The organism is Chitinophaga sp. (genome assembly GCF_035538455.1).
Lineage (GTDB): Bacteria > Bacteroidota > Bacteroidia > Chitinophagales > Chitinophagaceae > Chitinophaga.
In genome coordinates this window covers 57672-106906 of the sequence record NZ_DATLKJ010000093.1, presented here as the reverse complement: position 1 = coordinate 106906, position 49235 = coordinate 57672, and the positions used below count along the sequence as shown (strand labels likewise).

Sequence of the window (49235 nt, the reverse complement as noted above, 5' to 3'; positions counted from 1 at the left end):
AATGTTCCCCAATGTTGACACCAAAGGACACAAATGGAGAACAGTGGTCAGAGATGAATACAAGAAGGCGCTTAATTCAGACACCAACAACCTGATAACGGCCTGGGCAAAAGGAAAAATCAAATAAGCAATACCTAATCTATAACGTAAGTATTTGCAGGGGTATATTCTTCACATGGAATGCCCGCCTGCTCAAATACAGAGTGCTCAATGGTTCTGCAGATACTGTTCAGCGGCAGGTCATTCTCTTCCTCGCCGAATGGTTCTGCTATCTCCTGGATGATCGCATCCAGTGCTATAAACGTATAGCTGATCAGCAATACAATCAGCGGCATCATCCATCCCAGGCTGTCTACCAAACCGAAGGGCAGCCAAAAGCAATAGAAGTAAACAGTGCGGTGCATTAAAACACTGTAGGCAAAAGGCAGCGGTGTGTTGGAGATTCTTTCGCAACCTCCCACCACGTGAGAAAGCTGACTCAACTGGTGATCCAGCGCAGTTAATACAATCGTATCAATATGATGCTTCCTGTTCTGCTCGCTGATCCATTCTCCCATAAAACCTAAAATCGCAACGGGGATATACCTTTTACCTTTCAGCGTATTCACCTGTTCCGCCGGCAATAACCGCGTGAGATGCTCCGTGCCGGATTTATGCCGCAGCTGATAATTCAATGACCAGCCAAAAGCCGCCAACATCTTTATGAAAACAATCTTACGTTCCTTGGATTCCGGAGACGGGTCCTGTATCATCGTTAATACCTGCCTGGCAAGGGATCTGGACGCTATCACCAGCGTCCCCCATAGCTTGCGGCCCTCCCAGTAGCGGTCGTAACTGGCCGTATTGCAGAAGCCCATAAAGATAGCCAGCGCCAGGCCAATTAATGTGAAAATGGTAGGATTGAGCGGAACCTTGTAATCGTATATCTTTCCTTTGAGATAAAGAATAGTGAGCGAAAATACCAAAATGATCAACAGCTGAACGACAATCTTCTTCACTACTGATCCTTTCCAGATAAATAACATGCTAAGCCAGTTGGTACGCTGTCTGGTGATCATCTCTATGCAAAAATTAATTTAAACCGACGATAAACTTCAGTCGGATAAAACTACAGATTAGTTTTTGATTATGCACAATGCCTGCTGAAAAATTGCAGAATAAATAAGAAGATGATCACCAGAGATAACAAATCAGATGCCTGATATTTTAGTATATTGTGAGAACCGATAGATTGATAACACCCTCAAAGATGATTAGCCCGGACAATAGGTTTTAACTATAAAATCATAGAATCAATTGATTATGTTTATATCTCCGATGTCTTAATTTTATCAAATACCAAGAGCAAAAACGTATTCATTCCAGACCCTACAAAATCTATAAAAATGGAAAAAGAATTAAGCGACATCAGTAAATGCCCGTTTCATAATGGCACTATGAACGACAATGTTGGCGGTGGCGGCACCAGGAACCGTGATTGGTGGCCCTATCAGCTGAAACTGAGTATTCTGCGCCAGTTTTCGTCACTCACCAACCCGATGGATGAAGATTTTAATTATGCAGAAGCTTTCAAAAGCCTCGACCTGGAGGCCGTGAAAAAAGATCTGCATGCGCTCATGACCGATTCACAGGACTGGTGGCCGGCAGATTTTGGACATTATGGCCCCCTGTTCATCCGTATGGCCTGGCACAGTGCCGGTACCTATCGCGTAGGAGACGGCCGTGGTGGCGCAGGCTCAGGACAACAACGTTTTGCGCCGCTCAACAGCTGGCCCGATAACGTAAGCCTAGATAAAGCACGCAGACTGCTCTGGCCTATCAAACAGAAATATGGCCGCAAAATTTCATGGGCCGACCTCCTGATTCTTACCGGCAATATCGCACTGGAATCAATGGGCTTTAAAACATTCGGCTTTGCCGGTGGACGTGAAGATGTCTGGGAAGCAGATGAATCTGTATTCTGGGGCGACGAAACCAAATGGCTCGGCGGCGACCTCCGTTATGCACACCACTCTCACAATGGAGAAGGACATCACAGCGCAGTGGCAACAGATGAAGATGCAGACTATGATAAACATGCCCGCAACCTGGAAAAACCATTGGCTGCCGTACAAATGGGCCTGATCTACGTAAACCCGGAAGGCCCGGATGGTAATCCCGATCCTATTGCTGCCGCAAAAGATATCCGCGATACTTTCGGCCGCATGGCAATGAATGACGAAGAAACCGTTGCATTGATAGCAGGCGGTCACAGCTTTGGTAAAACGCATGGCGCTGCTCCGGCTACACACGTAGGCAAAGAACCGGAAGCCGCCGGCATCGAATTACAGGGCTTGGGCTGGAGCAACAACTATCGTTCCGGTAAAGGCCCCGACGCCATTACCAGCGGGCTTGAAGTTATATGGACCAAAACACCTACCAAATGGAGCAATAACTTCCTCGAGAACCTCTTCGCTTATGAATGGGAACTCACCAAAAGCCCTGCCGGTGCACATCAGTGGGTAGCAAAGCACGCAGAGAGAGAGATTCCGGACGCATTTGATAACACTAAAAAACATCTGCCTACAATGCTCACTACCGATCTCTCCCTGAGGTTCGATCCTGCCTATGAAAAAATATCCAGGCACTTCCTCGAACATCCGGAAGAACTGGCAGATGCCTTTGCCCGCGCATGGTTTAAATTAACACACCGCGACATGGGCCCCCGCACCCGTTACCTCGGACCCGATGTGCCGGAAGAAGAACTCATCTGGCAGGATCCCATTCCTGCAGTGAATCATCCCCTCATCAATGAAAATGACATTGCAGAACTGAAAAGCAAAGTACTGGCATCAGGCCTCAGCGTGCCTGAACTGGTATCCACTGCATGGGCTTCTGCATCTACCTTCCGTGGCTCCGACAAACGCGGCGGCGCCAATGGCGCACGCATTCGCCTCGCCCCGCAGAAATACTGGAAAGTGAATAATCCATCACAGCTGCAGAAAGTACTGGGTAAACTGGAAAGTATTCACCAGGAATTTAACGCAGCACAATCAGATGGTAAAAAGGTTTCACTCGCAGACCTTATCGTACTCGCAGGTAGCGCCGCGGTAGAAAAAGCAGCAAAGGATGCCGGTCATACCATCACCGTCCCCTTTACTCCCGGCCGTATGGACGCCTCACAGGAACAAACCGACGTTGATTCAGTTGGATACCTGGAACCCCTCGCTGAGGGTTTCCGCAACTACCGCAAACCAAAATTCCCGGTGGCTACGGAAGCATTGCTGATAGACAAAGCACAGCTACTCACGCTGACAGCCCCTGAGCTAACCGTATTACTGGGTGGTATGCGCGTACTGGATACCAACTACGACGGTTCTAAACATGGCGTGTTTACATCCCGCCCCGGCCTGCTCACCAACGATTTCTTCATCAACCTGCTCGATATGCACACCGTATGGAAAGCAGCGTCTGAAGACAAAGAAATCTACCAGGGCAGCGACCGTACTACCGGTGCAGCAAAATGGACTGGTACACGTGCAGACCTGGTACTTGGCTCCAACGCAGAACTGAGAGCCGTCGCAGAAGTATACGCCAGCACGGATGCCCAGAATAAATTTGTAAAAGACTTCGTAGCCGCATGGGTTAAAGTAATGAACCTCGATCGCTTTGATCTGCATTGATTCCTAAAGCAAACGAATAAATAAAACCAGTGGCTGTATTCAAACTTGTTGATACAGCCTCTGGTTTTAGTTGTATATTCATAGTATCGCAGCCATGTAGACGTAACATTTCTCCCTCCGACATTCCTCAACCTCAAAATACCTACACGATGAATTTTTCTCTACCCTTCTGTAAAAATTTATGGACAATACTCTCCGGATGCTGTATGCTCATCTGCTGCTTATGCTCGTCGGAAGCCTATGCACAGCATAACGGATACGTACAATACCGGGAGTTTGCAACCAGCGAAACCCACCGGATTACTGGCATTTGCATCAATTGCGGAATAGAAAACCCGGAAAGAGCAGTTGGTAACAACGAGCTGGATTATGCAACGTTTAAAATCGGGCTTGCCCTGCTCGGCGGAATAGAGCAGACACTAATTTTCCAACATACATCTATCGACAGGTTCACGAAAGTAACAATCGGAATTGGTACAGGACACACCTGTCTGTCACTTCGGCTACTGGGTCAGCTGTATGTCGAAACCTTCTCTGGTGATACATCCAATAATGATTTCCAGGCTGTAGATGCCCGCATGCTGAAGCTCTTGGAAGATTCTACCAGGGGAGAAATTGAAATGATAACCACAAAACCCTATGACCGCGTCAGGATCACTTTAAATGGCGGACTTGCAGACATAAATGATGAGTTCCGGGTTTACTATGCTGATCAGACGTATGGAGACTTCTCACGCTGCGATGTCCCTCATTTCTCCAGTGAAGCGCTCTATTATTCTTTTGATGGGAATACTAAAGAATTGATTTCAGGTGTAGATTTAAACAGCAGGTTGCTGCCGGTATTTCAGGACAATATGGCTTGTGGAAGACAGGGACTCAGCACATTGCCCTGCCTCGAAAATACACTACAGAGCAGCCTGGGAGGCTGGAATACCGGCATTCAGGGCACCGTTGGATTCTGGGCCCGCATCGATGACCAGCCCTACTGTTCCGGAACAGCCAGCCTTCGTGTAGAAGTTCCCCCACTGACGATTACTGTTACTATTGACTCTATCACTGCATGTAGTGCCGGCGGCTGCAAAAGCTATCATCTGGAAAAACCCAGGACACTAAATCTGTATGTTATAACCTTTCAGCCGGTTGTAGGAATGCCCGTACGCCTTTTTGTGAATGGCCATGAAATAATAGCCCCCACAGTAGCTTCTACTCTTCCTCAACCAGATGGTCATGTAAGAATTTCAATCAATCAGGCCCAAATTGATGAAATGATAGTTTATAAGAAAGTGCTGTCTCGTTTTACCATCAGCGACTGGTTCTATGAGAACAGTCCGGAATCAGCGAATACAGCCAGGTTTCCGTCTGAGGAAAACTCCCGGTTAAACCAGCATCGGGTCACAACTGAAGAAAACCCACTGCGCTTCTATCCCAATCCCACTACCGGTAAGATCAATATTGCCGGAGACATTCTTGTCAATGATGCAACTATTTCGGTTAAAAACACCTCGGGTAAAGAGGTCTGTCGTACACGCTTGCACACAGGAAATTTTATGTTGCCGGCGTCACTTCCCAACGGGGTATATATCATCACACTGACTACCAAAAACAACAGAACCTATACAAGTAAGGTCGTATTGTCGAAATAAAATGTTCAGGCCCCGGTTATGGAGGCTTAACATTAGCCCCTATGCATCATTCTGTTCCGGCATTACCTACGTTATTGATGGAGGACGGTCAATAATCCTCCATCTCACTTATCAAAAAAATATTAATAATTGACAAATAACTATCTGGTTCCAACCTCAATTGTCGTTATCTTCATATGGAAGATCCTGTCCTTTGTACTGATAAGAAGAGAGCTTTTCCGGCCATAGTTAACGGTTAACCAAATCTGTGCACGTTTTGAATTCAACAACAATTTATACAAAAAAGATAAGAGGGCATTTTCGTTATGCAAAACTGATATAACCAGTTTTCATGAGCAATAGTGAATGTGGCCATATGCCACCTTTTTAGTCGCAGATAAACATCCACGGCAATAGCCATCATATGTATGCAGTAAATGCTTCTTACTGCAAAGGGGATAGCTTGCGCGATAAGTGATTGAATATTTTTTCACTTCATAAAACCAGTTTGTATGATCCAAAAACTCACAAGACCCTGCCTCCGGCAAATTCGGGTGGCAGCCGCAGCTTTGTTGTTACTCAGCTCCTGTAGCAAGCTGACAGAAAACGAACCCATTGGTAAACCTATAACCGCACCCGCACTGCCAGGTACCGTCAACCTGCTGAAGAGCGCCCGCTTCTACGGAGTTTATTCATCCAATTCCAGCACCGGCCAATGGACTAATTGCACCGACCCAAACATTGCACCTACAGGTACTGCCATTAAACCCAACGGCTTTACGTACCTGCGCAAACTCACCATTGCAGAGAAAGCACTGATCGGTTCCACTGTTACCCTTAACCTGAAACTGTACGCACAATATGATGGATGGGACAGAACCTTCGAAGTGGCTGTTCTCAATACACCGCTGAATACCTCAAAGGATAGCCTGCCTTCATTGCTGAGCCAGCGGGCCAAAGTTGCCTGGATCATGACCCCTTATTTCCTGAAATCACAGACACCGAATTCCATTGATTACAACAGCTACGATCTCAGCGCATTCGCCCAGCAACTACGGCGCACAGACCAGGATTCCTGGATCTATGTGGAGATAGGCGCCAATGTAGACTACGGAGAATCTACCGCTGCGGGCTTAAGCTTCTGCGATAATATCGGTTTCCTCCTCGATGCCTCACTGGCCAATTCCGGAAGCACCGACAACGTTCCATCTCTCTATGCAGCAAATGTGATCAATGCTTCCAACTCCACAAACGGCATATTTACAGCAACCGTAACACTTCCCAAAGCGTTGACCAACGCCAAACTGAGCATTCTTACTTCAGGCCACGGCAATGAAGAAGGCCAGTCACGCAGAAATATTGTGTCTGTTGACAACACACAGAAAGCTGATGTAAGCACCCGTATATTCTGCACACCAGCCAGCTACTACGATAACATCAATCCCAATGGTTACAAAGGCCCTTACGCAACCTGGAGATATCCGGTGAGAAACTGGTGCCAGGGCGGCGCCCTCAGCCCCGTTCTTGTAAATCTGGGAAATCTTACCGCCGGCACACACACCTTTAAGTTTGATATGAGCAAACTCGAATACTATGTATCCGGTATCAGTGCTGTCTTATCGAACAAAGTACAGGCTGTGAGTGGAAATGTGACTTACGGAGCTTATTTGTCAGGTACCACTAACTAAAAATGTTGTACGCAGGTATCAGCTGTTAATGATAGCTGATACCTGTTTCTCCGTTTCAATAACAGGCATAAAAAAACCCACGCCAAAGCGTAGGTTCGTATACTTGTTATAGTGTCACTATATTAATCTTTCAATCCCCTTCCTTCAAGGATCTGCGGTATACAATTCTCCACTCTCAACATCCGGGTTTTAGCTTGCTTGGCCCCCGCAAAATACAACAGGTAACCTCTTTGTCTCCCCGGCGTCAACGCTTCAAACGCTTTCTTCAGGGCTGGCATTGCATCCAGCTTAGCCTGGAATTCCTCCGCAACAGCGAACTCGCTGGTCTTTTTAAACACCACTTCCAAACCAGCTTTCTCCACCTCAATAGCATCATAGATATACTTCTTCAGCACAGACGCCTTCCTCGTAATTTCCTGTGAACTCGTGAATCGGATCTGTTTCGTCGCCTGTACATTCTCAGATTGAATGACCAGCAGACCATGAACATCATTCAGCAAAGCGCCTTTAAAAAACAGCAGGGCACAATATTCCTTAAATCCGTGTATCAAAACGATGTTCTTCTCCTGAAAGGTATAACAGGGGGTACCCCACTTAAATTCTTCGGTCAGTCCACAATCGAGCACAATCATCCTTAATTGCTCAAATTCGTCTTGCCATTGCTTTTCCCTGTTCATAAATGCATCCACCTTGGAACTTGCATTGCTCATAGTATATCAGTTTTAGTTGCCCGCCTAAAAGTAATACTACATAACGAAATAAAAAATATTCCGCCCGGCCGTGATGCCAATAAGCATAAAGATTGCAGGAGCTAACGCCTCAAACCACTGATAAATTCGGCAATACGGGCTTCTATCCGGTTCCGGAGCCATTGGATACTGGATTCATCCAGATCGGCCAGGATGCTATTGTTATCGTCATTGAAATCAACAAAGATGTCTTCCTGGAACTCTCTCCTGATCTCATTCAGTCTCTTTTCATTGTTGGGGTCAAACCTACCGGTCTTCGACAATGCGCTGTTCAGCCGGTTTTCCGTAATGTAGCCAGCCATCTCATCCACGAGAAAAGAAAGCTCCTCTGTACGCGAGGACACATTGGGAATAAACGACCACTTCTCCGCTTCATGAAACTTCTTCTCTTCATCAAACTCCGGATTCTTGATTTTGAAGATCGGACGCATTTCAAGCGCTATAAGGCCGGTGTGATGCAATGGCTTAATCACAACACCTTCTATCAGATTCGGGGAAAGCTCCGGCAGCCCCAGTTCACCGGGTACCCTGGAATCAATCCTGGTGTCAAAGCTCAATGCTTCATTCAACTTACCGCTGAATAATGCTTTTGCATAAAAGATATTGAATTGTTCAAAGCAAGCTACCGATACCTCATAGTCCAGGTAAGTCTTTGTACCATCTTCCTGTTCTGTCGCAATATCAAACGCACAAAAGGCTATCGACGGAGAATAATAAACACCCGTTTGAATCGCCTGTATATCTCCGTCCGGCGCCACTTCCGGATGCGGGTATTTCCCTCCGAATAATTCCCCATAAATAATATAACGGTACGCAGGTATATGCAACTTCAGGTGCTCAAACAACGCGGTTATCCGGTCCTCCATCCTCGCAGCCACCACCTGGAATCCGAAAAAATCGTCACTCCATTTCAGATAATCCTTCCTTTTGGCATATAATAACTTACGGCCTTCATATACAAAGCTGAAATTGGCGCCATGTACTTTCTCTGTCACCACCCACTTCAATTTATTGAGATCATGCTGTTCTTTTTCAGACAGGTGAAGGCTTTTCAGACTTTTGGGCATTTTCTCGTATTCAGAATTCTTATTCATGCGGACACGCAACGGGTTAATTTTATTGCTATGGTTAACCGCCGCAAGGTAGTGAAAAAATGTACCTAAGCAAAAAGAAGACCGGGCATGGTCTTCCTTTTGCTTAGGTACATTCACAACGGGGTTACGCCTATTTACTATATACCATACTCAGCGACTGCTCCGTAACAACCCTTACAATATGGTCATTATGTTCCTGCTGATGTCTGTCGGCATCATCATATGCCTGATCAATGTTGGCCCGCCACGGGCCCTTGAAATCACCGTCTTCGCAGATTGCTCTGTGTCTTATGGAAAATTCGGCGGCGGAATTGGTTAAAGTGTGTTGATTGGCCATAACTTAAAATTTGGTTTTAAATTTTATAGGGAAAGAGAATCGCAGACCGATGTTATTTCTCTCGAAAAGCTTGAGTGTAGTCTCAGTAGCTTTAAAGAGGTCTGTAAACTGATAATACAATTCCATATTTACCACAGCACTTTCATCCCTGTTGTCTTTCACTGAAAAGAAAAGGCCAAGCCCTAAGTCTGCGATAGGTAATTCATTATTCTTGATTTTCCAGTTCCCAAATCCGTGTAGCGCAATAATGTTATCCTTTAACAGGAAACGGTAGTAGTCTCCATACAGGTTCAGGCTGGCCAGGTTCTTCTCATAAGTGCCGGTGTATGCACTGTATGTTTTTGTTGATGTTCTGTCGTCAGCAGCAGGTCCGTAATTTTTCTTTTCAACAATATCCATCTTGCTCAGCTCATCAAAATTATCCGTAACCGAAAACTGCCCCCCCAGGCACCAGAAATAAGAACGGCTATTCTCTCGCGTCCAGTTATAGCTGGAATACTGAAGGGACACCGCATGACTTATATACCCCATTTTCTTTACCTGGTCAGTGTATGGCAGTGATCCGTCAAACAGCCTGAAAGAATTATTGCTGACTTTATAACCGATGCTGAACCAACTCATTGATGAGGCATATAGTTCCATATTGGGTCTCAGAACTCTCATCCGCCGATTTCTCAGATTCCTTGCAGATACTATCAACTTGCTTTCATGAAAGTTATTAAGCGAATCGTTCAGGCCATTCAACTTATATCTGACAATGTCTATTTCATAAGTAACACTATCGACATATGATTTGATGGTTGATTCTGCCAGTGTATTTTCAAAGCTATTTTTTCGTTGCAACAGCTCATTGTGTTTAATTCTAAGGCGCGTCATATTCTGCGCCGTATGTCGGTAATTATCTATAGAGTCTGCCAGCGTTGTCAGTTGCTTATCCACCTCACTCAGCTCATATCTGGCCATCTCTTTGCGCAATTGCAGCGCTTCTTCCGAAATACTTCTTTCCAATTCATCTTTCTTACAGTAAAGTGCTGTAATCTTTGAATGCAGGAGATTTCGGGCCTGGCCGGTAATGATCCTGATACTGTCTGTATTAAACTGATCACTGATTACCGTTTGCCTCATCTGCAATGTATCCAGCTGGTCAGCGAAGAAAGTAACCCTATTCCCACTCCTTGCGAGAATATCATATCTGAGGTCAAGTGCAATTTTGGTATTGAGGGAGGAGTTGGTAAAAATAGGTGCAAAACCATCTGTCACAGCTGCACTTCCTGCTATTCTCAGAATACTGTTATTTTTAAAAATACCAATACCGCTGAAAGAAACACGGGCATCTTTTATGTCAAAGGCTGCGGCATTGCCAACGGTGCTCTGGGGCTGGCCCGTGATCAGATTCGTGAATTGCTGGTTTAATACAGCTTTGAACTGCTCTTTCGTTAAGGAATTCACTTGCTGCGAAAAAGCAGTAAAGGAAAAGAATAGCAACAACAGGCAAATAGCCTGAAATACCATAGGGTTATAGCTTTTCATGTGCTTATAGATGAAGGGATGATGGAAATAATTTCCCTTCAAATGTAAACCCACCTAAAAACCGGTACAACGTGAAAAACACCTTATTTATCCGGGTGAAATATTTTTTGATTATCATCCCGGAAAACACTAGTCTTTATTTAACAACACAAAAAACCCTGCAGCATCTGATGCTGCAAGGTTTCAATAACATACAGCCCTTTTCCTATTTCCTGACTACGGAATAATGTGCCGCAATAACACCTGACTTAAATTGCTTAGAGCTGATCAGCTGTAGTTTTGTCTGCTCCTTCAGATCTTTGAACAAAGGAATGCCTGCTCCCAGCAAAACAGGCTGGATCGTCAACTTGTATTCATCAATAAGATCCAGTTCCATAAAAGTCTTCGCAAGGCCAGGGCTGCCGAATATCACCAGGTCTTTTCCTGGTTCCTCCTTGAGCTTTTGTACCTCTTCCGCAATGTTATCTTTAATCAGCCTGGTATTATTCCAATCGGCTTTGTCGAGTGTTCTTGAAAATACCACCTTCGGAATATCCTGTACCCATCTGGCATGTTTCAGACTATGTTCACCGGCGCCTTCGGGATTTTCCAGCACGGTAGGCCAGTAGCCAGCCATCATGCCATATGTAACACGCCCATACAAAGGCGACCCCACCTGTTCTACAACTTCTCCAGCATAGGATTGTAACTCCTGGTCGTAGGAAATCCATTCCAATCCTCCATTTACATCCGCCACATAATTGTCTAGAGATACGTGCATGAATAAGACTACTTTTCTCATTTTCCCTGATTTTTATTGTTAATTAATGTTTGATGACTATTATCGATGGTATTACAGCGAAGTAACCACTGATGGCCATACCTGTCGGTCAGCATACCAAAGAGGCGACCCTGGAAATTACTTCGCAACGGGTGGGTAGCCAGGCCGCCGGCAGCGAGTTTGCGGTAACAGTTCCTTGCTTCCCCCTCGCTGTTACAGTGCAGCATAAGAGAAACCGTATTCCCCTTTATCAGCCCTCCCTCTCCCACCATATCAGACCCCATCAGTACCAGTGATTCACTCACCAGGGTGGCCTGCACCACTATCTTTCTTATGGCAGCCGGCAACTTTGCGGCGCCTCCCAGCTCCCCCATCGTCTGAATGGTGAGACGCCCTCCCAGACATTCACGGTAGAAGCTCATCGCCTCCCTGCAATTACCGGCAAAGGTGAGGTAGGCATTTATTTGAGTCATTTCACTACTTTTGGTGACGATACAAAGCTACCCCGGCCCGGCAATTCTGCTGGGAGGGTATAGCGACAAATGAATATGGCGATTACGACAAGACCATCGCGATAATAATATCTGACCGCATGAAACATATTTCAATCCTGATCCCCAAAGGACAGAGCAGCCTGGTAAATATTGAGGGAAGCCTTCAGATACTCTCAGAGGTGAATATACTGCGTGAAGCCAGGGGTGAAGAGCCGTTGTTCAACATCCAGCTGGTGGGACTTGCACCCAACACGAGCCAGCGCAACGGGCAGTTTACAATTAACCCCGATGCCCTGATCGGTGAGGTACACAAAACAGATCTGATCATTATTCCTTCTTTACAGGGAGATCAGGAAAAAGCAGCAGCGCTCAACCTGGAATTTATACCCTGGATCTTAGAGCAACGCAGCAAAGGCGCAGAAATTGCCTGTCTTTGTATCGGCGCATTCTTCCTCGCAGCTACCGGCCTGCTGGACAACCGGCCATGCACTACACACTGGCAACTGGCTGGTCAGTTCGTGAAAATGTTCCCCGATGCAAAGATGGTACCCTCACAACTCATCACAGATGAAGACGGTATCTACACCAGCGGCGGCGCCTTCGCCTACCTGAACCTGCTGGCATACCTGGTGGAGAAATATGCAGGCCGTGAAATGGCCATCGCAATCGCCAAAGGCTTTCTGATAGATATAAACAGAAAGAGCCAGTCCCCATTTATTATTTTCGAAGGACAGAAAGCTCACGACGATACCGAGATAAAAATGGCCCAGGAGTTTATTGAACAGCATTACCCAGATAAAATAACGATCGACCTTCTGGCAAATAAATTCGCCATCGGGCGCCGGAACTTTGAACGCCGCTTCCAGCGATCCACCAACAACACCGTCAATGAATACGTGCAACGCGTAAAAGTGGAAGCCGCCAAACGAAGACTGGAAACAACACGCAAGAATGTAAGCGAAGTAATGTATGAAGTCGGCTATACCGATACACAAACCTTCCGCGAAGTTTTTAAAAAACTTACAGGCCTTACACCAGTAGAATACCGGAATAAATACAATGAGATGGCGACAGAACTTACGTAATATGTTTTTATTACTTACCTTAAAACTCAGCCAAAGAAGGACGATGCTATTTCCTTCCTGAATTGCTCATCCCCCAGCTCCTGACGCTTGGAATAGGTAGCCCGCGCATCAGCGCCCGCAACATAACGCAGGGTGGCTTTACCATCAGTAGCCGCTTCATATACAACGTCTGCAATCTGTTCAGCAGTGGAATAAAAAGCCATCCGCTCCGGACTGAAAAAAACCTGTTTCACCTTTTCCAGCAATACCGCATAAGCAGGATGCTCTACCAATACAAGCGAGCGGCCCGCAAAATCCGTTAATATACCACCCGGAGAAACCGTCTTCACCCGGATACCAAAATGGCTTAATTCAAATGCCAGGCTTTCGCTCCAGCCTTCCAGCGCCCACTTGGTAGCATGATACACCGAATTAAAAGGGAAAGCCACCAATCCTCCGATGGAGGTAGTAGAGATAAACATACCGGCTTTTCTTTCCCGGAAAGCTGGTATAAATGCTTTCGTAACCCTCATCACACCTAATAAATTGGTGTTAATCTGGTGCGTAAGCTGCTCTTCAGAAACGGCTTCAAAAGGCCCGGACAAACCATAACCCGCATTATTGAACACCACATCCACTGGGCCCGATTGCAGTGCCTGTTTCACTGCATGGTCAATCTGAGCCGGGTCGTTGACATCCAACGGCAACAACGTAATACCTTTGATAGCGTTAAGCTCCGTCTCCTTCTCAGGCGAGCGCATGGTAGCAATGACCTGCCATCCCCTGGACGCAAATAATTTTGCAACAGCTTTTCCTAGCCCGGAAGAGGCTCCTGTAATAAAGATAGTTTCAGACATAATAAATAAATTAAAACGTACAAGTATCGTGTTCCATTAAAGATACCTCACCAGAGGTGCAGATGATGGAGGCTGCATTTAATACAATAATAGCGTATTTTCTTTCATTAATTCAGCAGCCACAGCCAGCTCCATCGGACGCTTAGCAGCAGACATTACCGATGGCAAACAGGCTTTTCCGCCCGTATCATGATACGTTTAACCGCGAAATGCCCGCATTCCCTACTTACTTTTAAAGATTGACCAAAATGTTTTCTTTACTTTAAAAACCTGTTTTAACTTTAATTAACATCAGGTACGTTATCATCATACATCTACCTACCATTGCAGATAACGTTATGCTGAGTAACCGGATAATTTGGCCTACTGACTTATGAACACTCCTATAGTTGGCTACCAAAACTACCATTGCATCGCTTATTTTAACCACCTCTTGTGAAGCACTAAAAGTAAGTTGTACACTATTAACCGTGAAACATTGATCCTATAGTATAATTATGCATCTACAAATGCTATGGTCCCTTATGTCCCCCGGTGAATAAACAACTATACCTTTCCCAGACACCATTCCATTTTCGCGTCAATACAATCAATTGCATGATCAATAAATCGGCGATTCAGATAGTCATTGCCACTTACTTAGTGGCAGGGTTTTCACTACTCCATCAGAAAGAGCAGTTTGTGTTTCTTCCTTCATTTTATCAATAGTCTATTAAAACCAAAGCTATGAAGTGTAGATTTTTTACGGTGATGTTGTTCTTATTAGGCTCCTCTGCAGCATTCGCCCAGTTAAAAGTGGGGTCCAATCCCAGTCAGATCAATAAATCTTCCATACTGGAACTGGAAAGCACGCGGCAGGGTCTCTTGCTGCCTAGGATACCAGGCGCAAACCTTACTTCCGCACCGCTGAATACTGCGCCGGATGGGATGATCATCTATGTTACAGATTCAGCCAGCCTCTTTATCAGGAAGTATGGTATATGGCAAAGAATGTCGGTAGATAGCGTGGCTAACAGCAGCACCTGGAATATCACAGGTAATGCCAACACAGATTCCACCAAAAACTTCATCGGAACCACTGACCAGCAGGCACTGGTATTCAAAACAGGTAATGCTGAAAGGATGCGCCTTACCGCCGGTGGAAATCTCAAAATGGCCTCAGGCACAATCCCCGCGGGCACAAGCCAGTTACAGGTATTGGTGATAGATCCTGTCACCGGTGAAGTATTGCAGCGTACCATGGCCGCATCTGCATTCAATAATGCCATCGCATCATTGAACGGGTTAAGAGACACAGTGCAGACATTTGCCGTGGACAGCGCCGTCACCAAGGATTTTACCATTACCTCCAACAATGGAGTACACACCTTTAACATTCCTACACAGAATGGCAATGGTACCACTTCCCGCGGTCTGCTCTCCTACAACGACTGGCTGCGGTTCGACTCCTCCGCGCGCTTTCAGATACTGCATACTTTATTCTCCGCAACTCCGGATGTCAATGGAATCAGTGTCAACAACGGAACACTCACCCTGCACGCAGCTGACGCCACCAACCCGGGCGGCGTTTCAGCCGGCGATCAGACATTCGGCGGAAACAAAACTTTCCAGAACAATGTACATGTAGTGCAAAATACTACTGTCGATGGTAACATGATCCTGACTAATATCAGCAACGCCGCGCCAACAGATAGCAACAATGTACTGATCCGGCGAACCGATGGAACACTCGTAAAAAAACTGCTGAATGATAACGCATTCAAAACCCTCATCACAGGTAAAAGTCCCGGCTCAGTGAATGACATCAATATCGATAGCAGCTCATCCACACAAACTGTGATCAACATCCCGGATGCATCCACTACCGTAAGAGGTGTCGTAAACCTGCTCAGCGGACAAACCTTTGCCGGTTACAAAAGCTTCCGCGACTCACTGGCAGTAGGCGTTGCAGAAGGTACCAAAGGGAATTCCAGTTTCCAGGTCATCGGCTCCATCGCTACCAATCTTACCAAAGTAACCAGCAGCTATGCCGTAACAGCAGGTGATAACACTATACTGGCCGATGCTACCGGCGGTGCACTCACCATCACATTGCCCGGTCCCGGCACTATTGCAGGCCGCATGTATACCATCAAAAAAATAGGCAGCGGCGGAATTGATAAGGAAGTTACCATAACCACCAGTGGCGGTACTATCGATGGCTCCAGCAATTACATCATCTACAACGACTGGACCTTTGTAACATTACAAACAGATGGTACAGACTGGTATGTGATCAAGAAGTAACCGGCTGCTCCGGCTTCTCTTATCATTCAACTGGCTGCTATGAAGAACAAATTTTACCTAAGCCTTTCTGTTGCCATAATATTATTACTCCCCTTATTTTCAACTGCACAGCAATTGAAACTGGGAGATAATCCAGGCATCATCAACAAGGCATCAGTACTGGAATTGGAAAGTAAAACACAGGGGCTACTGTTAACCAGGATAACAGATACCGCCCTTGCGCCATTAACTACTGCGCAGGATGGCACCATCCTTTTTCTCAAAAGCGACAACAGCCTGAGAGTTCGCAGCAGCGGCTTATGGAAAAAAGCGTTATTCGCAATAGACACTGCTGATATCACAAACTTCAGCATAAAAGTGAGGAGCCTGTTCTCCGGAACAGCTCCTATCACTTACAACAACGGAGTCATTGGCATCAGTCAGGCTTCCGCTACTACCAATGGATATTTAAGCAGCGTCGACTGGAACACATTCAACAACAAACTATCTACAGTTGATACTACTAACATTGCCAGCTTCAGTGTGAAAGTGAGGAGCCTGTTCTCCGGAACAGCTCCTATCACTTATAACAATGGAGTGATTGGTATCAGTCAGGCTTCCGCTACTACCAACGGATATTTAAGCAGCGCCGACTGGAACACATTCAACAACAAACTATCCTCCATCGATACTACCAACATTGCTAACTTCAGCGTGAAAGTGAGGAGCCTGTTCTCCGGAACAGCTCCTATCACTTTCAGTAACGGAGTCATTGGCATCAGTCAGGCCTCCGCCACCACCAACGGATATTTAAGCAGTACCGACTGGAACATATTCAACAACAAACTATCTACAGTTGATACTACCAACATCGCCAATTTCTTCCTGAAAGTACGTTCGCTGTTTAGCGCAGGTAGCGGCATCACTTATAACAATGTTACCGGTACCATTTCATTCTCCGGCGCTGCCGGCGGCTGGTTACTGGGAGGTAACGGTGTCACTTCCGTACAAAACCTCGGCACCACCACTAATTTCGACCTGCCATTCATTACCAACAACACAGAAAAAATGCGGATCACAAGTGCCGGCAGTGTAGGCATTGGCACCACCACTTTCAATGGTACCAACCCTGAGCGCTTGCTCGTAGATGGCGGTACCTCCACCTCTACCAATCTGATACGCGGACAAGGCAGCGTAAACGGCAATCTGCAGTTCAGTATAACCAACAATCATGGCGGCCCCAATGCAAGAACGGATATTGTAGCTTACGCCAACAATGGCAACAGTTCCAACAACTTTGTTGATATGGGGATCAACTCAGGTGGATACAGCAACGCCACCATCATCGGCAGCACTAATACGGCATACCTCTACGCTACAGGTAACCATTTTGTAATCGGTAATGCCAGCTCCAACAAAAGCCTGATATTCATTACCGGTGGTATTGCTGCTGCCAATGAAGCTATGCGGATTGATGAAACAGGAGATGTCGGCATTGCCAATACAGCGCCGGCAGCAAAACTCGACGTAGGAGGTAACTTCAAACTGGGCGCCGCTGGCACCATAGTGAGCAGCATGATCAAATCAAATTTTTCATTATCAGATAACACCACAAATATCAGTAACACCACCAGCTTAACCAAAACCGCTACAGTAACAGGCGCCAACCTGAACGCTTCCGTCATCGTAAATCCACGTACAGCCCTGCCACAGGGATTAGCCATTGCCTACGCCTTTATAAGCGCAGCCAATACCATTACTATCAACTTTACCAATACCGGCGGAGGCGCCGGTGGTAACCAGAAACTGGGTAGTGTAACTTTTGATGTAACCGTTATCAATCCCTGATGCGTACACATATTCTTCATATGGCCGCCTGGTTCTTCATAGGAATACATGTATGCATGTCGCAGACAGGTGTATACGTACCTCCGGGAGGCAATATCAGCGTACATGGGCCTGATACCGTTGCAATATTCAGCGACGTAAAAAACGATGGCCGCTTTGGCTCACTGAAAGGAAGTGTGGTGAACTTTTATGGCGGCAGATGGGAAAACAGCAACGACGCGGCCTTACCCGACGAAAACGAATACAATAACAGCCACTTGCAGAACACTGGTGGCACCTTCCGCTTCCTGCAGGTAAAAAATATCAATAGCGGGACACAGCGTATATATGGAGGCTATAGCGCCAGTACACGTACTGGCGCCAGCTTTCCCAATCTCAGCATCGGTAACAGAAATGATATCTACCTCGATGATCTGAGTGACCTGAAAGTACGCTACAACCTGAATTTTGAAACCGGGCACCTCGTATTGAATGGCTGGAACCTGTCACTGGGAAATGAAGCGCCCGGTAATATCACCGGCTATTCAGACAAGGCTTATATAGTAACCGGTACACAACCAGGCGGCGGCTTCCTCTTCCGTGAACACATCACTACTGCCGACAACATGGTCGTATACCCCTTAGGCACTACTACCAACAGCTACTCGCCTATGGCGTTAAAAAACAACAGCAGCCAGGTCAAAACCATACAGGCCAGAGTATTTGACAGCGTTTACCGATATGGCCTTTCAGGCAATATGAACACATCAGACTACGTGCTGAAAACCTGGCATGTAAGACAAGACTCCGGCGCATTAAGTGATGTCACGGTACAGTTGCAGCATCACGAAGACAATGAAGGCCCAACATTCGCCATTAACCGCGACAGCAGCTACATCACACGTTTCGACGGAGGCAGCGGATGGGACACTACCGCGCCATCAGGGATCATCAGCCCGGGTACACTGACCACCGGCGCCTTGATCCGCAACACTTATATGAACAACCGGACTTTCCGCGATGGTGGAGAGATCAACACCTTCCTCTCCGTAGCAACCTTTAATAAAATGGTATCCGATGTTGCACTCTTTTTTGAAGCATACCGCGAAACAATCCGGTGGGTAGGCACGCACTGGCGCACCACCAAAGAATTGAACCTCCTTTATTTTGAGCTGCAACGGCACCGCGAAAATGAAGACAGCTTCTATACAGTGGCACGCATTGCTCCACGTGGCATAAACGGCACCACTGTCGGAACAATGGACTACAACTACCGTGATGACGATCTGTATGATAACTGGACCTACTACCGGCTTAAAATATTCGGCCGCGACGGAAAAATATTCTACAGCGCCATCAAACAGGTACCGTGGCTGGTTGAAATCACGGTATCACCCAATCCAAGCAATGGTAATTTCACAATTAACATGACAGGCATACATCACAAACTACGCATGGTTATGCACGACATGGCGGGCAGAGAGCGGGATAACCGTATCATCAGCGACACAAATACCTTTATCGCCAAACCGGATCTCCCCGCAGGAGTATATGTCCTCACCTTCTACGACACGGAAGATGCGGACCGGAAAGTAGTAACAGCTAAAGTGGAAATTGTTCATTGATCAAATGAATGTATAGGTCAGGCGTAGCGCGGAGCCATCGCCTGGCCTGCATTCAGCTCCATCCGCTGACCCTTATAGACACAAAAGAATATAAATCCGGAGTAGTATTACAGACATACAAAGCAAGCACAAATTAACAAATCGGCATCTCCGCCCCATAAAATACGCCTTTTGTTAATACAGCCATATTTTATTTGGAATCCAGATTAATTTACTAACTTAAATCCCTCAACGAAATTATACAAGCCATGTAAATAGCCAATTATATCTCCCTTTATTTTTCACCCTCAAAATCGTAACTATGGAACCCAACAACGAAATCGTATCCAACGCAATTGCCCAAACAGCTGTAAAACTTTGTAGAGTTGCTGTAGACACCAATCCCTCCAGTCAGCTTAATAACCTCTTGCCAAAATGGAAAATAGTCTGGAGTGGTGACACAACCCTTCCCAATTACGCATTTGTTGCAGTAGACCCTACCGGACAAACATATGCGCTGGCTATCCGGGGCTCCGTCAACCCCAAAGTCTTCGGCAGCATTGATGGCTTTGTCGACTGGATACTCGAAGATCTGGATATTGCCCTGGCATACTGGCCATTTACCAGTGGCGATTACTCCTTGTCCACCAATCCCCCATGCGTCAGTGCCGGAGGATATACTGCTTTCACCAGCCTGCTGCAGATGCAGGATACACTGGGATCTAAGAGGTCTATCGCTGATTACCTGTTAACCAATACGGCCAACAAACAGGTAATTATCACAGGACATAGCCTGGGCGGCAACGTAGCTAATTTATATGCGTCTTACTACGCTGAGATGCTTAAAAAAAATAACAAATCTACCAGGAACCTCTCTCTTTACACCTTTGCAGCGCCCGCATCCGGTAACTCACTTTTTAGTTTTGACCTGGATTCGAAGATTATTTCAGTAGCGCATTACCAGAATACAAATGATATTGTTCCTAACTTCCCAACTGTTCAGGGATTCGAGGATACCGCTAAATTGTATAACCCGATACCAGATGCTTCCAAAGTTATGGTTACTTTGCCAGGACAGCAGCAAAGTACTACATTGCAAAATGCGCTTGACACTATAGCCGAACTACTTGGAGTGATCAATCTCAATTACACGCAACAAAGTCAGGGGCTCACTAAATTTTCAACTGACCTCAATCTGCAATTCAATAAATTCAACACCATCAATGAGTGGCTGGGGCAGGCTGGCGTACAACATCAGCTTCCCTACTACGCAGACCAGGTAGGCGTATACAACCTCCCGCCATTACCACAAGCTGCGGAACAGTTGGCAAAACCAGCAACTGAAACAGTTTAAACAAATCATTCCAAAATAAAAAGCGTCTGCTATGTTGAAAAACATACGCAGACGCCTTTATGTACACGGTATAGAAATTTCATGCCTGGAATGATAAACAAGAACTCAGTTGTTAGCGTTAATCTATATTAGGAATAATTCTCCCCGGCTTTATCATTATCCATAGTAGAAATCCAGCGGATGCTGAAAAGCTAAAAGAGTAAGCATAATCACTAAATATCTGATTACATGAGAAAGTCAAACACCGAACACAGATTTCATCCTCAAAACACCTTATCATTCGATGAACAGCAGTATATTACCGGTGGCAGGTTACCAGGCTCCATAAACGCATTGCTCCTTCAGGAATTTCAGATCCTGGATGATGCAGTTATTGCCCTTGAAAAACGAATCGAGACGCAGCATCCCACTACCGAAATTGGAAGGAGGGTATTGCACGCGGAGGAGGTCATTATAAAGGGACTGGAAAATAAGCTAGAAGAAATGATAAAAAGGTTAAGCAGCTAATGAACAGCTTACCGGCTGTACCATTCATCCTGAAGCTTAAAGCATTGTTTAATACCAGAAAGGGTTCTGATATTTCCGGAACCCTTCCCTGTCACTTATGATGCAGCATTTTATTAACAATTTTCTTAATCACCTCCTCCCTGTTCTCCTTCACTTATAGATCTATCTTCTTCCGATTCTTCAACCACCTTGTTTTTGATGAAGACACAAACCATTCCCGTCAATATCTTTCAGCCATGCAAACCTCCCCCACGGTGTATTATCGATCTTCCCAACGTCAATCCCCTTCTTTTTCAGGGCTTCTATTTCGTTGTCAATGTTATCCGTTTCAAAAATAAGACCCGCAAACCCTGCAAGAGCAATCGTGGTATTCCCATCCGGCAATCCCACCTGAATCCAGGTGTCACCATGTTCATCCGGCGCTTCCATGATTAACCGGAATCCGAGTTTCAGATAAAACTCCTTTGCCTTTTGCCTGTCCTTTACGGGAAGCATAATAATTTCCGCTGATTTCATGTGCTTTTTTTAAAAGGGTTAAAATTTATTGTACAGTTCAAAATTAAGTGCATAAATGCACAGCACACCCAGGTAAATACGACAATCTTACCCGTTGATCCCGACAGGAAATTTCGATACATTTACACGATCAACACCTGCACAATGAAGCATATTTCCATCCTGTCACTATACGATGCCACGCTTACAAGCATCGATAGTAGCCGTCAGATACTGACGCGGGTAAACGATTTCATGAAGTATCACGGAAACCCGCCTTTTTATACCGTGGAGATCGTAGGACTGGAGGAACGAATGGAGATGGACAGCGGCCTTTATCATATCAATACCCACAAAACAATAAACCAGCTCGATAAAACAGACGTAGTGGTATTACCGCTCCTCTGCGGCGATTTCCCAAAAGCAATTTCAAAAAATAAGAAATACCAGGACTGGCTCATCAGGCAATATCATAACAACGCTGAAATTGTCTGCCTCTGTGTTGGCTCATTCTTCCTGGCTTCTACAGGGTTATTAAACGGTAAGAAATGTGCCGTTCACTGGGCCGTCAAAAATGAATTCCAGGCAATGTTCCCGGAGGTCACCGTTGTAGAAGATTCCATTATCACAGACGAAAATGGCATTTATACCTGCGGCGGTGGTTATTCTTACCTGAATTTACTACTCTACATCATCGAAAAACATCTCGGAAGGGAGATGTCCATCCTGGCATCGAAAATGTTTGAAATTGATATTGAAAGAAAGAGCCAGAATCCATTTGTGATTTTTGTAGGGCAAAAAAGACATGGAGATGAAACCATCCTGAAAGCCCAGGAACTGATAGAAAGCCAGCCAACAACCATCTTTACCGTCGACGAGATATGCAATACGTTGGATGTTGGCCGAAGAACATTTGAAAGACGGTTTAAAAACAATACCGGTAACTCCGTCGTGGAATATATGCAACGCGTAAAAGTGGAGTTTGCCAAAAAACACCTGGAAACAGGAAGAAGAACAGTGAACGAGATCGTTTATGAACTGGGCTATAATGACATTGATGCTTTCAGAAAAGTCTTTAAAAAATTCACAGACCTGTCACCAGTCGACTATCGGAAGAAATTCTCCAGGTAACATCACTACTCAGGGATAAAAAATTCCTCTTTTCATGCAAACAATTCTATCCGGTCACTGGTTAGTAACCCATGAACTAATAACTACCCTCAAAATGAAATTAATAACGACCCCGAGCAAGTATGCTTTCGCACAAACCCTGACCCGTATTCAGCAACTGCTGGAAGAAAACAAAGTCCGCCTTTTTGCAGTTATTGATCATAGCGCCGCTGCCGGAGAACATGGTCTGCAGTTACCGCCTACTTCTGTACTCGTATTTGGTAATCCACTGGGAGGCACCCAGCTGATGTATAGAAACCGGGAGATCGCCTGGGCGCTGCCTTTAAAGTTGCTGATATGGGAAGATGAGAATAAAAAAACCTCCCTGACTTATAAAAACCCGGAAGAATTCAACGAAGAATTTAACCTGCCTCCGGATGTACACCAGATTACCGCAGACCAACACAGATTTATTCAGATGTTGATAATGAATGTAACTGCTTAGTTATACCTCATCTACGGCACCACACTGGTAAAAAGATACGTAGCAAAAACCATCAGCAGCACAATACCGTAAAGCAAATTGGTCTTACCGGTTACCAGCGACAGCATCACGATGAAGATCGAAAGCAACAGCAATGCCGTTGATGCAGTGCTTATACCCAATATTACCGTAGAGCCGCTCAATAACGAGAATACCGCTACCGCCGGAATAGTAAGGCCCGTGCTGGCCAACGCAGATCCCAGCGCCAGGTTCATGCTGGTTTGCAGCCTGTTCTTCCTGGCTGCCTGTATAGCCGCTATCCCTTCCGGCAACAATATAATCATGGCGATGATAACACCTACTAAAGATGGTGGCGCACCCATTTTCTCAACACCAGCCTCTATGGCAGGAGAAAGCGATTTTGCCAGCAAAACCACAGCGCCCAGGCAAGCCAGTAACAACAACAAGCTGAAAAGCGCTGTTTTGTTGGATGGCGGCTCCGCATGATGCTCTTCATTGCTCTCCCCCGCCGGCAGAAAATAATCGCGGTGACGCACAGATTGTACAAATACAAAGGCAACATAAATGATAATACACACAAACGCAACAAACATCAGCTGAGACCGGTTATACTCCGGCCCATTAACGCTGGTGGTGAAGTTTGGCAGTACCAGTGTCAGCATCAGTATAGAAATAAGCGCCACCAGCGCAGAAGTCGCTGAATGCTTGGTAATTTCCTGTTCATGAAATTTCAATGCCCCCAGGAATATAGAAAGCCCGACAATACCATTCAACAGGATCATATTAGCGGCAAAAATGGTATCCCTGGCCAGCGTAAGACTTTGCTCCCCGCCAGAAGACATCAGTGAAACAATCAGCGATAACTCAATAATCGTAACCGCAAGCGCCAGTATCAACGTCCCAAAAGGTTCGCCTACCTTATGCGCAATTACCTCCGCCAGATGCACAGAGGCCATCACAGACGCAATCAGTACCACCGATAGAAACACGATAACCGGCAAACCAGCATGGCCAGTGCCGAAGGCGATAGCCAGCCACGCCAGTACAGGCGTAACTATAAGCCATAAAGGAATAGACAATCTTAGCTTCATAAGTCTAAATATAAGATTTATTCATTGAAGCCGGCATCTGCCAGGACCAGGTCGCAAACAACCCGCTAAATTGTCTTATCTCCCCTCTGTACAAGTCTTTTTTTCTTATCACCTTTGATGTGTCGAAAATAAACAACCAGCATAAAGGCAAGTGGAGCAGTAACCACTCCAAAAACGGGCGGAACCGAAAAGCCAGAAGAGTAGGAACAAAAAATGTATCTTATGTCAAATACTGTTTCTCTCCACAGAGTTCTTAAAACATCTCCGGAAAAAGTATACCGGGCATTTACCGAGCCTACGGCAATCGCTTCCTGGCTGCCTCCTTATGGATTTCTTTGCACCGTCCACGAAATGAATGTAGTCGTAGGCGGTACTCATAAGATGTCATTCCAGAACTTTTCAACCGGAAATGGCCATTCTTTCGGCGGCACCTACCTGGAACTCAAACCCGGCGAACTTATTAAATACACGGACAAATTTGATAATCCCGGCCTGCCAGGAGAAATGACCACCACCGTTTCCCTCCGGAAAAATATCGCTGGTACTGAAATTAAAATTACACAGGAAGGTATTCCGGATGTAATACCAGCAGAAATGTGTTACCTCGGCTGGCAGGAATCACTGGAAAAACTGGCTAAACTGGTAGAGCCCGAGATTCCGGATGCCTGATTCCAACCTTATATGCCAAAAGCACAGCGCCGCATAAATCCGATGATTTATGCGGCGCTGTGCTTTGCTGTGGTAGCGTTTCATATCAGATGCCTAACTTGCTGTTACTATCCAATAAATCAATATGGAAAAAATATGGGCTTCTTTACTGAACAAACACTATAGCCTGCTAAACCCCTACCATAGGGAACTCGCGCATGAAATGAACCAATGGATGGATGCTTCCCCGCTCTTTTCGGAATCAGACAAAACTGATTTAGCCCGCTCTACACCCGATATGATAATGGCCCGCATGTTCCCTACTGCCGGGTACCATCATTTGCTTACCTGCTGTAAATCGGCGCTGGCATTCTTTATTTGCGATGATGCATTTGATCTGCTAACGGCAGAAGAACAGGAACCCATACAACACGAACTAACCGGCATCCTGAATGGAACCAATGAAATAATCCGGCAGAACCACCAAAGTTATATATTCTCACTGGTCAGGGAAGACATACTGAAATATAACCTGCCGGTACAATGGTTGGAACGGTTTGTAGATGGCTGGAATCAATACCTGGAAGGCTCAAAGCTGGAAGCGCCATTCAAACTGCAGTATAAGATACCGGCGCCGGAAGAATACATCAGCATCAGAAGAAAATCAATTGCTGTCAGGCAATTCTTTGCGCTGAATGAACTGGTGGAAGATGCTATCCTTGAACCGGAAATACTTCAGCATCCCCTCTTGCGTCAGCTGGAAGAACTGGCATTAGATGTCTTTATCTACGAAAATGACCTGGTATCATTCAGGCTTGAGAGAAAGAAAAGGTATGTGATGAATGCTGTAATGGTAATACAGCAGCATGATAAAGTATCAGATGAAGAAGCCTTTGCCAATGTGGTAGAAAAGCGTAATGACCGCCTGTATTCATTTCAGGATACCAGGCGTTCCTTAACAGATCCGGTACTGAATCATGATGCTGTTCAGCGATACCTGTCTGGCATGGAGAAGATGTTAACAGGCATCTCTTTATGGAAGTTTCTGGACACAGAAAGATATGACACGTAAGTGCTTCAATAGCTGGGCTCTGCATTGCAGGCAAACCAGCGGGCTGCTGCCTGTTGCAGTTCACTATAATCCGGGTTGTTATCTGAAGCCCAGGCAACAATCCCATCAGGGCGTATCAGTAAGGCGCTTACTCCTAACCGGTCCTTTACGTTGCCCTCAACATACCTGATCCTATCCCCATATTCATCCGCAAGCGCTTTAAGTAAAGGATTCATATCAAAATCCACCAATATCCCCAGGCCATCGCGCATGAACTCACCCATCCTCCTGCCGTCTTCGAATTCAAAGTCGGGTACGCTGCGGCCCGGCAGCGGACGACTGTCACCGAGGTTGTAATGGGTGTGAATACCCCACACGCGCTCCGCAAAATAAGTAGCGCCGTCACGCGTATTGATCAGGTCGCGGACAATCGCATTCAGTGCACGGTCGCCTGTATCCGGTCTCATGACAGCCACCTGTGCGCGTGACCAATCCAGCACAGCTACGCCAATCGGGTATCGTTCGGCATGATAACTATCCAGCAGGCCTTCAGGCGATTTCTCCTGGATAACTGCCGCAAGCTTCCAACCCAGGTTCATAGCATCGCCCAGCCCAAGGTTAAGCCCCTGGCCACCGAGCGGCGAATGGATATGTGCAGCATCGCCAGCTAAAAATACACGCCCGTTGCGGTAAGCGGTGGCCTGCCGGGCCCGGTCAGTCCAGGTAGTAGCGAGATGCAGGGCAGTGATCGTAACGTCCGTGTTCGAGATACGCCGCAATACCTCCTGCACATGCGCAAGCGTAATAGGCTTATTGGCATTATGAAAAGCCCCGCCATCAAAATCCTGTATCACCACATAACCTGGTTGTGATTGCATATACATACCACCGGGCGTCAGGACTCTGCCAGGCCTGAGCTTCTCCGGATCAGCCATATCAATCCGGGTAGTATAACCGGTAAATTCCGGCTCCGTACCGGCGAATTCAAAACCGCCCGCCTTGCGGACAACACTACGGGCGCCATCACAGCCCACCAACCATTTACCGGGAAAGGACTGGTCACCTGACCAGGCAGTCACGCCGTCAGCGGTCCGGTGAAAATCTGTAATCGCATGTCCGCGCATGATCTTTACGCCCAATGCTTCAGCACGACGGGTCAGCACCGTTTCAAGCTCCTCCATTTCAGAGATTAAACTGAGATCCGGCGAACCAGGTAAACGGTATTGCCACCGTGACCTGTCAATATCGTCCTCATGAAATACAATACCAGCGAAATGCCCGGCCTGACGACGCGGCCCCTTTACCGCATTCAGATGAGGATTTTTAAGACGCTTATGTACTTCCAGTTCGTCCAGCAAACCGCGACGGTAAAACGTTTCAATAGTAGGCGCCGAGAGTCCGCGAATGCCGAAAGGCAGTTGCTTCAGTGGTGAGTGCGGGTCTTCCGTCTTTTCGAGTATAAGGACGGAACATCCGGCGAGAGCCAGTTCACAGGCCAGAAACAGGCCCACAGGCCCCGCGCCGGAAATAATAACATCATGGATAAATTGATTTTGTCCGGGTTGCTTGCTTTCTAATGTTGCTTTCATACGAATGATTGAGAACACAAAATTCAGCAATACCCCGCAGGCAGGCTTGTATAAACACGACAAAATCGTCGCCTGCTACCTGCTCCCCTTTTTGGCTTTCCTCGCAAATGCAGCCGGCGTAGTGCCGCTGTAGCGTTTGAACTCCCTGCTCAGATGCGCCTGATCAGTATACCCCAGCTCAAGCGCCAGACCCGCAAGGTTAGAATCAGGATAAAGCACTAACTGGTTTCGTGCCTGCTCAAAGCGTATCAGTCCGGATACATCTTTAACTGTATAACCTGACGATTGCTTGAATTTCCTTTCCAGTGTACGAACCGTCGCATAAGCCGCCGCCGCAATCTCACTCACCGGCATCGTGCCGTTCGCTTCCATCATCGCAACACCTGCCCTGAATAACGTGCTGTCAACAGTTATCTGCGACCGCACATCCAGGAAATATTGTTTTACCTGATCTATCGCCTCATCTATCCTGTCAGCCTGAACATACTTCTCCAGCGTAGCCTGGAGCTGAACAATAGGATGGGTAAGTACATGCACTTCATCTTTACCGGATGGCAGCCCGAGCAAATCGAACACTGTCCATGGATAACACCTGATAGCAATGATATCCAAACGATTCTTCGCATTCAAAATAACAGGCTGATTAAGCAGCCCCATTATAAACGGGGAAGGCAATGGCTGTAAGTCGCCGTTGTGAGAAACAGCAGCAATACTCCCGAAATAGAAAATGATTTCAGCATAGCCATCAGGTAACACTTTAAAAGTCGGCTGTTCTTCGCCGAAGTCCCCCCTGTTGTGCCAGAAACACTTTATAATATCCCGTAGCGCTTCCGGAGGTTCAAATTCCTGGTGCTGCATTTTGACTAACATAACTGGTAATTTTAGGACTGCCCGGAACAAAAATATACCTTTTACTGTATTGCATCATCACCACCTTACCCTTGCTGCGTCGGTAATCTTCCCGGTCCGCTGATCCTGTACAAAGCCAATCAGTTCCCAGTTCTTCGGCGCAAAGTCTCGTGGTAATCTGAACCTCGCATCATTTCCGGTAATCGTTTTCAGATCCCGTACAATCTGCACATGCGCCAGCTTTCGTCCTGAATTCTCACCGGCATCCACCCGGCTCTGCGCCTCCCGTTGTACCAGGGCAACCAGCAATTCCGTACCCGGAACAGGCGACAGATTGGATGTTACAATGAGTTGTTGTCCCTTGATATCCGCTTCCAGCTGTAGCTTGCGGGAAACAGGCTGCTCCAGCGCCTGGTTGATGGCAGCACCTACCAGACCTGCATCCGATCCTATTTGCTCACGCTCCCCATTCACGATCAGTTGTGGCGTATAAATAGTGCGCACCCGTAACCAGGCGGCGTATTGCTGCTGCCGCTGCGACCACGCATGGTCACTGAAGCGGTCCTTCCATCCCTGGTGATCCCAGTAGTCTACGTGAAAAGCCAGTATATACAGCTGGCTGTCCACATCTTCCTGTTGCAACCTGCTGATGAGTTCATCCGCCGGCGGACAACTGGAGCACCCCTCAGAAGTAAACAACTCCACCACAGCGAACCCTTTGCCTCCATGCCGGTTCACAGATACTTTACCGGCAGAATGCGGCGCCAGGAATGCCACCGTGCCGATAAACAGGCTCACTATCGCCACACTTTTGAATATTGTCTTCATCGTCTTCATACGGCTGCTTTTATTTTTTGATCAATACGCAAAACTACCGGAACGCACCCCGCCTTTGAAGCATGAATAGCGGGAACCAGACGAACGGCTTCTTCAACCGGACATTCCGGATGCCCAATCTATATTACATCTTTCCTGCAAGACACCGCTATTTTTTCACCTTGCCCGTTGTCCGGTTCGGGGCCATTTCTGTCCGACTCCCCTCCTTTATACAAGGACAGACACACGCGCTTGGATAGCTTTGATCAAAACCAATACGCATGATCACGAATACCCATCCCCGCAAAAAAAACCTCGCCTGGAAACTCGCTGCGATCCCTGTGGCTGCACTGGTCGTAATACAATGTATACAGGAACCGCTGGAATCAAAGGCCGTCACAGCTGAGATCCAGGCGCCGAAAGAAGTAATGGCAATATTTGAGCGCTCCTGTTACGACTGCCATTCCAATAACCAGGAACTACCCTGGTACAATAAGATAGCCCCTGTATCCTGGCAGGTAAATAAAGACATTACCCGCGCACGTGAAGTATTGAACTTCTCAGAATGGGGACACCTCTCTAAAAAGGAACAAGTAGGCAAGTTCTGGGGGATACTGAATATGGTGAAGTCTGGCAAAATGCCGCTGCCGCGATATACGCGGGTACACCCCGGCGCCACCGTAACACCCGCTGAAATAGAAACCATCAAAGGTTATGTGTTGTCAATCACCGATCGTCAGCCGGCCGACAGCAACACGATCAAGGCAGCCACCCAGGCGTACGACCAGTGGAAAGAGAAAAAGACCACGAAGAACAACCCACCCGTATCTCCCAACGGCATCGTTTACTCCGATGAATTCAAATCCTGGAAAGTCATCAGTATGAGTACCCTCTACGATAAATCCATGCGCGTGATCTACGGCAACGACATTGCCGTGAAAGCGATCCGGGAAGAGAACTTTCATCCCTGGCCCGACGGCGCCATCGTTGTAAAAGCAGTATGGGAGCAGATCGAAAATCAATACGGCGAAGTACGGCCCGGCAAATTCATCAACGCACAGTTCATGGTGAAAGATGCTGCCCGGTACCAGGACACCGAAGGTTGGGGATTCGCCAAATTCAACGGCGAAGCACTTACCCCCACCGGTAAAACTGTCAACTTCGCCACCATCTCCTGCATCAGCTGTCATCGCCAGCTGGCCAAAGAAACCGGCTTCCTGTTCAACGTTCCTTTAAAACTCAATCCTGCCAAATAATATCAAATATGAAAGCAATCATACTTACCACACTCAGCATAGCAATCATGACAACCGCCTGCCGCCAGGCAGCCGACAAAACGCACACCCGCATCGTATATGATGCAGGCGCCCGGCGGGTAATCACCCATGCCGTAAATAAGAAACTGGAAACCATGTCCATCCTCTACGGCAACGCATCAGCCTATAACACGGCCCTCGCGGGCAATGGACTTCACCAGGCAAACGAACTTTACACCTTCGTCACCTGGCGCTACCACGAGAATCCATTATGGTACGGCAGCAAGGTCAATGGTGAACTGCTAAGTGTAGAACATCTGCGTATAATATCACCTGACGATGCGCCCGCACAAATGGACTACCAGGTAGAAAGCGGCGAAGTACTACCGGTAAATGGCCGCCTCCTGAGCCGCGAAGAACGTATCCGGTACCTGCTTGAATACCATCCTTCCATTATGCCATAAAAAAGGGGTTAGGTATCAGAAAAAGAAATGGTTCACATAGAATTTTTTATGTGAACCATTTCTTTTTCTACTAATACCCGGCACGCCGGATGTCCTGTTGAAACCCCGATATGTCCGCTTCGCCGGAATGCAGCTGGTATAGCCACTTTCCATTCCGCAACTTTGTGTCGTCAATCACCTGAAAACGTATTAACTATGACACAGAAATCCACACGCATCATCTACTGGACCGGCGCATCTCTTTTATCTTTATGGTTTGGCGCCAGCGGATTCTTCGAACTGACCCGCAATCCCATCGTATGGGAGATCACACAGCAACTGGGTTACCCTGCTCATTTCATTTACATTCTTGGGGTATTCAAGCTCGCGGGAATCGCAGTACTACTGATACCTGATAAACTGCTCCGCCTGAAGGAATGGGTATTTGCCGGTATCTTCTTCGATATTCTTTTCGCCTTCTTCTCAAAGATCGTCGTACTGGGCTTTCCCGCTACAATAGATGCCATCATTGCCTTCACCATTGTGAGTGTGACATATACGATGTTCCGGAAATTATACCCTGCCACCTTCACAGTGGTTGCACACGAACATCAGCTGGCAGGCATTTGAGCCGCAAACGGATGTATAACAAAAAACCTGACAAAGACTGTCAGGCTTTTTTAATGCGATTATATATAGCTACATCAGCGTTCTTCCATCCACGAGAGAAAATTATGTGACTTCTCTTTATTCACAAGCAACTTCTCCGGCGTTTCTATCGCGAGCTTCACCAGCAGCTTACGCAGAAAGTAAGGCTCCACCTCCTTGATGGCCTTGAAGTTCACCAGGTTTTGCCGGTTCAGGCGATAGAACTGTTGCTGTGATACAGACTGCGCAATCTGGTCCAGCGACTGACTGATGGGGTATTGTTGTTTATCGAAGCAGAGTATCCACGTAGCATCGTACTTGATATAGAATAATGCAATATCCTCAATATTAATGGTGCGGTACTTCTGATGCTGGAATACCAGGAAAGTGGTCTTACCAGATGGTGGCATCAGCTTCGCCAGCAGATCGGTGAGATCAGGTGCAGCTTTCTGCTGAAAGAAATTCTTCAGTTCGTCCACTTTGCGGAGCGCTTCAGCAATATCTTCCTGGGAGAAGGGCTTCAGTATATAATCCACCCGTTACTTTTGAATGCCTCCAGGGTATATTCATCGTACGCTGTACAGAAAACTACCGGACACGTCACCTTTACCTGTTGGAAGATCTCGAAACAGCGGCCGTCTGCCAGCTGGATGTCCATAAAAATAAGGTCGGGCATGGTCCCTTCGGTGAGGGCCTTCACGGTACGTTCCACGCTCTGGTAACGCCCTGTGATCGTAGAGGCAGGCTTCAGCGCCAGGATAGCACGTTCCAGAGACTGCGCCGTTTTCAGTTCGTCCTCAACGATGATGATGTTCATATATCAGCGGTAATTTAATTTGAAATAATTGTTGCCCGTTCAGCACCTCCACCTCGCCGCCACTCAGATGACTGTAGCGCATGCTTATATTTTCGAGTCCTACTCCAAGGGAATCTTCCTCCCCGGACTTGCGCTGTACGTGGTTTTCCACCACGATCTTTCCACCATCTTCATACAACCTGATGTGTAGTGGTTTCTCCAGCGATACCACATTATGCTTGATGCAATTCTCTACCAGTAGCTGTAATGTAAATGGCGGCAGCAAGGTTTCCATCACAGCAGGCGGCAGCTCATTGTGAAACATCAGCCCGTCTTCAAAGCGGGCCTTTTGCAGGAACAGGTAAGCGCTCAGTATCTCCATTTCTTCTCTGACGTGTATCAGATCCAGCTTCCGGCTCTCCAGCGTATATCGGTAGAAGTTAGATAGCTTGATAATAAAAGGTACCGCTTCCTGTTCACCACTTTCCACCATCGCTTTAAGCGTATTGAGGCTGTTAAACAGGAAATGCGGGTTCACCTGTTGCTTGAGCAGTTCATACTGCGCACTGAGGTGATCCGTCCGGATACGCTCCAGCTCCATGTTTACATGCTGATTCTCGTGGTTCTGTTGCAGCAGATAGAGGAACATATAGAACACCAGGTTGATAAGGATACCCCTTACTTCCACCATCAGCATCGTAGGTCCGAAATCGATATGCGACAGGATCAGCTGCTGGATGTAAGCGAGGATGAACATCACCACAAGACCGAACAGCAAACTGCCCAACAGGTGCCGGTAAGAGATGCTTTGCCTGCGCGGCTGATGACTGCGGCGGCCAAGTACATAAATATTGAAATACCACATAAGTAGCGCAAAAGCGGCTGTGATAGCGGCATTCACCGCCGCCTCCGCAGCATTGAAGTGGCGGGACGCGAGTTGTGGTACGGAGGAGAGCAATCCCAATAGGATGGAACTGATCCATATCATCGCTGGTGAAATCTTCAATCCGGATGGCCGTTTTTCATTCATAATACGCTGAAGTCAGGCAAAGTAACAGATTATTGAGCAGATTAGTAAATTGCCTCCCTGGAGCATCGCTCGCCTATTCACCCCAAATCAGGAATTTGTTTACTTATAAGAGACACAGAACACCAGGTACCGATACCTGGTATATTATCACACCTTTAACCATATAACCACAAACCACAAGTTATGAAGACCAGATTTTTATTACTCGCCACGCTGGCCCTTTTCTCCTGCAAGAAGCAAGATCAGATTATGAGCCCGCAATCATCTCCCAACCCCGCCAAAACCGAATTGTCCGTAGGCCCGCCCTACAAAGTGGCATATTATGCGTTCGATAACGGCGGCCCGCGCCTGATTGATTTCGCACGTGAAGCTACGGTGGTAGTCCTCTTTGAAGCACATGAGTGGCGCTTTGTTGACAGCACTAAATACAAAGGGGATGACCTCATCTTCGCCAACCAGTATTACAAAAGCTATGGAGCTGTGATGTATGATGTAAAGATACTGCAAAACAGAGGCGTGAAAGTACTGATGAATGTAGACGATAATGCCGGATGGAGTACCAATAAGCCTTTCACAAAGTATGATAACAGTGTGCTGAACAATACCCAGTTCATTTCCCAAACCAAAAGATATGTACTGGACTCCCTGAAACTCGATGGTATCGCATTGGACATCGAGCATGGCGCAACGAATAACGCCAGCTACCGCTCTCTCCTGAAAGGACTCGGCAGTTATTTCGGACCACTTTCCAATAACCCTTCAAAGCTATACATCGCCGCCATATATTCCGGCGCGCCTGAAGGAGGTGCCATTGGTAAAGACACCAGCGTCGCTAAATACGTCAACTTTGTAGAGGATATGGGATACTGGGGTAATTATGTATCCCGATTCACGCAATGGTCAGACTATATAGGTGTATCAAAAGTGATGGTAGGTGTTTCCGCAGAAAGCAACTTCAAAAACCTCGCTAATGATACAGCCGCAGCAAAGTGGCAACCCGCCAGTGGGAAAAAGGCCGGTATAATGGTATATGCGGCCAACCTGGATTCCGGTTATACCAATACAGTATTTCGCGCGTTATCAAAATAAAACCAATAAGCATCTGGTGAATTGATTTTCACCGGATGCTTAATAAAGCTTATAACAACGTCATATCATTTGATTTCATCCGGCTTTTATCCTTCAGTAGCAGGGGGAGGTATTAGCTTCTCCAGCAGCCCCCTTAACTGTTCCATGGAATACGGCTTTGTAAGCAGGCCAACAGCTCCGGCTTCGAGGACGGCCGTTTGAGTCTCTGCATATCCCATCCCGGTTGCAATGATGACCGGAATGTTACGGACGGATGGATCTGCCTTCAGTCGCTTTGTGGTTGCTATGCCGTCCATAGTTGGCATAATATAATCCAATATAATTACATCCGGCTGTTCTTTATGAACCACCGATAGCACCTCTTCACCACTTGCGGCACAAATTACGGTACATCCCGTTTCTTCCAGCGTCATCTGTAAAAGCGAAAGATTTAAACGGTCGTCATCCGCAATCAGAATTTTATACTTAGGAATCACTGTATGCGACCAGCTGGTGGCCTGCAGATCTTTGGCCGGTTCCGGACATTCAATCAATGGGAGAGTTACGGTAAAACATGTCTTGTGATCCTTGCTCAACACGCTGATAGTCCCCCCCAGGCTGCGAACAGCATTGGCGCAAATAAACATGCCAAGGCCAGTGCTTTCTATACCTCTTTTTTTATCTGTGGTGAATGGTTCGAAGATTGTTTTTTGGAGCGAGTCAGGAATTGTATCCCCTGCATTGGAGACCCGGACAAAGAATTGCTCAATCCCAACGCCAACTTCAACAAAAATTGTAGTATAGGGATATGAATATTTCAGAGCATTCCCCATTAGATTGCGGATGATGCTATGGAATCTGGGCAGACCCAACTTTATACTTGGGGGCAGGTTCTCTTCCACTTTCACATCTATCTCCAGATTTTCGGATTTCGCGATAATTGTATATTTTGACATCAAATTCCCTAAAACATCTTTCAGGTTTACAACCTCCTCGGTAGTATCTATTGTTTTACCAGCTTCTATACTAGCCATACCTAGCTCAGTATTAACAATAGTATTGGCTGTTTGAGTTAACTGCTGTAGCTCTTTGATTAAGTTATTAATACTTTTAATATCTAGTCCCCGACTGATTTCTTGCTTGAACTGGCCGGTTATATGCTCTATTGCGAATAACTCATTACGCAATTCATGAACAACCAAACTATAGAGCATGGTTTTGGAATAGATGGATTTGTTGAGCGCAATGTTATCATCCCATGCATATTTATAAATTGGTTTTGCGATTATAAGTATTAAGAAGATAACGCCTACTATCGCCAAACTTTGCAGGGTACATGCCACATTATTGTCTATTTTTATTCTATCCCCATAAAAATAGTTGACCTGCAATAGTCCCATGGTAATTATTGCACCAGCCAGACAGATTCTGCGCAATGCTTTTTCCCTGAAAATCAGATAGGTCATCGCTATAAGGAACAGAACCATAAAATGTAATTGGAGCAATGAGCCGAGCAGGAAAGCAAAGTAGGTTACGGCCACACATTGCAGAAAAAAAAGTAGCAGCCCTGCCGCTTTATACTTGCCATAATGATTTAAGACCAATACCAGGTTATTAATACAAAATTCGATAACCACTGCTGCCAAAATATTTCCATAGCCTGTAAAGTATCGTACAATCGGTGTCATAAACAGAAGACAGGCACTGATCCCCAGGCTGACCCTGTTCACTAGTATCACACGTTTTACATGGTCTTCATCTTCCAGGTGGGATGTCCCGGCTCGCTCCAGCTGAGACAGCAAAGAGCCGGGGTTCATTCGAGGGGTAATGGTTAAATGGTCCATAGATATGATTAGGTAATAAAGGAACTTCCCGTGAGTGTTATTTTGAGTGTAATGCTGATCGGTTATTTAACAGCTGTTGCATTTCGAAAATGTAACCTGAATATACGTATTTTTCAAACAAAAAAACACGCTGCAGCCCGACAGAAATCACCCCCGCAAGCTGTTAGGCGTGATCCCAAACTTCTGTTTAAACGCCCGTTGAAAATGTTGGGAATGCGTATAGCCGAGATCGTAAGCAATCTCTGTCATCGTCATATCTGTTCCCCGGATCAGTTCCTCCGCCTTTTTCATGCGCAAATCCCGGATGTAATCAGAAACAGTAGTGCCAAACACCTGCCTGAATCCCGCTTTTAATTTGTATTCATTCAACTGGCATGCTTTAGCCAGCGTCTCCAATGTGATCTGCTCCTGTAGAGAACCAGACAATATCTGCGTAGCATAATGCAGCCTTTCAATATCTGTATCACGTAGCTTTATACCTGAAGTCCGCTCAGGTTTCTCCAGCATGGATACTCCCTGCCAGCAAAACAGTTCATTCACCAGCGACTCGTAATAAAGACTTCTCAGCCGCTCCGGTGCCGGGGCATCCCAGAGACGTTGGATCATACGGGATATATGCAAAGAAAGTCCTTTGTGTGGCGCCTCGTGGAAGAATGGTTCACAACGTTGCAGTTTATCAGAAACGTATTCAAACTCCGGCAAATACTCATTAAAGAGATACAACGTCCTCTCTACCGGCATATAAACACTGACAATCCTGTAGCTCCCATTCCCCACCAACCTGTTTTCTTCATCCGCATCGGGATTGAACAAAAAGTAGTGACTACCTTCCGGCAACAGATAGTCATGAAACAAACCATCCTGAGATTGATAAAAACTCCCCTTCAGCATAAAGCTGAACTCCACCCACCCGGGTTGATTGTAATGTTGCCAGGCAGGCACTTCCCTGTCAGTTACGGTATTTGAATCCATAATGATGAAGTCGTTCCCGCGATAAATCTCAAGGGTAATACGCCGTTCCGCAAGATCATTCTCAAGCGTCTGCTGCTCAAACGGCACCACCTTTTGAAGTAACAGATTGATGACATTCTGTGTATTATCTTTTCTCAAAGTATCTTTCCTTTTAACCTGTTTCTATTATGAGCCTATCATCGTAGACGAAATCACTGCCCATAAATTGTACCTCCCACCTGATATCTCTTTGCTGTAATGGTACACTTTAATCCGTTTTATGCACAGCATCCCGCGCCGGGCGGTCGAAATTTGTGTAAAATTATTTAACAGCAATGAAAAAGAATAATAGGAAGACGCAGGTTATTGTAGTCGGTGGTGGCATTACTGGCCTGGCTGCGGCATTATTCCTGACACAACAGGGCGTTGATTTTATTTTGATAGAAAAGCGCGGCGGCACATCCGTTCATCCGCGGTCCAGAACCATTGACGTCAGGACTATGGAAGTATTCAGAGGGCTCAGACTTAGCACAGCGCTGCGCGAAGGCGGCAAAGCGTTAGCGCCTGCCTGGGGCATCCTGCATGCCAGCACATTGGTGGAAGCCCTGCAAACATATCCCGGCAAACTCATGTCTCCCGCTCAACTGATAGCTTCCAATAAAGAAGTGGAAGCATTCGCACAGCAATCTCCCGAAAGCATATGCCGTTGTACCCAAGACATCAGCGAAGCCATCATGTATGAGCACGCCGTAAAGCAGGGTGCAGACATTCGCTTCCATCATCAGTTGTTGTCCTTTGAACAACACCCGCACGATGTAACAGCTTTGGTGCAAAACAGGCTGACCAGAGAAGAATATACGATTACAGCAGATTATATGGTGGCTGCGGATGGCGCCAATAGTTTTGTAAGAAACCAGTTAAACATCCCCACATCCGGCAATGGTTCATGGACAGATTTGTTGAACATCTACTTTGAAGCCGATCTGGCATCTTTAGTCACAGGACGGGCGTTCAGTCAGTTGCTGATTGAAACGCCTGAAATAACCGGTTTCCTCTTAACCATTAACAACAATGACAAATGGGCATTTCATTTACGCTACTATCCTGAAAATGGCGAAACAGCGGCTGACTATCCGGAAGAAAAACTAAAGACTACCCTTCACCGGATACTGGGTATAACGGACATAAAAATTACTATTCTTAAAGTGCTGCCCTGGCAGCTAACCGTGAGAATTGCCGGTCGGCAACGCATCAACAGGATCTTTCTCGCCGGAGATGCGGCGCATACTATGACCCCCTACGCCGGCAAAGGTGCGAATACAGGCATCCAGGATGCGCAGAATCTGGCCTGGAAACTGGCGGCAGTATTAAAACAACAGGCAACTGATACTTTACTGGATACCTACGATACAGAACGTCAGCCGGTAGGCGCTTACTACGCTACCCTCTCAGGCGAGCTGGCCGGTAAGAATGGTTTGGTAAATGATACACTGCTGCTTACCAAAGCCACAGAACTGATGGGACTACCCAATTTTGGCTATCAGTCGTCAGCAGTGAAAAGACACACTGATCTGCCATTCACTTACTTTGCAGGAGAACCCGGAACACGGGTTCCACATATCTGGCTGGATGAACAACAGACGCTCTCCTCGCTGGACTGGATAAATGGGCAATTCGTTTTAATCGCCAACGGCAGTAATAACTGGCGGGCCGCATGCGAGGAAGTGAGACAGCGGTTGTCCATCGATATACGCTTAATAACATTAACCGGTAACGGTACGCTGGAAAAATGGAAACAAGTCACCGGCACCACAAATGAGGATGCCTTACTTATCAGACCCGATGATTTTGTAGCGGCCAGATTATCTGTAACAGACAACCTGTTGAATGTGATGCAATTCATTTTGGGTAGAATTGATGCATAGTCATAGGAGATTTCATCATTTTCTAATGGTCGTTCGACTGGCTCTAACGGCCGTCTAATGCCTGATGCTCTCCGCCTGAATATTCTCTGGTTGTCATTCATCTGCCCACAGAGGGTCCCTTCACTACAATAGAAATGCCGGTAGAATCTACCGGCATTTCTATTGAGCGTATATTATTGCTGCAACTGGATCTTTTCCTGTGTCACTAACTTGCCATTGGCTTCTATCCGCACAATATACATACCTGAGGGTCCGCTTATATTAAAGGAATTCCCTCGCAGTCTCTCTCTCTTTACAAGCCGTCCCTGTAGATCATATATGCTCAAAACAGCACCATCCGGAACATGGCCATCTCTGATATAAACAAGCCCACTGGTAGGACTAGGGAACATAGACAATTTATTAACATCCAACCGGCTCGTCATAGATTCTTTTGTCTGCAGATTTCCCGACGGGCAAGGGCGCACTTCCACCTTAACAGGGCGTCTCCGCGGATACTCACATGTGAAGGCTGAAGTCACGTAGTAAGTGGTAGACGTTGCCGGACTCACGGAGAAGAAATTACCCGTATGCAACAATGTGCCGCCAGAAGGGCTATCATACCACCGTATCTGGGGTAAATTCGAAAGTGAATAAAATGCATGCAATGTTACGCTGGTTCCTAAGCATATAGCCACACTATCGGCGTCTACTTCCGGATAGACCGCAAAAGCACCGAAGCTAAAATTACCCGGTACAGTATCAGAGACACAACCTGTTACCGGGTTTATGGCTTGCACATAAATCGAAGCATTTACAAAAGCGTAACTCTGCGGATTAGGTACGACAATCATGTTATTATTGACTACCGTGAACGACGTGTCCCTTACGTCCACATCTGTCCTGAATTGTACGTAAACACGATAATTCAGGCCGTTTTGATGATTTAATATGGGAATAGTTGCATCGGTACAAAGTGGGACGGTAGGCGTTGTATAAGATGGATCCGGCAAACGCGTAACAAAGACCGTCACATGGGTTCTCTGCGGATTTTCACAAATAAGGCCGGCCGCCGCATAATAAGTAGTTGTTTGTGAGGGGCTCACTGTAAAGTATTCACCAGTGTGCAGCAGGTTACCGCCAACAGGTGCATCATACCATCGTTTAGAGGGGAACGTTGAAGTAGGGGTTACTGCATGCAACGTCGCACTGTTTCCTAAACAGATCGTCAAACTATCTTTATCCACTACCGGCTTCTCAGCATTCCCGCCAAATGTGAAAACTTTATGAATGGAATCAGAAGTGCAACCTGTGAACGGATTAACGGCCTGCACATAAACATCTATCGGTGAGGAAGTGAAAAGCAGGATATTCCTGACTAATACGGAATCATTATCAATTACGGTATAAGAGGTGTCTTTTCTAACATCTAGAAAAAGGTCCCTGTAAATAACGCGGACGTTATAATTTGTTCTCGCTGAATGGTTGGTAATCGGTAGCCAGACGTCGCCGCAAGCTGAATTAACAGGCACTGTGTAGGAAGGTGCAGCTGGCTTACCTGGGTTTCGGTAGGCATAATAAATACGGAAAGTGTTCAACAGTCCAAGCAGGGCGCTGTTTAATGTCACCTTAATCCGGTCAAAGGGCCGGGTGGGATGCAGTATTGCTTCTGCACGGGTGTTATTTTGTAATAACCGCAGCACACTGCTGTCTAATGTTCGTACATCATTATTGGCCGCATTACCGTTGTAGGTCTGTATGGTAACTCCGCCAAAGAGATTGGCCGACAACAAGGCATCACCGCTGCCAATTCCAATCACCAGCGAGTCGCAACCGCTGTTACTTACTGAGGGGAATATCAAGGTCTGGTAAACCGTCACCCCCAGCAAACCAGCGGTAATGGCAAAAGAGGAATAATCATTAAGATTGCTGTTATTTACTGCATTGTTTGGGTTTACAACACCACACAGGAGACAAATTCCCGTAGTGCCATTAGTTTGGCTGCTGGCATATATCTGCTGTGCATGTAAAGGTCTGCATAACATACATACGAGGACTCCTATGAACAACATTGTCCATTTGAAAGGGTAGAATTGAATACACATAAGAAAAGGGGTTTAATGAATAGTATTAAATAATTAAAACGAGGGAATAAAGGACTATACATTGTATTGGTTCACTGGGCCTGGTCATTTCGGGTTAATTGTACTGTTATTTTTCGGACTTATAGGAAGATGTAAGAGATAATGGAGAGTAAAGCCATTCTCCCCAGATAAAATAAGATATGCTATGTCTGTTATCCGGGTAAAACTATTCTAATATGCCCGGACTCGACGAAGTTAGCTTTTTATAATGCATCGCATTAACAGTTTGGCCGCTATTGGAAAGGAGAGGTCAGGTATGGGATCCTGTCTTTTCTCTCTGCACTACGGTATCTCCTGCACGCTTACTACCCGAACGTGCAAAACCGTTTCTGATACCATGAAACAAAATCGGGAAAACAAACGAAGGCTTTAACATGATATTCAAGCCTCCCTGCAGGTGCATCATCTTCAGGAAGTCCCGGCTCACATGTTCATTGGAAGCACTTAATGTAATCGCGTTCTTTACCACCCAGAAAGCGATGGACGCACCAAAAGGACGCTTCCCCTTTGTTTGCGGGTATCCCAGATCAATAGTGGAGGTTACCAACCAGGGAATATCTGTAAAGGCCGCAAGCTTCCGCTGGAACTTCTTTGATAATCCTTTTAACCGGTCCCCACCCCCCGTGGAAGCAGAGAGGTATTGCTGCAATATAGCAGCCGCGCCCGCGGCAATAGAAATACCCTGACCGAAAATGGGATTCAATACACAAACAGCATCTCCCGTTACAATAAGCCCATCCGGGAAAGCGGTCATCTTCTCATAGTGTCTCCTTATGCATTTCTGTGTATTAAACACGTGGGTATCACTTATAGGAACCTTGTCCTTAATCTGGTTATAAATGGCATCATGGCGCAAGGACTTCGCAAATGCCAGAAATCCGGCGTCATCAACAGGAGCATGATCTCCGAAGTAGCCGCTCATGGTAACAATCCACTGCTTGTTCTGAACTTTTGAAAGCGTTCCTGCCCGCCAGGAGCCGGGAAACTTCGGGTATATCGCCAGAAACTGCCAGTCTTCCTGAAAATCATCAGGGCATTCATACCTTCGGCTGGCGTATCCCAGCTGCAGATCAATTTCTACAGTATCAGGTGCATCATAACCTAAGTTCTTCAACCATTCAGGAGTTTTTGATCCCCTACCGCCTGCGTCTACCGTTAAATCCGCGGTGATCTCCTCCCTCCTTCCTGCTTTATCAATCATGATTACCCCGTTGATCCTGGTCTTATCTGTAGTAGTCAGGAAACCGGCTGCGGTACATTTGTCTCTGATGATTACATTTTTATGGCGTTGCAGCAGATATTTCCTGATGGTAAAATCAAAATATGGCCGCAAAGACAATATCGCTTTATGCCCGTTTGTATACCGCCCCTGCCATACACCCTGTATATTCCAGGCGATATCCCTTGACGTATCCGCCACACTGGCCCCCGATGCCTGTAAGTCTTTTATGATTCCCGGAAAGAATGATTCAATAACAGAGATGCCCTTGTCCAATAATATGTGAGAATGATTTTCCTGGGAAACCTTCTTACGGGGTTGTGCATCATCTGGGATAGTGTCTCTCTCAAGAATGATTACTTCCTTGAAAAAATCGGCCAGCACACAGGCCATCAGTAATCCGGCAACACTACCTCCGATAACAACTGCCAACTGGTTTTGCTTTGCATTATTCATAAGTCTGCATTTAGGGGTATTTCCAGCTTGTATATTGCCCTGGCAGGAAAATCACTTCATTAACTCAAACGCCGGTTGTAATTTCAGATTATTCCATGAAGTCAGACTGCCGGATGTTGAATCTAAAGCTATTACATTAAATTGGGAATGACCAAAAAGTATTTTTTTTCCCGCAGAGGCGCAAAAAGGCAAACAAGCGAAGACCGGAGCAAGTTTTTAAGCTCGCAAAGTGAGGAGACCATACAGAATTAATATATTATAATCTTCCCACTTTGCGGGCTTAAAAACTTGCTCCGGTCTTCGCCACTAAGATTTTTTACTTTTTGCGCCTCTGCGGGAAAAAAAATACTTTTCGGTCAGCCCCAATAATCTTTTAGTTTTTCAGTACCCTCCCCAATCTTTATTCGGTTGATTCCCCATCTCCAGTTCCAGGATGCCACCAGCAGCTATCACCGAATGATCGATCCAGCACCTGTTGTACGGTTTGCCATTCAGCCTGGCTGAACGGATGTAAATATTCTCCGGTGAATTATTCCGCGCAAGGATGGTAAAGGTCTTCCCTTTTGCATAATGAGGATCAAGTGTCATCTCTACTTTTTCGAACAGCGGACTGGTGATCTCCCAACGCGTATCACCCGGACAAACAGGGTGCAATCCGCTGGCGGCTAACACATACCAGGCCGACATCTGGCCAACATCTTCATTTCCCACGAGTCCTTCCACGGAGTTATGATAGGCTCTGTGGCAGATGGCACGTGTCCATTGCTGAGTAAGCCAGGGTGAGCCCAACCGGTTAAAGAGAAATGGTACATGGTGCACCGGTTCGTTAGCATGGTTGTAGTACTGATTCCAAAGAAGGTTTTCAGGGGCCTTTTCAAAAAAATGCTGCAGGTCCGAAATCACAGCTCGCGGGCCTCCCATCAGTTGCACCATACCAGGAATATCATGCGGAACAAACCATCCTTGTTGATAGGGGTTACTTTCAACGGTGCCATATCCTTCTTCCATTCTACCCGCTGCCGGCCAGCGTGCCCAACTGCCGTCCTTTTTCCGTGGCCGGAACCAGTGAACACTGTCATCCCAGATATTCCGGTAGCTGGCTGCCCGGCGGGCGTACTTTTCCGCATCACTCTTTTTCCCCAACGCCGCAGCAAGCCTTGAAAGATTCCATTCTGAAAATCCGTTCTCCAGTGTTACGGAGATATTACCGGGCTCCCAACCATTCTTGTTTCCCAATCGTTCACATGTATTAACGGCGAATGTATACGCCTTCTTCACATCGTAATCTCTGATCCCTTTGGCATATGCATCCGCAAGTACTACCACAGCGGGATTGCCTACCATACAGCCACTATATGCATTGAGGAACTCCCAGCGTTCCAGGTAACCTGTACCATTCTGGTCAGCCAACTCCACCATGCTGGCAATCAGATCATTTACCATCCTGGGGTTAATGATCGTCTGTAGCGGCATCTGGCTGCGGAATACATCCCAACCACTGAAAATACTGTGTTTGGTGAATTGCGTTGTCTGATGTGGTTTTCCATCTCCACCCGGATATGTACCATCTACATCCGACAGGCTTCTCGGATCAATCAGTGTATGATACAGGGCTGTATAGAAGATGGTTTTCTCATCGGCTGTCCCTCCCTTAATCTGTATTTTCGCCAGTTCCTTGTCCCATAACCGCTGTGTTGCTTCATGCACCTGATCGAAATTCCAACCGGTAATCTCCTTCTTCAGATTCTTCTCCGCTCCTTCCATGCTAACGAAGGATATGCCTGTTTTCAATAATACCTGATCCCCCGCTTTCGTGGCGAACTGGTTATAGAATCCGATATGGCTGCCTTCCTTTTTTCGGATCATCGGCAGCACTGTGTCTTTGCTCCATACTCCATATTGCGTAATAGGCCGGCTGCACTGCGCATAAAAGTATACTGTATAATCAGCATGCCCGGCGCCGTGTCCCCAGCCTCCACCTTCAGGCGGACACTTCATCCAGCCACGGATCGTATGATCATCCACCACCTCTACATACTGAGCCGTGGATGTTCCCCCTACGCGTCTCGCCAGGTCAATCTGCAGACGGCTGCTGTCATTTGCAGGAAACGTAAATCGCATCATCGCGCTATGCGGTGCGGCGGTCACCTCAGACAATATATCATACTTCGTGAGCCTTACGGCATAATATCCCGCTGAGGCCTTCTCAGAAGCCTTATCATACTTACTGCGATAGCCTTTCTCGTCCCGCCCTTCTTTACCAGCCGTTGTCCACAGTTGCCCGGTCGTCGGCATCACCAGGAAATTACCCAGGTCGCCATACCACCCCACTCCACTCATCTGCGTACAGGCAAAACCTTCAATAGTGGTATGTTCATAACTATACCCCGATCCGTTATCACCTCCGGTAATGGTATTAGGGCTCACCTGTACGAGTCCGAAAGGAGTGGCCGCACCAGGAAAGGTCTTACCCAGGCCGGCAGCGTTTCCTCCGCGGGCAATGCTCGTACTCGCACCGATAAATGGATTAATAAAAGACGATAACCTCTTTTCTCCCGGCGGCTGGCCTATAGCCTTCAGAGAGGTAATTGCAAAGAGACATGCGGTATAATAACTTCTGTTCATACAAATGGACAAACTTCCGGGAAGTCATGCGATCAAGCTACATTAAAATTGACTTATCCTAACGCTATTTTTGCCATCTTCTATAGATTTGCTGAATAGCAAGCATAAGTAGTACAATTACAACTAATAGTTTCCCCCTTCTTGTCGATTCTCAACAGGAAGCAGAATATCTTTGCAGTATCAAAAAAAGTCATTGTATATGGATACCAGGATCATCGGCGGTAAAATTGCCAAAGCGCGGAAAGCAATGGGTATGTCTCAGGCGCGGCTTGCCCAGCAGCTATATATCAGCCCTCAGGCAGTAGGGAAATGGGAACGTGGAGAATCCATGCCAGACATCACTACCTTTAACCGCCTTGCGGAGATCCTGGATGTTGACCTTAACTATTTCTCAGAAAGCGCACCAGCTGAAGCGAATGAAGTGTCGCCGGATGAATCCCCGGCGAAGCAGCCTGTGAAGGAAGTGGATACGCTCTCCCGTTCACAGGAACGGCAGGTGCAGATAGACCTCACCGCCGTTGATCTGCAAAAGAGCGACTTCGCGGGCGTTGTGCTACACAAAGGAAAGTTCGAAGTGAGCCCATTGCGTGGCGCTAACTTTGCCGGCGCGGACTTAACAGGTAGTTCATTTAAAACCCTGGACGCACGTGAAGCCAATTTCGATGGCGCGAACCTGACAGACTGTAACTTCTCCATCACCGACCTTACAGACGCCAGCTTCCATAAATCCATCCTGGTACGCACCACGCTGACCATGTCAGGACAAGGCGCCAGGTTCACGGATGTAACCCTGATAGATGTCAACCTGAACAGGACTGACCTTAGGAAAACAATCTTTGAGCACTGTATTTTTAACGGTGTAGACTTTAACCACTGCGATCTGCAGGGCTTGTGCTTTGAAGGGCAGACCTTCACCGGCGTCCGGTTCAATAAGTCTGCCCTGAAAGATGTATCGTTTAGAGGAGCTACGCTCCGGAACGTGTCCTTCACCCTGCCTTTTTCCCTGACCAACAAATCTTACCACATATTCAAAACCGCCTGCTTTGACGGCGCTACGATGGATAAACTAACCTATGCAGCACTTAAAGGCTTACGCGTCACCGATCTGTCGAAGGTTATTGTTATATAATTTCAGCTTGACGCTGGTAACGCGCCGGAATCAAAACACGATCCTTTAAGCACCGACAGACACCAGCTGCTGTGCTTTTTTTCTTCCCCGCATATATATTACCAGTCCGGCAAACGCAACAATAAGTATCACCGGAATGATCAGCGTGGTATTGAGTATTTCAGGACCGGCAGCCTTCTTTGCTTCAGCCATTGCCGTTGCCATGTCTGACCCCGGAGGTGCTTCATTATACAATTTCAGATCAGCGCCGGCAGGCAGTTTCTGCGCCAGCAATGCGTCATAATGTCCGCCTATAAACATCATATACAGGGATACTGCAAACATACCTGCTCCTCCAAGGAAATTCAATCCTACTGCGCCGGTACGGGGCAGATTCTCCGATACAAATCCCAGCATAGTGGGCCAGAAATAACATACCCCTATCCCAAAGATCAGGGCGCCCACAAAAATCATATTGCCAGTGGTATGACCAAGCAAATAGATACCCAGCGCAGAAAAAATAGCTGATAATAACAATACCCCCTGTGGAGATAACCGGTGCACTACCGGTTCTGCCAGCCCGCGTCCTATCACCATCACGCCAGTCGTAAGGGTAAGGATCAGGATAGCATTGCTGGTTACGTTTCTTAATAATACATCGATCCACTGGTTCGTAAATAATTCTGTTATCGCCGTACCAAACATACACACCATCATAAACAGGAAAAGTGGATTCAGCAGTGATTTATACATATCGCCGGTAGAAACACCCGCCGCTATACGTTCTGTAACAGGGAACTTTAGTTTGGAGAACAGATAACCATAGATCAACGTAGGGATAAGCATAGTGCCCACCTGTATTTTCCAGCCAATACCCATTTTATTAAAGGCCAGCACAATCAGTGTTCCAATAACGATACCGCCAGGAAACCAGAGATGGAAGTGATTAAGCTTAGTAGTTTTATTATCAGGGTAGATAGCTGCTACCAGCGGATTGCAAGCTGCTTCTACTGTGCCATTGGCAATACCGATGAATAAGGTAGATATATAAAGCGTCCAATAACCACTGGCAAAAATAGTAAGCAAAATGCCCAGCAGGTGAAACACAAAAGCCATGACCAGCAATTTCTTCATACCGATGATGTCAACAACCATCCCGCCGATAATAACTGCCAGTGGGAATCCCCAGAAAGCGGAAGCTGCAATGGTGCCCAGTTCGCTTTTACTCAGGTTAAATTCAGTACCCCAGGTATCGAGTAGTCCGGCCCGGATGCCAAATGATAACGAGGTAACAAGAAGCGCAAAACAACTGGCCCAGAAAAGCTGGCCGCGGTGGATATTTGGTTGCATAACAAAAGAGTGTTTATATCGTTAATAAATACTTTGGTAAAGGGTATAAAAATGATAACGTGGTCTATCCCTCCTTTCATAAGGCTATCACAGATTCAGTGCTCAAAAGACAGCTGATTGCCAAAGCTGAGCAGTACAGGCTGATTCATAACGTGGTAGCATAATTACTCAATGGTTTATAAAGATAGAAATATTATTCATTTCGTGCCACTGCAATTTTGATCTGTTTCACTGTTTTCTTTGCTGCTGCTCATCATGCCTTAAAGCCACAACCAGAAAGGCTACAAGATAATCATTCTTCTGAAAGATTATTTTTTCTTATGCAGAGAACAACCCTTCTCAAAAATTCTTCCGGAACCCCTGCAACTAAAAAAGCGCTACCTTCGCCCCCGAACCATAATAAATAAAACTGTCAGACGTATGCATCCCTCACCAGGGTATGAGTTCGTGCTGCATTAATATATACCCGGATTTCTATGCATAATGCTTTCATTAAAAAAACCGCATTAAAAATATTAAAAATTACGTCAATATCAATAGCCTCCATTCTTGCGCTATTGTTTTTGCTCCCGATGCTGTTTCCCAATGCTATATCCGGCAAAATCAAAACATGGGCTAACAGCAGTATCAATGGTGAACTCAATTTTTCCAAAGCCCGGTTATCCTTCTTTAATCACTTTCCCGCTCTAACGCTTACCCTATACGATTTTAGCCTGAAAGGAGGCGCACCTTTCCAGCAGGACACACTTGTGGCAGGTAATGAGGTAGCCCTGGGTGTAAACCTGAAAAGCGTATTTTCCGATGCTATCACCATCGATGAGATAT

Annotated in this window: 42 protein-coding genes (1 of these 42 only partly in view); 20 read left to right on the top strand and 22 right to left on the bottom strand. The window is 46.5% G+C overall.

The annotated features are described in order from the left end of the window. Positions 1–134 precede the first annotated feature (134 nt). Positions 135–1058, bottom strand: a complete 924-nt coding sequence (locus tag VM802_RS11055) for a bestrophin family protein (RefSeq protein WP_325530319.1) — start codon at positions 1056–1058, stop codon at positions 135–137. A 327-nt stretch (positions 1059–1385) separates the two neighbouring features. Here VM802_RS11055 and katG point away from each other — a divergent pair, with 327 nt between their 5' ends. From katG to VM802_RS11040, 3 genes are all read left to right on the top strand, one after another. Beyond that, positions 1386–3662, top strand: a complete 2277-nt coding sequence (gene katG / locus VM802_RS11050; RefSeq protein WP_325530317.1) for a catalase/peroxidase HPI — start codon at positions 1386–1388, stop codon at positions 3660–3662. 149 nt (positions 3663–3811) lie between these two features. Continuing rightward, complete coding sequence (locus VM802_RS11045; RefSeq protein WP_325530315.1) at positions 3812–5305, top strand: T9SS type A sorting domain-containing protein; 1494 nt, start codon at positions 3812–3814, stop codon at positions 5303–5305. Between the two features lie 491 nt (positions 5306–5796). Further along, positions 5797–6972, top strand: a complete 1176-nt coding sequence (locus VM802_RS11040; protein ID WP_325530313.1) for a peptide-N-glycosidase F-related protein — start codon at positions 5797–5799, stop codon at positions 6970–6972. 122 nt (positions 6973–7094) lie between these two features. Here VM802_RS11040 and VM802_RS11035 read toward each other — a convergent pair whose 3' ends face one another. The 6 genes from VM802_RS11035 to VM802_RS11010 form a co-directional block, all read right to left on the bottom strand. Then, a complete protein-coding gene (locus VM802_RS11035; protein ID WP_325530311.1) occupies positions 7095–7682 on the bottom strand; it encodes a YdeI/OmpD-associated family protein in 588 nt (195 codons plus the stop codon). A gap of 101 nt (positions 7683–7783) precedes the next feature. Further along, on the bottom strand, positions 7784–8815 hold the full coding sequence (locus tag VM802_RS11030; RefSeq protein ID WP_325530309.1) for an RNA ligase family protein: 1032 nt from the start codon (positions 8813–8815) through the stop codon (positions 7784–7786). A gap of 130 nt (positions 8816–8945) precedes the next feature. Beyond that, positions 8946–9152, bottom strand: a complete 207-nt coding sequence (locus VM802_RS11025; protein ID WP_325530307.1) for a hypothetical protein — start codon at positions 9150–9152, stop codon at positions 8946–8948. Between the two features lie 3 nt (positions 9153–9155). Next, the gene (locus tag VM802_RS11020) at positions 9156–10682 is read right to left on the bottom strand and encodes a hypothetical protein (protein ID WP_325530305.1); all 1527 of its coding nucleotides are present in this window, start codon (positions 10680–10682) and stop codon (positions 9156–9158) included. Positions 10683–10887: 205 nt separating this feature from the next. Beyond that, a complete protein-coding gene (locus VM802_RS11015; RefSeq protein WP_325530303.1) occupies positions 10888–11463 on the bottom strand; it encodes a dihydrofolate reductase family protein in 576 nt (191 codons plus the stop codon). Continuing rightward, positions 11460–11915 carry a VOC family protein gene (locus VM802_RS11010; RefSeq protein ID WP_325530301.1) on the bottom strand — a complete coding sequence of 152 codons (456 nt, stop codon included), beginning with the start codon at positions 11913–11915 and terminating at the stop codon, positions 11460–11462. Before VM802_RS11010 ends, VM802_RS11015 begins: the two co-directional genes overlap by 4 nt. 119 nt (positions 11916–12034) lie before the next feature. Here VM802_RS11010 and VM802_RS11005 point away from each other — a divergent pair, with 119 nt between their 5' ends. After that, positions 12035–13021, top strand: a complete 987-nt coding sequence (locus VM802_RS11005) for a GlxA family transcriptional regulator (protein WP_325530299.1) — start codon at positions 12035–12037, stop codon at positions 13019–13021. A 26-nt stretch (positions 13022–13047) separates the two neighbouring features. On the opposite strand, the gene VM802_RS11000 is transcribed toward VM802_RS11005, so the two are convergent. Then, positions 13048–13857, bottom strand: a complete 810-nt coding sequence (locus VM802_RS11000) for an SDR family oxidoreductase (RefSeq protein WP_325530296.1) — start codon at positions 13855–13857, stop codon at positions 13048–13050. A gap of 726 nt (positions 13858–14583) precedes the next feature. Between VM802_RS11000 and VM802_RS10995 the strand changes: the two genes are divergently transcribed. The 5 genes from VM802_RS10995 (at position 14584) to VM802_RS10975 (ending at position 21414) form a co-directional block, all read left to right on the top strand. Then, positions 14584–16143 (top strand): phage tail-like protein, encoded by a 1560-nt coding sequence (locus tag VM802_RS10995; protein ID WP_325530294.1) that lies wholly within the window; start codon positions 14584–14586, stop codon positions 16141–16143. Between the two features lie 39 nt (positions 16144–16182). Next, the gene (locus tag VM802_RS10990) at positions 16183–17970 is read left to right on the top strand and encodes a beta strand repeat-containing protein (RefSeq protein ID WP_325530292.1); all 1788 of its coding nucleotides are present in this window, start codon (positions 16183–16185) and stop codon (positions 17968–17970) included. Then, positions 17970–19574: a T9SS type A sorting domain-containing protein gene (locus VM802_RS10985; protein ID WP_325530290.1), complete on the top strand. Its 1605-nt coding sequence runs from the start codon at positions 17970–17972 to the stop codon at positions 19572–19574. The genes VM802_RS10990 and VM802_RS10985 overlap by 1 nt, the downstream gene beginning before the upstream one ends. A 301-nt stretch (positions 19575–19875) precedes the next feature. Next, positions 19876–20907, top strand: a complete 1032-nt coding sequence (locus VM802_RS10980) for a lipase family protein (RefSeq protein ID WP_325530288.1) — start codon at positions 19876–19878, stop codon at positions 20905–20907. Positions 20908–21135: 228 nt separating this feature from the next. Further along, on the top strand, positions 21136–21414 hold the full coding sequence (locus tag VM802_RS10975) for a hypothetical protein (protein ID WP_325530286.1): 279 nt from the start codon (positions 21136–21138) through the stop codon (positions 21412–21414). Positions 21415–21594: 180 nt separating this feature from the next. Here the strand turns inward: VM802_RS10975 and VM802_RS10970 are convergent, their stop codons facing one another. Continuing rightward, positions 21595–21930 carry a VOC family protein gene (locus VM802_RS10970; RefSeq protein WP_325530284.1) on the bottom strand — a complete coding sequence of 112 codons (336 nt, stop codon included), beginning with the start codon at positions 21928–21930 and terminating at the stop codon, positions 21595–21597. Positions 21931–22074: 144 nt separating this feature from the next. Here VM802_RS10970 and VM802_RS10965 point away from each other — a divergent pair, with 144 nt between their 5' ends. Together VM802_RS10965 and VM802_RS10960 are read left to right on the top strand one after the other, a co-directional pair. Then, the gene (locus VM802_RS10965; protein ID WP_325530282.1) at positions 22075–23040 is read left to right on the top strand and encodes a GlxA family transcriptional regulator; all 966 of its coding nucleotides are present in this window, start codon (positions 22075–22077) and stop codon (positions 23038–23040) included. Positions 23041–23134: 94 nt separating this feature from the next. Then, positions 23135–23524, top strand: a complete 390-nt coding sequence (locus VM802_RS10960; protein WP_325530280.1) for a DUF302 domain-containing protein — start codon at positions 23135–23137, stop codon at positions 23522–23524. Positions 23525–23535: 11 nt separating this feature from the next. Here the strand turns inward: VM802_RS10960 and VM802_RS10955 are convergent, their stop codons facing one another. After that, the gene (locus VM802_RS10955; protein WP_325530278.1) at positions 23536–24615 is read right to left on the bottom strand and encodes a calcium:cation antiporter; all 1080 of its coding nucleotides are present in this window, start codon (positions 24613–24615) and stop codon (positions 23536–23538) included. A gap of 222 nt (positions 24616–24837) precedes the next feature. Between VM802_RS10955 and VM802_RS10950 the strand changes: the two genes are divergently transcribed. Together VM802_RS10950 and VM802_RS10945 are read left to right on the top strand one after the other, a co-directional pair. Beyond that, positions 24838–25284, top strand: coding sequence for an SRPBCC family protein (locus VM802_RS10950; RefSeq protein WP_325530276.1), 447 nt, complete (start codon positions 24838–24840; stop codon positions 25282–25284). Positions 25285–25408: 124 nt separating this feature from the next. Next, positions 25409–26335: a terpene synthase family protein gene (locus tag VM802_RS10945; protein WP_325530274.1), complete on the top strand. Its 927-nt coding sequence runs from the start codon at positions 25409–25411 to the stop codon at positions 26333–26335. Positions 26336–26340: 5 nt separating this feature from the next. Here the strand turns inward: VM802_RS10945 and VM802_RS10940 are convergent, their stop codons facing one another. The 3 genes from VM802_RS10940 to VM802_RS10930 form a co-directional block, all read right to left on the bottom strand. Then, a complete protein-coding gene (locus tag VM802_RS10940) occupies positions 26341–27903 on the bottom strand; it encodes an FAD-dependent monooxygenase (RefSeq protein WP_325530272.1) in 1563 nt (520 codons plus the stop codon). A 75-nt stretch (positions 27904–27978) separates the two neighbouring features. After that, positions 27979–28773 carry a helix-turn-helix domain-containing protein gene (locus VM802_RS10935; RefSeq protein ID WP_325530270.1) on the bottom strand — a complete coding sequence of 265 codons (795 nt, stop codon included), beginning with the start codon at positions 28771–28773 and terminating at the stop codon, positions 27979–27981. Positions 28774–28830: 57 nt separating this feature from the next. Next, positions 28831–29589: a DUF1223 domain-containing protein gene (locus tag VM802_RS10930; RefSeq protein WP_325530268.1), complete on the bottom strand. Its 759-nt coding sequence runs from the start codon at positions 29587–29589 to the stop codon at positions 28831–28833. A 260-nt stretch (positions 29590–29849) separates the two neighbouring features. Here VM802_RS10930 and VM802_RS10925 point away from each other — a divergent pair, with 260 nt between their 5' ends. The 3 genes from VM802_RS10925 to VM802_RS10915 all read left to right on the top strand — a co-directional run bounded on the left by VM802_RS10925 (position 29850) and on the right by VM802_RS10915 (position 31897). After that, positions 29850–30824, top strand: a complete 975-nt coding sequence (locus VM802_RS10925; protein ID WP_325530266.1) for a heme-binding domain-containing protein — start codon at positions 29850–29852, stop codon at positions 30822–30824. Positions 30825–30832: 8 nt separating this feature from the next. Beyond that, on the top strand, positions 30833–31288 hold the full coding sequence (locus tag VM802_RS10920) for a hypothetical protein (protein WP_325530264.1): 456 nt from the start codon (positions 30833–30835) through the stop codon (positions 31286–31288). Between the two features lie 195 nt (positions 31289–31483). Further along, positions 31484–31897 (top strand): DoxX family protein, encoded by a 414-nt coding sequence (locus tag VM802_RS10915; protein ID WP_325530262.1) that lies wholly within the window; start codon positions 31484–31486, stop codon positions 31895–31897. A gap of 74 nt (positions 31898–31971) precedes the next feature. On the opposite strand, the gene VM802_RS10910 is transcribed toward VM802_RS10915, so the two are convergent. Genes VM802_RS10910 through VM802_RS10900 form a run of 3 tightly spaced genes read right to left on the bottom strand, consistent with a single transcriptional unit; the run spans position 31972 to position 33717 of the window. Then, positions 31972–32451, bottom strand: a complete 480-nt coding sequence (locus VM802_RS10910) for a LytR/AlgR family response regulator transcription factor (protein ID WP_325530260.1) — start codon at positions 32449–32451, stop codon at positions 31972–31974. Next, positions 32436–32732: a LytR/AlgR family response regulator transcription factor gene (locus VM802_RS10905; RefSeq protein WP_325530258.1), complete on the bottom strand. Its 297-nt coding sequence runs from the start codon at positions 32730–32732 to the stop codon at positions 32436–32438. Before VM802_RS10905 ends, VM802_RS10910 begins: the two co-directional genes overlap by 16 nt. Then, on the bottom strand, positions 32713–33717 hold the full coding sequence (locus tag VM802_RS10900) for a sensor histidine kinase (protein ID WP_325530256.1): 1005 nt from the start codon (positions 33715–33717) through the stop codon (positions 32713–32715). The genes VM802_RS10905 and VM802_RS10900 overlap by 20 nt, the downstream gene beginning before the upstream one ends. A gap of 207 nt (positions 33718–33924) precedes the next feature. Here VM802_RS10900 and VM802_RS10895 point away from each other — a divergent pair, with 207 nt between their 5' ends. Next, entirely contained in the window at positions 33925–34830 is a 906-nt protein-coding gene (locus VM802_RS10895; protein WP_325530254.1) for an EndoS/ChiA family endoglycosidase, read from the top strand. Between the two features lie 86 nt (positions 34831–34916). Here the strand turns inward: VM802_RS10895 and VM802_RS10890 are convergent, their stop codons facing one another. After that, a complete protein-coding gene (locus VM802_RS10890; protein WP_325530252.1) occupies positions 34917–36653 on the bottom strand; it encodes a hybrid sensor histidine kinase/response regulator in 1737 nt (578 codons plus the stop codon). A gap of 147 nt (positions 36654–36800) precedes the next feature. Continuing rightward, the gene (locus VM802_RS10885; protein WP_325530250.1) at positions 36801–37763 is read right to left on the bottom strand and encodes a helix-turn-helix transcriptional regulator; all 963 of its coding nucleotides are present in this window, start codon (positions 37761–37763) and stop codon (positions 36801–36803) included. 176 nt (positions 37764–37939) lie between these two features. Between VM802_RS10885 and VM802_RS10880 the strand changes: the two genes are divergently transcribed. After that, a complete protein-coding gene (locus VM802_RS10880; protein WP_325530248.1) occupies positions 37940–39529 on the top strand; it encodes an FAD-dependent oxidoreductase in 1590 nt (529 codons plus the stop codon). 173 nt (positions 39530–39702) lie between these two features. On the opposite strand, the gene VM802_RS10875 is transcribed toward VM802_RS10880, so the two are convergent. From VM802_RS10875 to VM802_RS10865, 3 genes are all read right to left on the bottom strand, one after another. Further along, positions 39703–41613 carry an Ig-like domain-containing protein gene (locus VM802_RS10875; RefSeq protein ID WP_325530246.1) on the bottom strand — a complete coding sequence of 637 codons (1911 nt, stop codon included), beginning with the start codon at positions 41611–41613 and terminating at the stop codon, positions 39703–39705. Positions 41614–41902: 289 nt separating this feature from the next. After that, positions 41903–43327: an NAD(P)/FAD-dependent oxidoreductase gene (locus VM802_RS10870; protein WP_325530244.1), complete on the bottom strand. Its 1425-nt coding sequence runs from the start codon at positions 43325–43327 to the stop codon at positions 41903–41905. A 381-nt stretch (positions 43328–43708) separates the two neighbouring features. Further along, positions 43709–45952: a GH92 family glycosyl hydrolase gene (locus tag VM802_RS10865; RefSeq protein ID WP_325530242.1), complete on the bottom strand. Its 2244-nt coding sequence runs from the start codon at positions 45950–45952 to the stop codon at positions 43709–43711. Between the two features lie 199 nt (positions 45953–46151). Between VM802_RS10865 and VM802_RS10860 the strand changes: the two genes are divergently transcribed. Beyond that, positions 46152–47081, top strand: a complete 930-nt coding sequence (locus VM802_RS10860; protein WP_325530240.1) for a pentapeptide repeat-containing protein — start codon at positions 46152–46154, stop codon at positions 47079–47081. Positions 47082–47126: 45 nt separating this feature from the next. Here the strand turns inward: VM802_RS10860 and VM802_RS10855 are convergent, their stop codons facing one another. Beyond that, a complete protein-coding gene (locus VM802_RS10855) occupies positions 47127–48410 on the bottom strand; it encodes an MFS transporter (RefSeq protein ID WP_325530238.1) in 1284 nt (427 codons plus the stop codon). Positions 48411–48886: 476 nt separating this feature from the next. On the opposite strand from VM802_RS10855, the gene VM802_RS10850 reads away from it, so the two are divergent. Continuing rightward, positions 48887–49235: the 5' end (the start) of an AsmA family protein gene (locus tag VM802_RS10850; RefSeq protein ID WP_325530236.1), read on the top strand. 2783 nt of this gene lie beyond the right edge of the window; the window shows 349 of its 3132 coding nt (coding positions 1–349); it begins with the start codon at positions 48887–48889; its stop codon lies off the right edge, out of view.

Bases quoted from the DNA above. Each gene is read 5' to 3' on its own strand.
- VM802_RS11055 (WP_325530319.1), bottom strand. From the start codon at position 1,058: ATGATCACCAGACAGCGTACCAACTGGCTTAGCATGTTATTTATCTGG.
- katG (WP_325530317.1), top strand. From the start codon at position 1,386: ATGGAAAAAGAATTAAGCGACATCAGTAAATGCCCGTTTCATAATGGC.
- VM802_RS11045 (WP_325530315.1), top strand. From the start codon at position 3,812: ATGAATTTTTCTCTACCCTTCTGTAAAAATTTATGGACAATACTCTCC.
- VM802_RS11040 (WP_325530313.1), top strand. From the start codon at position 5,797: ATGATCCAAAAACTCACAAGACCCTGCCTCCGGCAAATTCGGGTGGCA.
- VM802_RS11035 (WP_325530311.1), bottom strand. From the start codon at position 7,682: ATGAGCAATGCAAGTTCCAAGGTGGATGCATTTATGAACAGGGAAAAG.
- VM802_RS11030 (WP_325530309.1), bottom strand. From the start codon at position 8,815: ATGAATAAGAATTCTGAATACGAGAAAATGCCCAAAAGTCTGAAAAGC.
- VM802_RS11025 (WP_325530307.1), bottom strand. From the start codon at position 9,152: ATGGCCAATCAACACACTTTAACCAATTCCGCCGCCGAATTTTCCATA.
- VM802_RS11020 (WP_325530305.1), bottom strand. From the start codon at position 10,682: ATGAAAAGCTATAACCCTATGGTATTTCAGGCTATTTGCCTGTTGTTG.
- VM802_RS11015 (WP_325530303.1), bottom strand. From the start codon at position 11,463: ATGAGAAAAGTAGTCTTATTCATGCACGTATCTCTAGACAATTATGTG.
- VM802_RS11010 (WP_325530301.1), bottom strand. From the start codon at position 11,915: ATGACTCAAATAAATGCCTACCTCACCTTTGCCGGTAATTGCAGGGAG.
- VM802_RS11005 (WP_325530299.1), top strand. From the start codon at position 12,035: ATGAAACATATTTCAATCCTGATCCCCAAAGGACAGAGCAGCCTGGTA.
- VM802_RS11000 (WP_325530296.1), bottom strand. From the start codon at position 13,857: ATGTCTGAAACTATCTTTATTACAGGAGCCTCTTCCGGGCTAGGAAAA.
- VM802_RS10995 (WP_325530294.1), top strand. From the start codon at position 14,584: ATGAAGTGTAGATTTTTTACGGTGATGTTGTTCTTATTAGGCTCCTCT.
- VM802_RS10990 (WP_325530292.1), top strand. From the start codon at position 16,183: ATGAAGAACAAATTTTACCTAAGCCTTTCTGTTGCCATAATATTATTA.
- VM802_RS10985 (WP_325530290.1), top strand. From the start codon at position 17,970: ATGCGTACACATATTCTTCATATGGCCGCCTGGTTCTTCATAGGAATA.
- VM802_RS10980 (WP_325530288.1), top strand. From the start codon at position 19,876: ATGGAACCCAACAACGAAATCGTATCCAACGCAATTGCCCAAACAGCT.
- VM802_RS10975 (WP_325530286.1), top strand. From the start codon at position 21,136: ATGAGAAAGTCAAACACCGAACACAGATTTCATCCTCAAAACACCTTA.
- VM802_RS10970 (WP_325530284.1), bottom strand. From the start codon at position 21,930: ATGAAATCAGCGGAAATTATTATGCTTCCCGTAAAGGACAGGCAAAAG.
- VM802_RS10965 (WP_325530282.1), top strand. From the start codon at position 22,075: ATGAAGCATATTTCCATCCTGTCACTATACGATGCCACGCTTACAAGC.
- VM802_RS10960 (WP_325530280.1), top strand. From the start codon at position 23,135: ATGAAATTAATAACGACCCCGAGCAAGTATGCTTTCGCACAAACCCTG.
- VM802_RS10955 (WP_325530278.1), bottom strand. From the start codon at position 24,615: ATGAAGCTAAGATTGTCTATTCCTTTATGGCTTATAGTTACGCCTGTA.
- VM802_RS10950 (WP_325530276.1), top strand. From the start codon at position 24,838: ATGTCAAATACTGTTTCTCTCCACAGAGTTCTTAAAACATCTCCGGAA.
- VM802_RS10945 (WP_325530274.1), top strand. From the start codon at position 25,409: ATGGAAAAAATATGGGCTTCTTTACTGAACAAACACTATAGCCTGCTA.
- VM802_RS10940 (WP_325530272.1), bottom strand. From the start codon at position 27,903: ATGAAAGCAACATTAGAAAGCAAGCAACCCGGACAAAATCAATTTATC.
- VM802_RS10935 (WP_325530270.1), bottom strand. From the start codon at position 28,773: ATGTTAGTCAAAATGCAGCACCAGGAATTTGAACCTCCGGAAGCGCTA.
- VM802_RS10930 (WP_325530268.1), bottom strand. From the start codon at position 29,589: ATGAAGACGATGAAGACAATATTCAAAAGTGTGGCGATAGTGAGCCTG.
- VM802_RS10925 (WP_325530266.1), top strand. From the start codon at position 29,850: ATGATCACGAATACCCATCCCCGCAAAAAAAACCTCGCCTGGAAACTC.
- VM802_RS10920 (WP_325530264.1), top strand. From the start codon at position 30,833: ATGAAAGCAATCATACTTACCACACTCAGCATAGCAATCATGACAACC.
- VM802_RS10915 (WP_325530262.1), top strand. From the start codon at position 31,484: ATGACACAGAAATCCACACGCATCATCTACTGGACCGGCGCATCTCTT.
- VM802_RS10905 (WP_325530258.1), bottom strand. From the start codon at position 32,732: ATGAACATCATCATCGTTGAGGACGAACTGAAAACGGCGCAGTCTCTG.
- VM802_RS10895 (WP_325530254.1), top strand. From the start codon at position 33,925: ATGAAGACCAGATTTTTATTACTCGCCACGCTGGCCCTTTTCTCCTGC.
- VM802_RS10890 (WP_325530252.1), bottom strand. From the start codon at position 36,653: ATGGACCATTTAACCATTACCCCTCGAATGAACCCCGGCTCTTTGCTG.
- VM802_RS10880 (WP_325530248.1), top strand. From the start codon at position 37,940: ATGAAAAAGAATAATAGGAAGACGCAGGTTATTGTAGTCGGTGGTGGC.
- VM802_RS10875 (WP_325530246.1), bottom strand. From the start codon at position 41,613: ATGTGTATTCAATTCTACCCTTTCAAATGGACAATGTTGTTCATAGGA.
- VM802_RS10870 (WP_325530244.1), bottom strand. From the start codon at position 43,327: ATGAATAATGCAAAGCAAAACCAGTTGGCAGTTGTTATCGGAGGTAGT.
- VM802_RS10865 (WP_325530242.1), bottom strand. From the start codon at position 45,952: ATGAACAGAAGTTATTATACCGCATGTCTCTTTGCAATTACCTCTCTG.
- VM802_RS10860 (WP_325530240.1), top strand. From the start codon at position 46,152: ATGGATACCAGGATCATCGGCGGTAAAATTGCCAAAGCGCGGAAAGCA.
- VM802_RS10855 (WP_325530238.1), bottom strand. From the start codon at position 48,410: ATGCAACCAAATATCCACCGCGGCCAGCTTTTCTGGGCCAGTTGTTTT.